Source organism: Rhodococcus sp. NPDC058521, assembly GCF_042719695.1.
In the GTDB taxonomy this organism is placed as follows: Bacteria; Actinomycetota; Actinomycetes; order Mycobacteriales; family Mycobacteriaceae; genus Rhodococcus_F.
Genome location: NZ_JBHXNL010000001.1, coordinates 768,454 through 824,957 on the forward strand (window position 1 = coordinate 768,454; position 56,504 = coordinate 824,957).

Below are 56,504 nucleotides of genomic sequence, written 5' to 3' on the forward strand. Positions count from 1 at the left end.
GTCAAGCAGGCCAAGGCGAAGGGCGAGGACGCCAAGGTTGCCGTTCGAAACGTTCGCCGCAAGGCGATGGAGCAGCTTTCTCGCATCCAGAAGGACGGCGACGCGGGTGAGGACGAGGTCGGTCGTGCCGAGAAGGAACTCGACAAGACCACCGCCCGCTACGTCGCGCAGATCGACGAGTTGGTCAAGCACAAGGACGCAGAACTGATGGAGGTGTGAGTATCCGATCGGATGCTCACACACGAGAAGTTCTACATCGACACGAGGGGCGGAACGGGAGACGGTGACCGTGCCAGCAGAACGAGGGACACCCGATGGGGACGCATCGGGCGCGCCGTCGGCGTCGGCAGGGGCTGAACCCGTTGGCGACTCCAAGTCCAAGGCGGGGCGAAACCTTCCGGCCGCAATCGGGGTGGGGCTCGCGCTCGGCGTTTCGTTGATCGTCATCCTGGCGTATGTCCCGCTCGTCTGGATCGGTGTCGTCGCCGTGGCGATGGCGATCGCCACGTGGGAAGTGGCGAAGCGCCTGCGTGAGGCCGACATCCGGGTGCCTCGCGTTCCGCTCCTCGCCGGTGGTCAGGCCATCTTGTGGCTGGGCTGGCCGTTCGGAATTCAGGGGGTGCTGGCGGCCTTCGCCGGCACGGTGCTGGTCTGCATGGTCTGGCGGCTGTTCGACCACGGGTTGAGCGCGACCCCGCGCAACTTCCTTCCCGACACCGCGATCACCACGTTCGTTGCCGCCTGGGTTCCGCTTCTCGCATCCTTCGCGGTGCTGATGGTCTTGCAGGAGGACGGCGCCGGGCGAGTGCTGTGCCTCATGATCGGCGTCGCCTGTTCGGATATCGGCGGTTACGCCGCCGGGGTGCTGTTCGGGAAGCATCCGATGGTGCCGCGAATCAGCCCGAAGAAGTCCTGGGAGGGCTTCGGTGGATCGCTGCTGTTCTGCGTGATCGGAAGCGTCGCCACGGTGACCCTGATCCTCGACGAGAACCCGTTGATCGGGCTCGCGTTGGGTGTAGTGCTCGTCGTCGTCGCCACCCTCGGTGACCTGATCGAATCGCAGATCAAGCGTGAGCTCGGCATCAAGGACATGGGAACCCTTTTGCCGGGACACGGCGGCATCATGGATCGTCTCGATTCGCTTCTGCCGTCGGCGTTCGTCACGTGGCTGATTCTGACGCTCCTGGTGTGAGCGGCGCTGCCGGCATGGCGATTCCGAGCCCGAACATCTGGCACTGGCCGGAGCTGTACGAGATCGAGAACCGCGCTCAGGACGCGGACGGGGCGGTGTACCGCACGCTGTCCGGCCTCGTCGATTGGACGGACGGCGTGGTCGTCGACCTCGGCTGCGGAAGCGGCTTCCATCTTCCGATGTTCGCGCAGTCCGCTTCGTCGGTGATCGGTGTGGAACCCCATCCGCCATTGGTGGCCGCGGCGCGGCGCCGCACCCGGGATGTCGAGCACGTCCGAGTGTCGGAGGGCACGGCCGAGTCGGTACCGGTCGAGGACGGTGTGGCCGACCTGGTGCACGCGCGCACGGCGTACTTCTTCGGACCCGGTTGCGGGGCCGGCATCGCGGAGGCGATGCGAGTGCTGAAACCGGGTGGCGTTCTCGCCGTGGTTGATCTCGATGCAACAGCCGGTGCGTACGGCCGCTGGATGCGCAGGGACTTGCCACAATACGATCCCGCGAGGGTCGAGAAGTTCTTCGAGGCGCAGGGATTCGACCTGGTACGGATCGACACCCGCTGGGAGTTTCCGGACCGTGATGCCCTGCGCGCGGTGCTTGCCATCGAGTTCACCAAGCGGACAGCCGCACATGCATTCGAGCAGACACCCGGCGTCGCACTGGACGTTCGGTATCGACTGCACACCCGGGCGCGACCGACCGGTCTCGTGCTCTGAATCGAGCTACGAGAGCCCGCGTTTGGCGGCACGCCTTATCTGCAGGATGCGGATTCCCCCTGCGAGTGCCATCACGATCGCGCCCGCGATTGCGGCCAACAGGATGGTGACGCCGAGGGGGAGGGTGAAGTCCCACGCGAAAAGATGCAGAGTCGCGCTGTCGAGGTTCTGCAGGATGAAGATCAACAGGACGATCAGGACCAGGATCCCGATCACCAAACCGGTCCAGGTGGCAGCGGCGCGAGTGTGCGCGACCGCGTCGGTGGCGGGAGCGGTGTGCGTCCCCTCGGGCGGGATCTGATCGTGATCGTGATCGGGTTCGAGGGGCGACGAGTCGCCCGGTGTTGTCGACATGACTCGATCTTGGCACCCGGGTGATCATTTCGCCTGTATATGGAACAGCTTCGCAAGTGTGTCGATCTTCTTGGCCTTGGCGAGCCTGGGCAGATCGCTGCCGTCCCGAACACGCGCCGTCGACCCCGAGGTCGGCGATCACCGACCTGGCCCAGCCGGCGTCGGCCGCGGACGGGCTCAGGGCGTGTTGACCGAGCCGGTTTGCGCTGTCGTCATGCAGAGCTTCCCGGTCATCCCCATCGACAACGTCAGTAGTGTCGCGCGGCGCAAGGCCTCGTGGTCCGTGCCGAGCGTGGGTCCGTCGATCGGTGGCGCGATCCGCGCCGCCCTGCTCGCGATGGTGAGGTGTGATCGCGGATACGCCATGGCGAGGGAGAGTCGTCCATGCCGGTGTCGCGCCGAAAGTCGCCGCTGCCGAAGGCGAGTCGGAACGTGGCGTCCGCCGGGCGATCTCGGGTGCTGCCTCGAGTCCGACCGCGGATTCGAGGAGGGCGATCACCCGCGTATCTGCGGGCAGTCGCTCGGCAGTTGCGTCGATCTGCATCCCACTTTCCACTTTCGCGAGCACGACGCCTTCCAAACCGGCCAGGTCGTGTATCGCTTCGAGGTCGAGTATCAGCGCGTCCGCCGATCCGCGGTGAGCTTCCTCGAAGGCCTCGGGTCGTCCTCCGGGCACCAGTTGCCACGACCGCGCGTACTCGGCGGAAACGCGCGATCCCACGGTCTCGTCCAGCTCGACGTCGGTATCGATATCCATGTTCACAATTGCACCGTCCAAGTGATGTACACGACAACAACAATTGTCCGCTGCCTGGCCGACCACTTCTACTTGCGTAACCGATGTTCATTTCGAAATTGGGCCCGATTGGACAGCAGTGGGAGAATGGGCCGCACTATGGCTGTTTCCCTTCCTCTCGTGTTCAACGCGCCCCGCCGCGGCATGCCGCCGCGGCACCTTGCAGACCTCGATGCGGCCGAGCGGCGTGATGCGGTGAAGGAACTGGGACTGCCCGGTTTTCGTGCCGATCAGCTTGCTCGCCAGTACTACGGACGACTCGAGGCCGACGCGGACAAGATGACCGATCTTCCGGCGTCCGTCCGGGAGCAGGTCGGTTCGGCGCTGTTCCCACAATTGCTCACACCGCTCAAGCACCTCGCGTGTGACGGGGGAGAGACCCGCAAGACATTGTGGAAGGCGGGCGACGGAACCCTTCTCGAGAGTGTGCTGATGCGATACCCGGATCGGGCAACGCTGTGCATCTCGAGCCAGGCCGGATGCGGCATGGCCTGCCCGTTCTGTGCCACCGGTCAGGGTGGTCTGCAACGGAACCTGTCGACTGCAGAGATCGTCGACCAGGTACGCGCTGCGGCAGCGGCGTTGCGTGACGGCGAGGTCGACGGTGGACCCGGCCGACTGTCGAATGTCGTGTTCATGGGAATGGGTGAACCGCTCGCGAACTACAAGCGGGTGGTTGCGGCGGTTCGCCGAATCACATCACCTGCTCCGGACGGGCTCGGCTTGTCCCAGCGCTCGGTGACCGTGTCGACAGTCGGCTTGGCGCCGGCGATCCGGAAGCTGGCGGACGAGGGGCTGAACGTCACACTGGCGGTGTCTCTGCACACTCCCGACGACGAATTGCGCGACACCCTCGTGCCGGTCAACAACCGGTGGTCGGTGGAGGAGGTCCTCGAAGCCGCCAGGTACTACGCGGATTCGACCGGTAGACGCGTGTCCATCGAGTACGCGCTGATTCGTGACGTGAACGATCAGCCGTGGCGTGCGGACATGTTGGGGAAGAAGTTGCGGAAGGCGCTGGGTGCGCTCGTCCACGTGAATCTGATTCCGCTGAACCCGACCCCGGGCAGCGAATGGGATGCCAGCCCGAAGCCGGTGGAGAAGGAATTCGTTCGAAGGGTGATCGCACAGGGTGTGTCGTGCACCGTGCGCGACACCCGCGGACAGGAGATCGCCGCTGCCTGTGGGCAGCTCGCAGCGGAGAACTAGCGGGGCTTGCGGCGCATGATGACGTCGCGCACCAGCAGAATCACCATGACAGCGGCGAAGCCGATGAGGTACCAGTCTTCGACACGGCCTTCGTGGTTACCGATGATCATCACGAGCAGGAAGGCTGCGAAGAGCCAACCGAAGAAGCGGAACGTCTTGATGGATTCGCCGCTCCATCCCCACTCGGCAGAGGGGACCTCGGCTGTATCGACATTCGAGACCGCCACGACGGGTTCGCTGGAAACTTTGTCCAACTCGGTATCGGCCACGGTCGATCCTCCTGCTAGTTCGAGTGCTACTGGCTTCATATCGTGGCATACGACCGGCCGTCGTATGTAGTGGGGCCATCCATCAGGGTGCTCTCAGGTGGAATCAGGAACAATGGTCCGGTGCATGGAAACAAGCCCACCCGGATCCTCCTGCTCGGAAGTACCGGTTCGATAGGTACCCAGGCGCTCGAAGTCGTCGCAGGCAACCCGGACGACTTCGTCGTCGTCGGTCTCGCGGCAGGCGGTGGAAACATCGACCTGTTGCGAAAGCAGATTCTCGAGACCGGGGTGGACGCTGTTGCAGTCGCCGATTCCACGGCTGCCGACGCGCTCGATCACCCGGGAGTGCTGACGGGCCCCGAAGCGGCGACCGAACTCGTGCGTACGACCGAGGCGGACGTGGTGCTGAACGCCCTCGTCGGGTCGCTCGGGCTGCCTCCCACGCTTGCCGCGCTGAAGTCGGGTGCCCGTTTGGCACTCGCCAACAAGGAGTCGCTGGTCGCCGGCGGCGCGTTGGTCACCGCTGCCGCAGCACCCGGCCAGATCGTTCCGGTCGATTCGGAGCATTCTGCGTTGGCGCAGTGCCTGCGTGGGGGCTCGGACCGTGAAATCGATCGGCTCGTCCTGACGGCATCCGGTGGACCGTTCCGGGGGTGGACGGCGCAGCAACTCGAGTCGGTCACTCCCGAACAGGCGGGTGCCCATCCGACCTGGTCCATGGGACCGATGAACACCTTGAACTCGGCGAGCTTGGTGAACAAGGGGCTCGAACTCATCGAAACGCACCTGCTGTTCGGTGTGGACTACGACCGAATCGACGTGACGGTGCACCCGCAGTCGATCGTGCACTCGATGGTGACCTTCACCGATGGGTCGACGCTGGCGCAGGCCAGCCCACCCGACATGAGGCTGCCGATCGCACTGGCGTTGGGTTGGCCCGACCGCGTGCCGGGTGCCGCCGCCGCGTGCGACTTCACGAAAGCTTCCACCTGGGAGTTCGAACCTCTCGACTCGGCGGTGTTCCCTGCGGTGGACCTGGCACGGTCTGCGGGGAAGGGCGGGGGATCGCTCACCGCCGTGTACAACGCAGCCAACGAAGTGGCCGCGCAGGCGTTCCTCGACGGAATCGTTCGGTTCCCCGACATCGTCCGCACGGTCGAGGCGGTCCTCGACGACGCGGACGAGTGGTCGTCACCACCCGCTACCGTGGATGATGTTCTCGCCGCCGACGGCTGGGCACGTACACGGGCGCGTCAGCTCGTGAATCAGGAAGGCTAGTAACCGCATGGTGTTCGCGTTGGGCGTTCTGCTTTTCGCCCTGGGTATCGCGCTGTCGATCGCGCTTCACGAAGCCGGCCACATGTGGGTGGCGCAGGCGACGGGCATGAAGGTACGGAGATACTTCATCGGGTTCGGTCCGAAGATCTTCTCCTTCCGCCGCGGTGAGACCGAATACGGACTCAAGGCACTTCCGCTCGGCGGGTTCTGTGACATCGCGGGTATGACTGCAATCGACGAACTCGCACCCGACGAAGAAGACCGCGCGATGTACAAGAAGGCCACGTGGCGTCGCCTCGTGGTGATGTCCGGTGGCATCGCGATGAACTTCCTTCTGGGTCTCGTTTTGATCTACGGGCTTGCGGTGGGCTGGGGTCTTCCGAACCTCGACAGACCCGAGACTGCGGTGGTCGGTTCGTTGGCGTGTGTGTCGCCGACGCAAGGCCCCGGGCCCGACTTCGCACTGTCCGAATGCAGTGGCACAGGTCCGGCCGAACAAGCGGGTATCCGTGCGGGCGACACCATCGTTGCGGTGGACGGCGCCGAAGCGGACACCTTCGCCGAGGTGGCCGAGAAGACACGCAACTCGAGTGGACCGCACGATTTCACAGTCGATCGTGACGGCGAACGGCTCACGCTCACCGTGCCGGTCGAACAGGCGGAACGGTGGGTCCAGGACACACCGGACTCGGAACCACGGATGGACACGGTCGGTGCGATCGGCATCGTCGCCCCGCCGAACGTCGTCGAACACTCGGCTCTGAGTGCTGTGCCGGCGAGCTTCGGATTCGCCGGGGACATGTTCACCATGACCGTCGAACGTTTGATCCAGATGCCAGAGAAGGCGGTGGATCTCTGGCAGGCCGTCACCGGTGGCGAACGTGACCCGGAAACGCCCGTCAGTGTCTACGGAGCCAGCGTGCTCGGTGGCGAGATCGCGGAGCAGGGAATCTGGGAAGCGTTCGTCCTGCTCCTCGCGAGCCTCAACTTCTTCCTGGCCATCTTCAACCTGCTGCCCTTGCTCCCGCTCGACGGTGGGCACATGGCGGTGACCGTGTACGAGCACATCCGAAACTGGTTCCGGAAACTGAAGGGCCTTCCGCGCGGCGCCCCGGTCGACTACATGAAACTTCTGCCCGTGACCTACGTGTTCATCGTCATCGGTGGTGCGTACATGCTGCTGACGCTCACGGCGGACATCGTCAACCCCATCAAGCTCTTCCCGTGATCGTTAGACTCGAATCGAAGCTACGAAAGAAGGCATCCTCGTGACCAGCCCCGTCGGATTGGGTATGCCCGAAGGCCCGGCCGCAACTCTCGCGCCTCGCCGTAAGACTCGACAGCTCCAGGTCGGGTCCGTCGGTGTGGGCAGCGACAGCCCGGTGTCGGTGCAGTCGATGTGTACCACCAAGACCCACGACGTGAACGCCACACTGCAGCAGATCGCCGAACTCACCGCGTCCGGTTGCGACATCGTGCGCGTTGCCTGCCCACGGCAGGAGGACGCCGACGCATTGGCGACCATCGCGAAGAAGAGTCAGATCCCGGTCATCGCGGACATCCACTTCCAGCCGCGCTACATCTTCGCTGCCATCGATGCGGGTTGCGCCGCAGTCCGAGTGAACCCGGGAAACATTCGCGAGTTCGACGGACGGGTCGAAGAGGTGGCCAAGGCCGCCGGTGACGCGAACATCCCCATTCGCATCGGCGTGAACGCGGGATCGTTGGATCCGCGCCTGATGCAGAAGTACGGCAAAGCCACCCCGGAGGCGCTCGTCGAGTCGGCGCTGTGGGAGGCGAGCCTGTTCGAGGAGTTCGGCTTCGGCGACATCAAGATCTCCGTCAAGCACAACGACCCCGTCGTGATGGTGGAGGCCTACAAGCAGCTCGCCGCGCAGTGCGACTACCCGCTACACCTCGGCGTCACAGAGGCGGGGCCGGCCTTCCAGGGAACGATCAAGTCGGCGGTCGCGTTCGGCGCGCTGCTTTCCGAAGGCATCGGCGACACCATTCGCGTGTCGTTGTCGGCACCCCCGGCCGAGGAGATCAAGGTCGGCACCCAGATCCTGCAGTCCCTCAACTTGCGTCCACGCAAGCTCGAGATCGTGTCCTGCCCGTCGTGTGGTCGCGCCCAGGTGGACGTCTACACACTCGCGGACGAGGTCACGGCAGGTCTCGAAGGCATGGAGATCCCGCTGCGGGTTGCGGTCATGGGCTGCGTCGTCAACGGTCCCGGCGAGGCGCGCGATGCCGATCTCGGTGTCGCGTCCGGAAACGGCAAGGGTCAGATCTTCGTGAAGGGCAAGGTCATCAAGACCGTTCCGGAGGCTCAGATCGTCGAGACGTTGATCGAGGAAGCCATGCGAATCGCCGAGGAAATGGAAGGCGAGGATTCTGCCGGTTCCCCCGTGGTCACCGTCAGTTGAGGGTCCCGCACAAAAACTTGCCCACCAGGGCATGGTTCGTGGCAATGTGGTGGCACGACCACTAGCCGACAAGGTGGGGCAGATGCTCAAGCTCCTGGGTGCCAGACAATTGGGTGGCAGGGACGTGGCACAGATACTCGGTGTCCTCGACGCCGACCCTGTGGCCGCGTGCATGGTCGCCGCGCGCGTGGAGAAGTCGGGGATCGATCCCAGAATGATCCACGGGGAGCTGTGGAGCCGCGGTGGACCCCTCGAATCGCTCTGTTACGCGGGTGCCAATCTCGTACCGCTGCGCGGTGACCTCGACGATCTGCGCGCCTTCGCCGATCGGGCGTGTCGCGGTCCGCGGATGTGTTCGTCCCTCGTCGGCCGGGCCGAACTCACGCTGCCCCTGTGGGAGATACTGGAACTGGACTGGGGTCCCGCCCGCGAAGTGCGGCCGGATCAGCCGCTGCTCGCGCTGGGTGGTCCGCCGATCTGTCGTCCCGACCCCGCGGTGCGCAGGGTGCGGATGCACGAACTCGAGCAGTACCTGCCCGCAGCGGTGGCCATGTTCATCGAGGAGGTCGGTGTCGACCCTCGGGTGAACGACGGAGGGCGGAGCTATCAGCGTCGTGTCGCCAATCTGATCTCCTCGGGCCGAGCCTGGGCGCGGTTCGAAGACGGCGAAGTGGTCTTCAAGGCGGAGGTCGGATCGGTGTCGTCACGGGTCGGCCAGATCCAGGGTGTGTGGGTGGCGCCGTCGCATCGCGGTCGGGGCCTGGGGGCTGCCGGTACCGCGACCGTGGCCGAATCCATTCTGGCCGACGGCCGGACGGCAAGTCTCTACGTCAACAGTTTCAACGGTGCAGCGCGAAGAACGTACGCGCGCATCGGGTTCGAGCAGGTCGGCACGTTCGCGACAATTCTCCTGGACTGACGGGCCGCGCCTCACCTGGAACACGATCGGGCCGCCCTAGTATTGGCGGCGATGAAGCCCTCACACGTGCCCAGCGGTCAGATGACCAGGTCTGTTGCCCTGTTCGGAGCGGTCGCTGTTGCTGCGGGACTCGTGGCGTGCACCCCTCGTCCGGACGGACCGCAACCTGCAGCGCAGGACTTCCTGTCCGCGTTCGCCGAGCACGACACCGCGAGGGCCGCAGAACTCTCGGATCGCCCCGACGACGCGGGCCCCGCTATCGACGAGGCGTGGGAATCGCTGCAGGCGATTTCTCTGGATGCGGAGACCACCGACGTCGAGATCCGTGGTGACACCGCGAAGGTCGGATACAGCTACGAATGGCATCTTCCGAAAGATCGGGTGTGGACCTACACGGGCGAACTCCAGATGGGCAGGCGCGGAGGCGATTGGGCAGTCCGGTGGAGTTCGACGAATCTGCATCCGCGGCTCGGCGACCGCCAGAAGATGGTTCTCCGATCCGAGCAGGCCGAGCGTGCCCGGGTCAACGAGCACGCCGGATCCGATGTCTTGGTCCCGGGAGTCGTGTACCGCGTAAAGCTCGATGCGTCCCGGACAGACGACCTGGTGGGGACGGCGCGGTCGTTGTCGGCGGCACTGAACGCTTTCGACAACACCGTGACCCCGCAATCGATCGTGGAGTCGGCGACCGGAGTCAAAGGTGACTACCTGGTGACGCGCCTGCGCGAGGAGGATTACGAACAGATCGCTCCTGCATTGGACGGGCTCGCCGGTGTGACCGTATCCGACGAAGCGGACCTGGTCGCCACGGATCGAACGTTCGCGCCCGATCTCGTCGGGCAGGTGAAGAAGACGATCATCGACGAAGTCGACGGCAAGGCCGGGTGGAGCGTCGTCACGGTGAATCGCAACGGTGCCGACATCGACGTCCTGACCGAGACTCCGCCCGAGCCGGTCCCGTCCGTCTCGATCAGCCTGGATCGGCCGATTCAGGTGGCCGCCCAGAATGCTGTGGATGCACATCCGGACCAGGCGATGATGGTGGTCATCCAGCCGTCGACGGGTGACGTGCTCGCCGTCGCACAGAACAAGGCGGCGGACCGAGACGGGCCGGTGGCGCTGGCGGGCCAGTATCCGCCGGGCTCGACGTTCAAGATGGTGACCGCGGGTGCCGCGATGACGTCCGGACTTGCGACCCCGGACAGCACGGTGCCGTGCCCGGGAGAGATCGTCATCGGTGAGCGCAGTGTGCCCAACTACAACCATTTCGCGCTGGGCGACGTCTCGATGGCAACGGCGTTCGCGCGGTCCTGCAACACGTCGTTCGCGAAGCTCGCCAGCGAGATGGAGCCCGACGCCCTGAACGTGGCTGCATCGCAATTCGGTATCGGACCCAAGTACGAGGTGGTCGGGTTGCCGACCAATTCCGGGTCGGTGCCACCCGCGACGGACAAGGTGCAGCGCACGGAGGACGGTTTCGGTCAGGGCCGAGTTGTGGTGAGCCCGTTCGGAATGGCGCTTGCGGCGGCCACCATCGCGCACGGTTCGACGCCCGTCCCGCAGTTGATCAAGGGGCGCGAGACCAAGATCGAAGGTGACCATCCGAAGATCGACCCGAAGGTCGTCGACGGATTGCGCGGCATGATGCGACTCGTGGTCACGAGCGGAACTGCCGAGCGAATTGCCGACCAGGGCGAGGTCTACGGCAAGACCGGTGAAGCCGAGGTCGAGGGCGGTTCGCACGCGTGGTTCGTCGGCTACCGCGGTGATCTGGCCTTCGCGACCCTCGTGGTGAGGGGCGGCAGTTCGGACAACGCGGTTGCGGTCACCCGCGACATGTTCACGGCGCTACCCGAGGGCTACTGACGACCGTCAGGGGAGCAGACTCAGCTTGCGGGCGGAAACGACGGCTTCGTGGCGGTTGTGCGCGCCGAGCTTGCGCATTGCGCTGCGAAGGTAGCTCTTCACGGTTTCCGGGCCGAGACACAGACGGTCCGCGGCCTCGTTGTTGGTGCACCCCAGCACGATCTGCGCGAGGACGTCGAGCTCGCGTGGGGTCAGCGCCGGAACTTCGCTCGGCGGCTTCTCCGGGTCGTTGGTGACCACACCGGCCAGGCGGCGGGAGATGGCCCGCAACCGTTCCCGCAACGCGCTGTCCGACACGCCTTGCGCCACACCGCGTAGATCGGCGTGAATGTCGCGTAGTTCCTCGGTCGTCATGGACTCCGCTGCCGGGGTGGTGAGGTTGTCGAGAATGCGAACCCGTCGATCCACTTCGTCGCGGATCATGATCTCCGAACCCAGCCGGCGGCACGCCGCGACCAGGACGTCCGTGGCACGGTCACCGAGCGGCGTGCTGGCACGTGCGGCCGCATACATCACAGCGCGCGGGCTGCCTTTGACCATCACCGGAACGGCGAGGATGGATCGAAGGCCCTCGCTCTGCACGGGGTGGTCGAAATGGTGGGTGATCGTGGTCGAGCTGCCGTAGTCGCTGACCGCGTAGGGCCGACGTTGTTCCATGACGCGGCCACCCAGTCCCGACTTGGGTGGGATTGCGAGTCCGGCCAGCAGGTTCGTGCGGGTCCCCACGAATTCGGTGAGGTGGAGTGTGTCGCCGGAAACCGATCCTCCGAACAGAACGGGTACGCCGGCCGGCGTAGCCGCGCCGCGTAATTCTGCGCGCAGTGCGTCGGAGTCGCGAGGTCGCAGCAGCGCACTTGCTCGCGTGGTGTGGTCGAACAATTCGCACCCCTTTCCGGGGGTATTCACGACGGTCTGTGAGCTAGATCATAGACGGCGACCAATGTAGGCGGTGCTTCACCGGCACTGCCACGACTGGAGTAGCGAGGAGCCCGACGATGCATCCTGATGCCGACACCCGCGTGCGTGAACTGCTCGGCGAGTACGACACCCCGGAGGCATGCACCGCAGACCTTCTGTGCGACCGTCATCCGGCCGATGCGGTCGCCTTCACGGTGGTGGAGGGGGATCTGTCGTACGTCGACCTGACCTACGGGAAGTTGCGGGAAGAATCGACGCGCTTCGCCGCCGCACTGGCCGATCTGGGCGTGGACGCGGGCGATCACGTTGCGACGTTGATGGGCAAGTCCGCCGACCTCGTCGTTGCGTTGCTGGGGATCTGGCGCAGGGGAGCGGTGCACGTGCCGCTGTTCACGGCTTTCGCCGCGCCGGCGATCGCGTTCCGGCTGGAAGCGAGCGGTGCGAAAGTTGTCGTGGTCGACGCCGACCAGACGCCGAAACTCGCCCCGGGCGAAGACATTCCTGCCGAACCGACGTGGCGTCTGGTGGTAGCCGGAGGCGGGACGGACGACGCCGACTCTTTCCGGGCACTGATCGACACGCACTCGGCCGGCGATCCGAACGGGGCGGCCGCCGTGGTCGGGGGAGACGGGCCGATGGTCCAGTTGTTCACCAGCGGGACCACCGGCACCCCCAAGGGAGTGCCGGTGCCGGTGCGGGCACTGGCTTCCTTCCACGCATATCAGGAGTACGGACTCGATGTCCGGCCCGAAGACGTGTTCTGGAATGCCGCCGATCCAGGCTGGGCCTACGGTCTCTACTACGCACTGCTCGGCCCCATGGCCGCCGGAACACGAAGCCTGTTGCTGCACGCGGGCTTTTCCGCACCGACGACGTGGCAGATCATCGAGAAGTTCGGGGTCACCAACTTCGCAGCAGCGCCCACGGTCTACCGGAGCCTGCGCGCCGACCCGACCCCCGTACCGTACGGGTTGTCGCTGCGACGTGCCTCGTCGGCGGGTGAACCGCTCACGCCGGACGTAGTCGCATGGTCGAAGTCGGCGCTCGGTGTCGAAGTGCGCGATCACTACGGCCAGACCGAGCACGGCATGTTCATCGTCAACGCGTGGGCCGACGAGGTCAGGACCGAGGTGCGTCCGGGTTCGATGGGGCTGCCGCTGCCCGGTTGGGAGTGCACCGTTCTGCGCGACGACGCCGACGAGCCCGCCCCGCCCCGAACTCCGGGACGAGTGGCGATCGACGTGCAGAAGAGCCCTTTGCTGTGGTTCGGCGGTTACGTCGATGCGCCGGAGAAGACCGCGTCGCGATACGCCGGTGACGGTCGTTGGTACGTCACGGGTGACGCCGGCACGGTGGACGACGACGGCTTCTACTTCTTTTCCGCGCGTGACGACGACGTCATCATCATGGCCGGCTACCGGATCGGGCCGTTCGATGTCGAGAGTGTCCTGGTGATGCACGAGCACGTGGTCGAAGCAGCCGTCGTGGGAATGCCGGACGAGTTGCGGGGCGAGGTGCTGGAGGCGTTCGTGGTGCTGCGTGACGGCGTCGAGGGTGACGACGCACTCGAGGCCGAACTGCAGCAACTGGTGAAGACCAAGTTCGCAGCCCATGCCTACCCGCGCACCGTCCACTTCGTGCAGTCACTGCCCAAGACGCCGAGCGGCAAGGTGCAGCGATACATCCTCCGCAAGCGCTGACGCCTGTGAGTGGTTGACGAGTCCCTGGACTCGTCAACCACTCACAGGGGGACGAGTAATCTGGCGGGCATGTCTGTGCGTACCGAACTTCGTCCCGGAACCGTCTCGCCCGTTCTGAGTGTGCCCGCCGGCATCGAGCGGCCCGAGTACGCGTGGAAGCCGACCGCCGACGAGGGCAACGAACCCTGGGTCCAGACTCCCGAAACCATCGAGGCGATGCGGACCGCGAGCAGGCTCGCGGCACAGGCCCTGCAAGAGGCCGGTAAGGCCGTCGCACCCGGTGTGACCACCGACGAGCTCGACCGGATCGCACACGAGTACATGTGCGATCACGGCGCGTACCCGTCGACGCTGGGTTACCGCGGTTTTCAGAAGTCCTGCTGCACGTCGCTGAACGAGGTGATCTGCCACGGTATCCCGGACTCGACGGTGATTCAGGACGGTGACATCGTCAACATCGACGTCACCGCCTATATCGGCGGAGTGCACGGCGACACCAATGCAACCTTCCTGGCCGGTGACGTCTCCGAGGAACACCGACTGCTCGTGGAGCGCACCCACGAAGCGACGATGCGCGCGATCAAGGCCGTGAAGCCGGGTCGCGCACTCAACATCATCGGTCGGGTCATCGAATCCTACGCCCACCGTTTCGGTTACGGAGTGGTGGAGGACTTCACCGGCCACGGCATCGGTGAGACGTTCCACAACGGGCTCGTGATCCTGCATTACGACCAGCCGAACGTGGACACGATCATCGAGCCCGGAATGGTCTTCACCATCGAGCCGATGATCAACCTCGGCGGCATCGAATACGACATCTGGGACGACGGCTGGACCGTGGTGACAAAGGACCGCAAGTGGACGGCGCAATTCGAACACACGCTGGTGGTCACCGACTCGGGCGCCGAGATTCTGACTCTGCCGTGACGCCGAATGCCCGGCGCGGCAGGGGCGGTGCATTGCTCGTGGCGGGAACGACTTCCGATGCGGGCAAGAGCGTTCTGGTCGCCGGTCTCTGTCGACTTCTCGCTCGACGTGGCTTCTCGACTGCGCCGTTCAAGGCGCAGAACATGTCCAACAATTCGGTCGTCACACTGGACGGCGGAGAGATCGGCAGAGCGCAAGCCTTGCAGGCGCAGGCATGTGGGCTGGAGCCGAGCACTCGCTTCAATCCGATTCTGCTCAAGCCCGGTAGCGACAGGCGATCGCAACTCGTCGTTCGGGGTCGCGCCGTGACGACCGTCGGCGCAGCCGATTACATCCACCAGCGTGACCACCTGCGCGAGGTGGTGTCGGAGGACCTGGATGCCTTGCGCCACGAATTCGACTACGTGGTGTGTGAAGGTGCGGGTTCGCCGGCCGAGATAAACCTACGCGCAACGGATTTGGCGAACATGGGTCTCGCCCGTGCTGCGGAGCTACCTGTGATCGTGGTTGGCGACATCGACCGAGGCGGTGTGCTCGCGCACCTGTTCGGGACACTGGCGGTGTTGTCGGCCGAGGATCAGGCGCTCGTTTCCGGGTTCGTGGTCAACAAGTTTCGTGGTGACCAGGCGCTTCTGGAGCCAGGTCTGGAACAACTTCGGGCATTGACCGGTCGGCCCACGTTGGGTGTCGTCGCGTTCGCGAACGACCTGTGGATCGATGCGGAGGATTCGTTGGGTGTGGTTGCGGATGTCCCGGTGGGTCGGCCCGCGCCGCCCGTCGGCGAAGAATGGTTGCGGGTGGCCGCGGTGCGGCTTCCACGTGTCTCGAACTCCACCGATGTCGAGGCGCTCGCCTGCGAACCGGGTGTGTCCGTTCGCTGGGTATCCGAGGCGTCTCGGCTCGCCGATGCGGATCTGGTCGTCGTGCCGGGGACCAAGTCGACCGTGGCGGATCTCGACTGGTTGCGGCGCAGCGGGATTGCGGATGCTCTGGTAGCACGTGCCGCAGCGGGGTTGCCGATTCTCGGGATCTGCGGCGGTTACCAGATGCTCGGTTCTACGATCGCCGACGAGGTCGAATCCGGGGGCGGGCTCGTTCGGGGTCTGGGCATCCTGGACCTCGAGGTCGAGTTCGCGCCCGACAAGATTCTGACCCGGATGCGGGGTGACGCCCACGGTGTTCCGGTGTCCGGGTACGAAATTCACCACGGGCGGGTACGTCGCAACGGTGATCCACCGCTGCTGCACACTCACGACGGCGCTGCCGAGGGCAGTATCCGCGGCGCCGTGTACGGAACGCACTGGCACGGTCTTGTCGAATCCGATCGATTCCGGCGAATCCTGCTTGCCGACGTAGCAGACCATGCGGGGCGTCATGGCTTCGTCGCCGCGCCGGATACCGACGTATCCGAAATGCGTACGGCCCAGATCGATCTGCTTGCCGATCTGGTCGAGAAGCACGTGGATGTCGCTGCGGTTCTGAACTTGCTCGACGGTGGCGCACCCTCGGGACTGCCCACCATCGGCAACGTTCTTTCCGGTGGTGGCTAGGCGGGGGCGCGTCGTACGAGTTGCCACGCACCGACCGTGAACGCGGTGGCCAGGACCGCGGGGAGGGCGACCATCGGGACCGCTCTCGGGGTGTCGGCGAACCAGCTGCCGAAGGCGGGCCACCACCCTTGCCAGGTCATGAGGATGGCGGCGAGACCGAGAGCTACCAGCAGTCCGGCCCCCACCGAGAGCAGACCCGTCACGCCCCACCTCCGGTGGAGGGCCCCTATCAGCAGACCGATGCCGGCGATCAGTGCAAGAACGGCGAGATAGGTTGCAAGCTGGACGATCGGATTCGAGGTGAAGATGTTCGGAATCCCGAACATCACCATGTCCACGCCCCATCCGCCCGTTGCCGTCTCGACGGCGGACAGGGCCCACAACATGACACCGAAACCCACGACCTGGGCGAGTGCCACGAGGAGAGTGGCGGCGAAGTAGTCCCGTCGGGTGACGCTCATGCCCAGTGCGAAGGGGAACGTCTGCGTCATGGCGCCGATGTAGAACGCCAGTGCAACACCGAGGAGTGCCGAAACGCTTCCGGTGAAGTTGGATTCGCCGGTCTGCACGATGGCGAAGATCGCCCACGGAATGGCGAAGGCCACGGCGAGGATGCCGATCGGCCACGCCACGAGGAGCGGCCAGGCGACGGTGTGGATACGGGACACGGCCAGAGCGCGGGTCATCATCGCGCGTCCTTTCCCTCGAAGTTGGTGGTGTCGACGATGAGCTGTTGAAGCGACACTGGCTCGACTGTCAGGCCGAGGGCTTTCGCGTGCGCGATGTCTTCGGAGTGCGAACTGGATCGCATCGTCACGCGCGTGTGGCTCCCGATCGACTCTCGGCGAAGTTCGTCTCGTCCCCCGACGAATGGGTCGACGTCGCCCACGGGGCCTGCTACGACGATCGCGGATCCTCTGAGTTCGTCGGTATCGGCATCGGCGACGATTCGTCCCCGATCGATGAGAATCACGTGCTCGAGCAGGTCCGCCACTTCGTCGATGAGGTGTGTGGACAGCACGATGGTGCGTGGGTGCTCTGCATAGTCGGCGAGGAGCCGGTCGTAGAAGCGATGCCGCGCAACGGCGTCGAGGCCGAGGTAGGGCTCGTCGAAGAATGTCAGCGTCGCACGTGATGCGAGCCCGATGATGACACCGAGGGCCGAGGTCATTCCGCGAGACAGCTTCTTGACCTTGCGATCGGTAGGCAGGTCGAAGTCTCGGAGGAGTGCCTGTGCGAATTCCTCGTCCCAGTCGCGTAGCAGGTGGCGCGCTGCCGCGAGAACGTGCTTGACCTTGAAATCCGGGGGATAGCACTGGCCTTCGCGGATGCAGGACACCTGCCGCAGTACCTCGGTGTTCTCGTGGGGCGCACCGCCGAACACCGTGACCTGACCGGACGACTGAAAGGCCTGGCCGGTCATGATCTGCATCAGCGTCGTCTTGCCGGCGCCGTTGCTTCCGAGCAGGCCGTAGATGCGGTTTCGTTTCAGATCGAGGGTCACGTCGTCGAGTGCGGTGAACGATCCGAAGTGTTTGGTTAGTCCTCGGGTGGACACGACGATGTCGGTGTCGATGCCGAGCCGGTCGATGGTTGCGGCGCTCATCGCGCCCCCTCTCGTTGTTCGAGCATGGTCTTGATCTCGTCGATGTCGAGTCCGAGTTTGTCGGCCTCGGCGACCAATGGGTCTATGTACTGGCGCGCGAACCGATCGCGGCGACGTAGCCGAAGCGCATCGCGTGCGCCTTGCGTCACGAAGAGCCCGATGCCCCGCTTCTTGTAGAGAATGCCGTCGGTCACGAGCTGATTCAGGCCCTTCGCTGCCGTCGCGGGATTGATTCGGTGAAACGCCGCGAGCTCGTTGGACGACGGCGCCTGCTCTTCTTCGGGGAGGGAGCCGTCGATGATCGAGTTCTCGACCATCTCCGCAATCTGCAGGAACAGCGCCTTGCCGTCTTCGAGCACGACGTCACCTTCCCTGGTTGCGTGGTTCATTAGTCATGTAATGAACCATAGGGGTCGAGTATGGACGGCGCAATAGGGGGGCCATCGCGTACCGTTTCCGTCCATGGAGTTGATTCACGTGGCAGTAGACGGCGGGGACGGAGCCGTCCGAGTGGACGGGCCTGCGAGCAAGCACGTGGTGCTCCTGCTTCCCGGTGAAGGCGATGCACCCGACGTGTACGACGCCGTGTGCAAACGGCTGCACAACTCCGACCTGCGCACCGTCGTCCCGGAGGGGGCCGGATGGACGCAGGCCGCGATCCTGTCGGCCCTCGACCAGCTCGAGGTGGGCTGGGTCAATCTGGTCGGCAGCGGAAAGGGTGCCGAACTCGCATGGGAGCTCGCCGCCCGCCACTTCGGCAGATTCGCGAGCCTGATCGTGGCCGATCGAGGGCACCCGGCCGTCGGTGGTGAGGACTGCCCACCGGTCGAGCTTCCGACCACGGTGATGGTCGGAAGCCCCGAGCGGCGTGCCGAAGCCGACGCGAGTGGCCGCTACGTGTACGGCGAACTTCGGGTGGTCGAGACACCGACCACCGACAACGTGCCGAGGGATCGTTCGGCGGAGCTGGCCAGCGAAATCGTGCTCCGAACCAGCCCCTGGTGAGCGTGAACCAGTACAGCCCCTGGTGAGGTTGTCTCAGATCCCGAGTCCGAGAAGTGCGTTCTCGACCACTTCCGGCAAACCGGGGTGGATCCAGTACTGGCCTCTCGCCATCGTCATGGCGTCCGTTCCGAGGCTCATCGCCTGGATCAACGGCTGGATGACGGTGGGCGCCTGCGCGCCGATGACGTGGGCTCCGAGGAGTCGTCCCGTCCCACGTTCGGCGATGACTTTGCAGAAGCCCTCGTCGTCCTCCATCGCCCATCCGTAGGCGACGTCACCGTAGGCCTGAATCTTCACCGTGATATCGAATCCCTGTGTGCGGGCTTCGTTTTCCGTCATCCCGACGTGGGCGATCTGCGGATCGGTGAACACCGCTGCAGGGATGAAGTGGTGGTCGGACTCGCGGAGCTGTGACGTATCCTTCCACGCGTCGTGCAGGAGGTTGTGCTGGACGATCCTGGCTTCGTGATTGGCGACGTGCTTGAGCTGCTGATGGGAGGAGACGTCACCGAGCGCGAAGATCCCTTCTGCCGTCGTGCGCTGGAACTCGTCCACCACGACGTATCCTTCGTCGTCGAGTTCGACCCCGGTCTCGGCGACGTCGAGCAGATCGCCGTTGGGTCGGCGGCCGGTCGCGACGAGAAGTGCATCGGCGTCGATCGTGGTTCCGTCGACGAGTTGGACTCGGACCCCGTCGCCGGCATCGTGCACGGCTTTCAGCCCGCTCTCGAGACGAACGTCCCACTTTCCGAGTGCGAGATCCGTGAATCGCTCCGACACCGAGGCGTCGAGATGACGCAGCAGATGCTCCCCGCGCGCGATGACGGAGACCTTGCTGCCGAGTGCTCCGAAGACGTGCGCGAACTCGGCTGCAACGAAGCCGGATCCGAGGATCACCAAATGCTTCGGCATCTTCGGTAGCCGCATGACGTTCTCGTTCGTGTAGTAGCGGGCGCCGTTCTCGAGCACGGAGTCGGGAACGATGGGGCGTGAACCCGCCGCGATCACCACTTGATCGGCCGTGATGACCTCACCGGTACCGGTGTCGATCGTGCGCGGACCGACGAACCTTGCGTGACCGGGATACACGGTGGTGTTCGGACTCCCGTTCGTGCGGTAGTCCTCGCCGCCTGCGGCGATCGGGTCGATGCGGCCGAACACCCGCTTGACCACGTCGGGCCACCGGACGCCGTCGAGCGTGGCATCGATGCCGTACTTGCCGGAGTGTGTTATCGCATTGGCAACCTCGGCCGCGTACACGAACATCTTGGTGGGGATGCACCCGACGTTCAGGCACGTCCCGCCGAAGGTTCCCTCTTCGAGGATCGCGATCTTCTTGTCGGCGAATCGCTCGTCCGGCAACGAATTTCCGGACCCCGTGCCGATGATTGCCAGATCGTAGTGGGTCATGCGTTCGCCTCCTGATGTCCGTGCAGCCAGTCCAGCCAGAGATTCACCTCGGAGAAAGCCTGTGCAAGAGGTTCTTTCGCCGAAAGGAAGACGTCGTGCCGCGCACCGTCGATGGGCACGACAGTCGTTCGGTCGCCGAGACATCCTGCCCAACGGGCAATCTGACGGACGTCGAGAACCGCGTCGGCGGTGTCGACTTTCGGGTCGTAGCGAGGCGCGAAGTACGTCTTCTTCGACCGCAGAATCAAAGCGGGCACACCGATATCGAGGCCGCGGTGCAGTTTCGCGTGCCCCCGGCGAATCGCACGGAGCCAACCGAACGTGACCGGAAAGCCGTCGAGCGGCTTCCATTCGAGGTTGTAGTTCCAGATGCCTTTGCCGTCGACGTGCAGGCTCGTGCCGTAGGTGTCCAGGGAGGTCTTGGGAATGACGTTCTTACCGGCGATCTTGCCCATCGCGTCGACCGCCGCCGTGCCGACGCTGCGCAGGTACGCGGGGCCCTGCAGATCGAACCAGGGACTGTTGAGGATGACACCGGTGATTCCCTGGCCGGCGGTTCCCCCGGGCCGACGCTGCAACTTGTCGAGCCACAGCGGTAGGACGAGGCCGCCCGTCGAGTGGGCCACCAGCAGCACCTGACCGAGGTTGTCGGGCCGTGTTCCGGTTTCCTCGCGAACGATCCGCAGGGCCTCGTTCAGTTCTGTCTCGTACATCGAGAGATCCGACACGAAGTGCGCAGTCTGGCCGGGGTCCCGGGAACGGCCGCATTTACGCAGGTCCAACGCATAGAAGTCGTAGCCCTGGCCCGTGAAGTGCTCGGCGAGATGGCTTTGGAAGAAGTAGTCCGTGAACCCGTGGACGTAGAGGACAGCGCGTCCGTTCGTCTCTTCGGACGATTCCGGACGGTACTTGACCAGGGTGGCGCGGACGTCGCCTTCACCGTCCGGATCCGCCCCGAGGGGGATGGTCGTCTGCTGGTAGCCGTCGCCGAGGACGTCTGGAACCCAAGTAGTCACAGATCACAATCTAATGGGCGGTACCGCGGAGCGCGGAGGGGCACAATTGGGGGGAGTGAATGGGCTGCGTACGCACGGGTAGCCTGTTTCGCGGAACATTGCGAGCGGATTGCGCGCACGGCTCATGGACAGGAAGTCGATTCTCCAGTGTCAGACAAGAACGCGGTAGAGACGAAGACCGATGTAGTGCTCGTGGGCGCAGGCATCATGAGTGCGACCCTCGGTGCGATTCTGCGCCAGGTTCAGCCGGACTGGTCGATCACAATGTTCGAGCGACTCGACGCCGCAGCAGCCGAGAGCAGTGACCCGTGGAACAACGCGGGTACCGGACACTCCGCGCTGTGTGAGCTCAACTACACCCCGGCCAACTCGGACGGCACCGTCGACATCGCTAAGGCGATCAACGTCAACGAGCAGTTCCAGGTGTCTCGGCAGTTCTGGGCGCACGGCGTCGAGACAGGTGTTCTGACGCAGCCGAAGGAATTCATCAACCCCATTCCGCACGTGAGTTTCGTGCACGGCGCCGACAACGTGAAGTACCTCCGTGCGCGCTACGACGCACTGGCCGGTCACCCGCTTTTCGCGGGCATGGAGTACATCGACGACGCGGACGAGTTCGCTCGCCGCCTGCCGTTGATGTCGAAGGGTCGCGACTTCTCCGATCCGATCGCCCTCAACTGGACTCAGGACGGCACCGACGTCGACTTCGGTGCGCTCTCCAAGCAACTCCTGGGCTACGTGGGCGCCTCCGGAGGCACCATTCACTTCGGCCACGAGGTGACCGATCTCAGCAAGCAGTCCGACGGCTCGTGGATCGTCAAGGTGTCGAACCGCCGGACGGGCACCAAGAAGACCGTCCGCGCGAAGTTCGTGTTCGTGGGAGCCGGTGGCGGCGCCCTGCACCTGCTGCAGAAGTCGGGCATCTCGGAGGCCAAGGGATTCGGCGGTTTCCCGGTCAGCGGCGCGTTCCTGCGGTGCACGAACCCCGACCTGATTCACCAGCACAACGCGAAGGTCTACGGCAAGGCAGCCGTGGGCGCGCCCCCGATGTCGGTCCCGCACCTCGACACCCGCGTGATCGGCAACAAGCCGGGTCTGATGTTCGGCCCATATGCCGGATGGTCGCCCAAGTTCCTCAAGGAAGGCCGCGTCACCGACCTTCCGGGTTCGGTGAAGCCGAACAATCTGCTGTCGATGCTCGGCGTCGGTGTCAGCGAACTCGGCCTGGTGAAGTACCTGGTCAGTGAATTGGCGAAGACGGAAGCCGGTCGAATCGACACCCTCGGCGAGTTCGTGCCCAAGGCTGTTGCCAAGGACTGGGAACTGATCACCGCAGGCCAGCGTGTGCAGGTCATCCGCCGGGCCAAGGGCAAGGGTGGTGTGCTCGAGTTCGGCACCGCCGTCGTCAACGCGGGTGACGGATCGATCGCCGGACTCCTCGGCGCTTCCCCCGGTGCCTCCACCGCAGTGCCGGCGATGCTCGACGTCCTCGAACGCTGCTTCCCGGGCCAGTTCGAGGCGTGGAAGCCGAAACTGCAGGAAATGATTCCTTCGCTCGGTGTGAAGCTCAGCGACGACAACGATCTGTTCCGACAGGTCTGGGACTGGTCCTCGAAGGTTCTGCAACTCGATGCGGCCGACGTGGACCCGGTCGCCGTCTCTGCATAGGACGCCGTTCGGAACCTGTGCCATAGTTGCTCCCCATGACGGCTACCGCGGCACTCAAACGGTCCTGGGCTCTCGATCTGGACAACAAGACGCTCTACGCCTTGTTGAAGCTGCGCGTCGAGATCTTCGTCGTCGAGCAGAAATGCCCGTATCCGGAACTGGACGGGCGTGATCTCGAGGCCGAGACCAGGCACCTGTGGCTCGAGCAGGACGGCGAGGTCGTGTGCACGTTGCGTCTGATGGAAGAGCATCATGACGGCAACAAGTCGTTCCGCATCGGGCGACTGTGCACTGCCGAAGCTTCCCGGGGACAGGGGCACACCACTCGGCTGCTGCGCGCCGCACTCGCCGAGGTCGGAACTGCGCCGTGTGCCCTTGCAGCTCAGAGTCACCTCGTGGAGATGTACGGCAAGCACGGTTTCGTGCCGGACGGTGCGGAGTACCTCGAAGACGGCATTCCGCACACTCCCATGCGCCGCGGCGGCGGGCAGGCGTTCAGCGTCACACCCTGAGAGTCCGGTAGCCGCGTCGGCAACTAGGGTTGTGACGTGCGCTGCGGGAAAGTCCTGTTCGAATCAGGCGCGGTCCCGCCACTGTGACGGATCCTCCGATCCCAGCCAGGTTGCCGCAGCGTACGTACCGGCAGTAGAGCCTCGGCGTGGATACCGAGCGGTGAAGGGAAGTCGTCGTGCGTAGGGAACAAGAACTCGACAGGCAGAGCGGCTTTCCGTTCAGTGCCGTGGTGGGCCAGGACCAGCTCAGGCTGGCACTGATCCTGTGTGCCGTGCACCCCGGGATCGGTGGCGTCCTGGTTCGCGGAGAGAAGGGCACGGCGAAGTCGACGGTGGTACGCGCTCTGACCGCACTGCTACCTGCGGTGCAGTCGGACGGTGAAGAACGCCCGGCACGCCTCGTCGAGCTGCCCGTCGGCGCAACCGAGGATCGTGTGGTCGGCTCGCTGGACCTGGAGAAGGTGCTGCGCGACGGTGAACGCGCATTCCAGCCCGGCCTCCTCGCGGCCGCGCATCAGGGTGTGCTGTACGTCGACGAGGTCAACCTGCTGCACGACCATTTGGTGGACGTGCTCCTCGACGCGGCGGCGATGGGCAGGGTTCACATCGAACGTGACGGAATCTCGCACTCGCACCCCGCCAGGTTCGTGCTCGTCGGAACGATGAATCCCGAGGAGGGGGAGCTCCGCCCGCAATTGCTCGACCGGTTCGGTCTGGCCGTGGACGTGTCCGCATCGAGGGACGTCGACGTTCGTATGGAGGTGGTCCGGCGACGGCTCGATTTCGAGCGCGATCCCGAAGCGTTCGTCGCCGCGTATTCGCCCGCGGATGCCGAGTTGGCTGCCGCGATCGTGCACGCGCGTGACCGGCTCGATCAGGTTGTACTCGGCGAATCGGAACTACGTCGAATCTCTTCGCTCTGTGCGTCTTTCGATGTCGACGGAATGCGCGCCGACCTCGTGCTGGCTCGCACGGCCACCGCATACGCAGCGTGGCGAGGTGCGGAAGAAGTGGCAGCCGAAGACGTTCGGGTCGCCGCAGAGCTGACGTTGCCACACAGGCGTCGTCGCGACCCGTTCGACGAACCGGGTCTCGACGAACAGCAACTCGACGATGCACTGCAGCATGCGGACGACGACGTCCGTGAGCACGAGACGCAGGACGACCCCACCAACGATGATGCGGATTCGTCGCCGCAGAATCCGGAGTCGTCCGAAGGCGAGGGCCCGGACGATCCAGAGGGCCCGGACGATCCGGACGGCCCCGGCGGAGGCGCTCCCACGCCGCCGCCCGAGCGTCCGGCAGGCCCACCCGGTGAGAAGTTCACGACCCGTCTGCTGGAGGTGCCGGGTGTAGGTGAGGGTGCGCCCGGAAGGCGCTCGCGTTCGCGGTCCACTCGGGGGCGGGCGGTGCGCTCCACGACCGAACGCGGGCACGGTCTGCATCTCGTCGGCACGCTGTTCGCTGCGGCCGAGAACCAGCACGCGCGGGGGCGGTCGAGTGGACGGATGATTCTGGATTCCGCCGACCTGCGTGGCGCCGAGCGGGAGGGTAGAGAAGGCAACCTCGTTCTGTTCGTGGTCGATGCGTCAGGCTCGATGGCCGCTCGTGATCGGCTCTCCGCGGTCACGGGCGCCGCGGTGTCCCTGCTTCGCGACGCCTACCAGCGGCGCGACAAGGTTGCGGTCGTCACGGTTCGGGGGCAGGAAGCGGAACTGGTGCTGCCACCGACATCGTCGGTCGACGTCGCGGTGCGACGCCTCGCGACGATGCGGACGGGCGGTAAGACCCCGCTCGCCCGCGGATTTCTGAAGGCCCGAGAGGTGGCTCTGCGGGAACGGGTCCGCGATCCACAGCGCCGCGCACTCGTCGTGGTCCTGACGGACGGGCGGGCCACCGGCGGCAAAGATCCCGTGCAACGCGCGAAGATCGCCGCGGGGTTGTTGGCCGATGCGTCGGTGGCGTCCGTGGTGGTCGATTGCGAGACCGGAATGGTTCGCCTCGGCCTGGCCGCAGAACTGGCCCGTGAGCTTCGCGGCGGCTACGTCCGACTCGCAGAACTGTCGGCTCAACAGGTTGCGGGCGTCGTCCGCGCCGCCGCATAAGGAGGGTTCGACATGCCGAAAGGCGTTCCCGAAAACGTCCCGAACGACGGTCTGACGACTCGGCAGCGGCGCAACGCGCCGGTTCTGGCCGTGCATACGGGTCCCGGTAAAGGGAAGTCGACCGCAGCCTTCGGGATGGCGCTACGCGCCTGGAATCAAGGTTTCGACATCGGCGTCTTCCAGTTCGTGAAGAGCGCGAAGTGGAAGGTGGGCGAGGAAGCCGCCTTCCGCGCTCTCGGTCACCTCCACGAGAGCACCGGCGAAGGCGGCTCGGTTCAGTGGCACAAGATGGGGGAGGGTTGGTCCTGGGCGCGTAAGCACGGCACCGAGGAGGACCACGCTGCCGCTGCCCTCGAAGGGTGGCAGGAGATCGCGCGCCGCCTTCGGTCCGAAGAGCACGGGTTCTACGTGCTCGACGAGTTCACCTACCCGCTGAAGTGGGGTTGGGTGGATGTCGACGAGGTGGTGGAGGTCCTCGCGTCGCGGCCGGGCAAGCAGCACGTCGTCGTCACCGGACGCGACGCACCGCAGGCGTTGATCGAGGCCGCGGATCTCGTCACCGAGATGACCAAGATCAAGCATCCGATGGATGCGGGCCGGAAGGGACAGCGGGGAATCGAGTGGTGATGTCCACTCCCGCCGTCGTGATCGCCGCGCCTGCATCGGGCAGTGGAAAGACCACGGTGGCAACGGGTCTCGTGGGCGCGCTGCGGCGCGCCGGTCGCGACGTCGCACCGTTCAAGGTGGGCCCCGATTACATCGATCCCGGCTATCACGGACTCGCTGCCGGCAAGCCCGGCCGCAACCTCGATCCGGTTCTGGTCGGCGTCGACCGGATCGGTCCGCTGTTCCTGCACGGGTGTGCCGGGTGTGACATCGCGGTCGTCGAAGGCGTGATGGGTCTGTTCGACGGAAAGATCGACGTGGGTGCCTCCGCTCCCGCGGCCGAAGGGTCCACCGCGCAGGTGGCGTCGCTCCTCGGTGCACCCGTCGTTCTCGTCGTGGATGCGCGGGGGCACAGTCAGAGTCTCGCTGCCGTACTGCACGGCTTCTCGACGTTCGACTCCGGTGTCCGTATCGGAGGCGTCGTTCTCAACCGGGTGGGCAGTGCTCGGCACGAGCAGGTCCTTCGAGATGCATGCGAGCGCGTGGGCTTGCCCGTCCTCGGAGCTGTTCCGCGGATGGCCGAACTCGAAGTCCCGTCCCGTCACCTCGGGTTGATTCCGGCAGCTGAGCACGGCGCAGATGCCCTCGCGGCTGTGGAAGCGATGACGGACCTGGCCGCGCGGCATCTCGACCTCGCTGCAATTTCGGGCATCGCCCGGTCGTCGGTCGATGGTGACGCGTGGGACCCGGTGACGGAACTTGCCGCGGTGGGCGACGGCGGTCCACGGCCGGTCGTGGCTGTGGCCGGCGGCGAGGCCTTCACGTTCGGCTACGCCGAACACCGAGAACTGCTCGTGGCAGCAGGGGCGGACGTCGTCGTCTTCGATCCGCTGCGTGGCGGTTTGCCCGACAGCACCGCCGCCGTGGTGCTGCCCGGCGGGTTTCCGGAAGAACATTCGGCGGACCTCGCTGCGAACACCCAACTCCTGTCCGACGTGCGTGCCCTGGCGGCCGCGGGCGCGCCGATCCATGCCGAATGTGCGGGGCTCCTGTACCTGGCCGACAGCCTCGACGAACGGAACATGGCCGGGGTGGTCGGGGTGGACGCGTCCTTCGGTCCGCGACTGACTCTCGGATACCGGGAGGCGGTGGCGTTGGGTGACTCCGTGTTATTCGACGCGGGCGAGCGGGTCACTGGGCACGAATTTCACCGGACGGTCCTCGGCTCCGAGTCGGCGAAAGGATTCGAGCCTGCGTGGGGATGGCGACCGTGGGACGGCGCACCCGCACGCGAGGGATTCGTCCGTGACGGCGTCCATGCGTCTTATCTGCACACGCATCCCGCCGGTCATCCGGCGTCGATCCGCAAGTTCGTCGCAGCGGCACGGGAGTTCGCCGCTCGGCCCGAACTGTGGGTGGGTATCGGTTTCGGATCGGGGGCCACCGCCGAGGAGATCGTCGCCGCCGTTCGGGAAGCGGTCGGCGAAGCCTTGGGGGAGACGTTCGGTGTCGCCACTCTCGACCGCAAAGCAGGCGAAGTCGCCTTCGTCGAGGCGGCGAGACAGCTCGGCGCGCAGAGCCGGGGCATACCCGAATCGGAACTGGCAGCGGTGGACGTTGCGAATCCTTCGGACCGGGTGCGGGCAGCGACAGGTCTCGACGGTGTAGCGGAGGCCTCGGCGGTGGTGGGCGCGCGCCACGGACAGCTCGTCGTGCCCAAGACGCAGGTGAATGGTGTCGTCGTCGCCGCTGCCCGTAGAGTTTTGCGGGTCGACCGGACCCCGTCGGGGAACCAGTCACTTTCGATGAACGAGGAGAGCGCGTGAGCACTGCTGCCGGCAGCGAGAGCAACTATCTCGTCGGACTCGACCTGAAGGGCCGTCGGGTAGTGGTGGTCGGGGGCGGCACCGTGGCCCAGCGTCGACTCGGGTTGCTCGTCGCATCGGGCGCGGACGTGCACGTGGTGAGCCGGGAAGTCACACCTGCGGTCGAGGGCATGGCTACGGGCGGTCAGATCTCGGTCGAGCTGCGCGACTACACGGAGGGTGATCTCGCGGATGCGTGGTACGCGATCGCCTGCACCGACGAACCGGACACCAACGCCGCGATCGTTGCGGAGGCCGAGCGGCACCGAATCTTCTGTGTCCGGGCGGACAACGCCAAGGACGGCACCGCCGTGACCCCGGCGTCGGCCACCTACGACGGGATGAATCTCGGGCTCCTCGCCGGTGGCGACCACCGGCGGTCCGCAGCCGTTCGGAACGCACTGGTCGAGGCGCTCCAGTCCGGTGCCGTCACCGATTCCGCCGAACCTCCCGCCGCGGGGGTTGCGCTCGTGGGCGGGGGACCGGGCGATCCCGACCTGATCACCGTTAGAGGTCGCAGGCTCCTGTCGCACGCAGACGTCGTGGTTGCCGATCGACTGGCCCCACCCGAACTGTTGGCCGAGTTGGGCCCGCACGTCGAGGTTGTCGACGCCGCGAAGATTCCGTACGGCCGCGCAATGGCGCAGGAGGCCATCAACTCGGCTCTGATCGACAACGCGAAGGCCGGGAAGTTCGTCGTGCGCCTGAAGGGCGGCGATCCGTTCGTCTTCGGACGCGGTTACGAGGAACTCGAGGCGTGTGCGGAGGCAGGCGTCCCGGTGACCGTCGTGCCTGGCATCACGAGTGCGATCTCCGTGCCTTCCGCTGCCGGCATCCCTGTCACGCACCGCGGGGTCACCCACGAATTCGTCGTCGTCAGCGGTCACGTCGCGCCGGATCACCCGGATTCACTGGTCGACTGGTCCGCTCTTGCCCGATTGAAGGGCACGATCGTGCTCCTTATGGCAGTGGAGCGCATCGGACTCTTCGCGGACGTGCTCGTCGAGGGCGGGCGGCCCCCCGAGACTCCGGTCACCGTGATTCAGGAGGGCACCCTCCGGACACAGCGTGTGCTGCGCGCGGATCTCTCGTCGGTCGCCGACCGTGTCCGTGACGAGGCCATTCGGCCGCCGGCGATCATCGTGATCGGGCCGGTGGCCGGGTTTTCTGTGGACGCTGGGTAACGTGAACTCCTGTGTCTGACTCCCGAGTGTCCGAAAACGCTGTGACGCCGTCCGCAGCGACCCGTGTTCTTGGTCTGGCGATCATCGTTCTGAGTGGACTTCAGATGATGGTCGTCCTGGACGGCACGGTGGCGAATCTGGCGCTCGCGCCCCTGCAAGCAGACCTCGGGCTCAGCGACAGTGGTCGTAACTGGGTTCTCACGTCCTACGCACTCGCGTTCGGTGGGCTCATGCTCCTCGGCGGACGACTCGGCGACGCTTTCGGTCGCAAGAAGATGTTCGTGGCCGGTGTCGGATTGTTCACGGTGGCGTCGCTGCTGTGTGGACTCGCGATCAACGAACTGATGCTCATCTTCGCGCGATTCCTGCAGGGTGTGGGCGCAGCGATCGCGTCGCCCACGGCGTTGGCGCTCGTGGCGACCACCTTCGCCGCCGGTCCGGCACGGAATCAGGCCATCGCCATCTTTGCTGCGATGACGGGTATCGGCTCGATTGCCGGCCTCATCATCGGAGGCGCGCTCACCGAGGTGTCCTGGCGGCTGATCTTTCTCATCAACGTGCCCATCGGCGTCTTCATCGTCTTGTGCGCGCTCAAGGCATTGAAGGAGACGGCAGGTGAGCGCCTTCCCCTCGACGTTCCCGGTGCCGTACTCGCGACGGTTGCGGCGACGGGCGTGGTCTTCGCTCTCACCGAGGGGCCCGAGCTGGGCTGGACCAGCCCGTTCGTGATCGGATCCCTGGTGTTCGGTCTCGTTCTTTTCGCGGTCTTCCTCTACGTAGAGCGCACCGCCGACAACCCTCTGCTCCCGTTCTCGCTGTTCGCGGACAAGAATCGGGTCGCAACCTTCGTGGCGATCTTCTTCGCCGGCGCGGTGATGTTCACCGTCGCCGCCTTCGTCGCGTTGTTCGTGCAGGACATCCTCGGGTACAGCCCCCTCCAGGCGGGTCTGGCTTTTATTCCGTTCGCGTTCGGACTGGGTGCCGCGGCGACGATCGCATCCAGGTTGGCGGTGCGCATTCAGCCGCGCTGGCTCGTGGTCAGCGGGGCCACGATCATGGTGGTGGGTCTGCTCTACGGATCGACCCTGGACGGTTCGGCGGCGTACGTGACCAACCTGTTCGTTCCGATCATCGGAATCGGTTTCGGTGTGGGCCTTGCGGTGGTGCCGCTGCCGCTGTGCGCCATCGCAGGTGTCGAGGAGACCGAGATCGGTCCGCTGGCAGCGATCGCTCAGGTCGCGCAGACATTGGGTGGACCACTGGCGCTGGCTGTCATCGGCGCGATGGCGACGTCACGCACGTTGTCGCTCGGTGGAATCTCGGCCAAGGTTTCGGAAATGAATGCGGCTCAACTGGAGGCGCTCGGGGAGGGCTACACCTTTGCGCTCGTCGGCAGCGCCGGGTGCGCATTGATCGCCGGTTGCGCCGCATTGTTCATCCGGTTCACACCGGCGCAGGTGGCCCAGGCGCAGGCTGCCGAAAAGGCAGCACACGAGAACTGATGTTCAGGTGACCGTGCGATACCGCCGCACGGGGCGCCCGGTGGAACCGTAGACGAGACGCACGGTGAGAATGTTCTCGTTGAGATAGTGCTCGAGGTACTTACGCGCACTGACGCGCGACAGACCGGCGAGTTCGGCGCATTCGGTGGACGAGACCTCGCCGTGCGAACGCACGACGTCCAGGACCAGGCGTCCGGTCTCGACACTGAGACCCTTGGGGAGCGGGTCGGAGTCCTGCTTCCTCGCGGTGCCACCGAACAGCGAGTCGATGAGCGACTGATCGGCGCCCGCGGACTCCTCGAGAGTCTGAATGCGGCGACGGAAGTTCTCGAGTTTCTCGGCGAGCTGTTCGTAGTCGAACGGCTTGACGAGGTAATCGGAGGCGCCTCCGTGCAACGCGCGGCCGACCGTGTCGATCTCGCGCGCCGCAGTGATCATGATGACGCCGACTGCGTTGCCCTCACTGCGCAACTGTTGCAGGACAGCGAGACCGGACATGTCGGGGAGATAGACGTCGAGCAGAACGAGGTCCGGGCTGTGCGTTCGGATCGCTTCCAGAGCTTCGGTCGCCGTACGGGCCACCCCGATCGCACCGAATCCGGGTGTCTTGTCGACGAATCTGCGATGGATCTCGGCGACCATGAAGTCGTCGTCCACGACGAGGACGTCAAACATCTTCGTGTCCCGTCGTCATGACCCGGAAGTGTAGCCACGCGGTAGGTGAACGGTGAACAGCGCGCCGCCCGGTTCCGGTGCGTCAGTGACGGCTGCGGTGCCGCCGTGCTGTGAAGTCACCAGGCGGACCAGTGCCAAACCGATTCCGCGCCCACCGGGAACCCCGGCTTTCGACGTGATGCCACGCGAGAAGATTTCCTCGCGCATCGACTCGGGCACGCCGGGGCCGGAGTCGGCTACCTCGACGAGAATTCCGTCCGTGTCGGTGATTCGCACGCGGATTGTCGAACCGCGGGTCCCTTCGGACACGTCGACCGCGTTGTCCACGAGATTGCCGACCACCGTGATGACGTCGGTCGCGAGTTCGGGGCCGAGGGCGCGCAGACGGGAGCCGGGTGCCAGCGTCAGTTCGACACCGGTCTCCGCTGCGAGCGACGTCTTCGCGATCAGTAGGGCTGCCACTGCGGGATCCGAAATGCGCGTCGTCACAGCATCGCTGATTTCCGCTCGGCGCCGAGTCAGGGTTCCGACGAAATCTGTCACGGCGTCGTAGTCGCCGAGTTGGGTGAGGCCGGAGATGGTGTGAAGTTGGTTCGAGAATTCGTGGGTCTGAGCGCGCAGGGTGTCGGTGACACTCTTGTGCGAGGACAACTGGCTCTGCAGGGATGCGAGTTCGGTGCTGTCGCGCATGGTGGTGACGGTGCCGATTCGATGCCCCTGACTGGTGGCGGCCCTTCGGCTCAGTGCCAGCATTCGTGATGCCGTCGAGAGGACGACGTCCCCGCTGTCGTCCGCACTCTGGAGATACCGGCGTACTCCCGTGTCGAGGGCCACTTCGTCCACGTGGTGTCCGACGATGTCGCCGGGAAGGTCGAGCAGTTCGCGGGCACTGTCGTTGAGTACGGTGATCACCCCGTCCGTGTTCACCGCGACCACACCTTCGCGAATGCTGTGCAGCAGTGCTTCCCGGTGATCGGCGAGACTGGCGATCTCGGCGATCTCCAGACCCCGCGTGTGCGTCTTGATTCGCCTCGACAACAACCACGACCCGACCGCGCCGAGACCCGCGCCGATACCCAGGTAGAGGACGAGGCGTGCCCCTGCGCCGCTCAACAATTCCCAGACCGACGGATAGTTCTGAGCCACCGACACGACGGCGAGAACCTCGCCGGACCGGGAGAGGATCGGAACCTGGCCGGCGATGGAGCGTCTGCCGTCGGCTTCCACGTCGCCGGTCCATGCCCGGCCGGACATGACATCGCTCGATCCCAAATCTGCGGCGGTCCGGAGTCTGGTGGGGTCGGAGGACACCACGACGAGCCCGTCCGGCGTGACGATGTCGGTGATCGTGGCATCGGACAGGTTGACGGCACGATCGACTTCCGGTGCGAGAACCCGTTCGAGGTCTTGCGCCCCCAACCGATCGCGGACCACCGGGGTCGATGCGACGGTTTCGGCAACGGCGATCATGCGTTGACCCTGCAGATCCCGGAACTCCACCGTCGACTGGTGAATGGAGACGGCCGCGACGGCGAGGAGTACCACCGCGATCACGACGAGTTGGAGCAACAGCATCTGACCCGCCAGGCTGCGTATGCGGGGACGCCGCTGTGACCACATCGACCCGGGTTCCGTTCTGTTGCGTGGCGGGGAGCACCGATGGTCCAGTATTACCGACGAGCGCGATTCGCGTGACGAGGCGGATGATCGATTCAGGGGAGAGAGTAAGGAGCGGTGGTGTTCGGGATCGGTACCAGGTCGCAGATGCGCGATGTCACTTTGCTGGTCCTGGCCGGCCTGCTCGCCCTGATCACCGCGGGCTGCGGGGCGAACCGCGGTGCGGAGCAACTGGACGGCGTTCGAATGATGGTCCCCAACAGTCCGGGTGGCGGCTACGACCTCACCGCGCGAACCGCGGTGAAACTCATGGAGGACGACGGCATCACCGGCCGCATACGGGTGTTCAACGTCGTCGGCGACGCGGGCACCGTAGCGATGGCGCGGCTCATGAACGAGGCCGGCAACGACCAGTTGATGATGACGACCGGGCTCGGTCTCGTCGGGGCGGGATACACGAACGGCACGGCGATCCGCATGTCCGATGCGACGCCCCTGGCCAAGCTGGTCGAGGAACCCGAGGCCGTCCTGGTGCCGGGCGATTCACCGTTGCGAACGATCGACGACCTCGTGCAGGCATGGCGGGCCGATCCCGGTTCGGTCACGGTTGGTGGCGGCTCCCTGCCGGGCGGACCCGATCATCTGTTTCCGATGGAGACAGCTCGGGCGGTGGGTGTCGACCCGAAACAGGTCGAGTTCGTGTCCTACGACGGGGGCGGTGATCTCCTGACAGCACTGTTCGGTCACACGGTCACCGTGGGAACGTCCGGGCTGGGGGAATACGTGGAACAGATCGAAGCCGGGGCGGTTCGAGTGCTCGCCGTGTCGGGACCCGAACGTGTGCCGGGCATCGACGCACCTACTCTCACCGAAGCCGGTATCGACCTGACCTTCACGAATTGGCGCGGAGTGCTTGCGCCGCCCGGTATTTCCGACGAGACGAAGGACGCGATGGTCGAGGCCTTGTCCGAGCTTCACCGGAGCGAGGCGTGGCGAGAAGCGCGGGCGAAGAACGGTTGGACCGATGCGTTCGTCACCGGCACCGACTTCGAGCAGTTCCTTCACGAGCAGGACCAGCGAGTGGTGTCGACACTGTCCGAGTTGGGTCTCGCGTGACTGCTCAGGTGAGTATGACGAGCTCACGCTCGGAAGCGACTTCGACGCGAAGTCCGGCCTTCGACGCCACCCGTGCCACTCCGCGCACGTCGGTGGGTTCGGCGCGTGTGATGGTGAGTGCCCGTGCCAGGAGCCCCTTGTGGTGCTTGTTGAAGTGACTCACCACGCTGCGTGATCCGTCCGCCTTCTCGGTGAGTACGGTCGCGGTCACGGCGTCGGGTATCGGACCGAGCTGTTGGTACGTCCCCGACCGAAGGTCGACGATCAGACCTTCGGCTTCCTGTTCTATCGCGTTCGCGAGTTGCGGCTTCCACATCGACCGTAGGGTGCCCAGGCCCGGGAGCTTGGAGCCGCCGCTCAGCCGGTAGGCGGGGATGCGGTCGCGGGCACGTACCGCACCGAACAGCGCAGACCCGATCCCGAGTCGCGCGTATGCCTTCGACTTCTGGACTTTGGTGAACGAGCGGATATCCAACGCGTCGAACAACACTCCGGTGTAGCGCTCGAGCGCCGGACAGGTGGGGGCGACCCACAGCTTCGCGTTGCGTTCGATCTCGTCCGCCTGGGTCGGTCCCAGACCGAGGGCCTCGCACGACGCATCGAAATCCGAGGCCAGGTTCACGAGCGAGCGAACCAACGTCTCCCGGGTCTCGGTCAGCTGCGGCATCGACAGATCGGCCAGGTCCAAGGGCGAGTCGGAACCGCCGTCGGACTTGGTCTCGGAGGGAGGGAGAAGCACCAGCACGGTCGATACCGTACCGAGGAACGCACAGGCGGCCGAGCCGACTATCCTCGCAGGCGTGATTACCCGCCTTTCGCACCTGTTCCTTCGCACCCTGCGAGACGACCCAGCCGACGCCGAGGTGCCCAGCCACAAGCTGCTGGTTCGTGCCGGTTACGTTCGCCGAATCGCCCCCGGCGTCTACTCGTGGTTGCCGCTCGGACTTCGCGTGCTCAGGCAGGTCGAGCGGGTGGTTCGCGAGGAGATGGACGCGATGGGAGCGCAGGAGATCTCCCTGCCCGCGCTGCTGCCGCGTGAGCCCTACGAGGTGTCGAACCGGTGGACCGAGTACGGCGACGAACTCTTCCGCCTCCAGGACCGCAAGGACAACGACTACCTGCTCGGGCCCACTCACGAGGAGTTGTTCGCCCTTACCGTGAAGGGCGAGTACAACTCGTACAAGGACTTCCCGGTCACGCTGTACCAGGTGCAGACCAAGTACCGGGACGAGGCCAGGCCGCGGGCTGGCATCCTGCGTGGTCGCGAGTTCCTGATGAAGGATTCGTACTCCTTCGATCTGACCGACGACGGTCTGGCTGCCAGCTACAAGGCGCACCGTGATGCGTACGAGAAGATCTTCACGCGCCTCGCCGTGAAGTACGTGATCGTCGCGGCCACTTCGGGCGCGATGGGCGGAAGTGCGTCCGAGGAGTTCCTTGCCGAGAGCGAAGTGGGCGAGGACACCTACGTGCGGTGCACTGCATCCGGTTACGCGGCCAATGTCGAAGCGGTGACCACGCCGGCTCCCGAACCGATTCCGTTCGAGGGACTGCCGGAAGCCCGGATTCACGACACCCCGGACACCCCGACCATCGCCACTCTCGTCGAGTGGGCGAACGGTGCGGATCTCGGTCGCACCGTGTCGGCAGCGGACACCCTCAAGAACATTCTGGTCAAGACGAGACAGCCTGGTGGCGAGTGGACTCTGCTCGGTATCGGCATCCCCGGAGACCGTGAGGTCGACGACAAGCGGCTCGAAGCTTCGCTCGAACCGGCGGAATACGAACTTCTGACCGAAGCAGACTTCGAAGCCAACGACTTCCTGGTGAAGGGGTACATCGGCCCGAAGGCACTGCAGGACAACGGGGTGCGCTACGTCGTCGATCCCCGGGTGGTCGACGGCACCGCGTGGATCACCGGAGCGGACGAGAAGGGCCGTCACTACGTCGATCTCGTTGCCGGTCGCGACTTCACGCCGGACGGAACCATCGAGGCGGCCGAGGTTCGAGACGGAGATCCCTCACCGGACGGTGCGGGCGAGCTGGTATCGGCGCGCGGCATCGAGATCGGCCACGTCTTCCAGTTGGGCCGCAAGTACACGGATGTGTTCGAGGTGGACGTCCTCGCGGAGAACGGCAAGCCCGTCAGGCCCACCATGGGTTCCTATGGCGTGGGCATCTCGCGTCTCGTCGCGGTCATCGCCGAGCAGCATCATGACGACAAGGGGCTGCGATGGCCGGCGGAGATCGCGCCCGCCGATGTCCACCTCGTCATCGCCAACAAGGACGACGCTGCACGTGAGGGTGCGGAGAATCTCGCGGCAGCTCTCGACCGTGCCGGGCTCGAGATCATCCTCGACGACCGTAAGGCCTCGCCCGGGGTGAAGTTCAAGGACTCGGAACTGCTGGGCGTTCCACTGGTGGTTGTCGTGGGCCGCGGGTGGGCGGACGGCAAGGTCGAACTGCGCGATCGCTTCGCCGGTGAAGCGCGCGAGATCGCAGCCGAGACGGCGGTGAACGAGATCGTCGATGCGGTGCGGAGCGGAACCGGCCCGGCATAAGTTACCGGCTGGTAGCGTCATTCGTGATTGCGACGGAAGGCATGGCAATGGAGAACTCCGGCAGACTGTTGTTCAACCCGAACACCTACGATCCTCAGCACTTCGACGACGAGACCCGCCGATTGCTCCGAGCGGTCGTCGACTGGTTCGAGAGTCGCGGCCAGAAGCGCCTGCTGCAAGACGACCTCGATCGGGTATGGACGGCAGACTTCCTCGAGTTCGTTGGGAAGGAAAAGCTCTTCGCCACCTTTCTGACGCCGTCCGAGTACGCGAACGGAGACCCGAACAAGCGCTGGGACACTTCTCGTAACGCCGCACTCTCGGAGATCCTTGGGTTCTATGGACTCGCCTACTGGTACGCGGAACAGGTGACCATCCTCGGTCTCGGCCCGATCTGGATGAGCGACAGCGAAGCGGCCAAGCAGCGCGCCGCACGCCAGCTCGACGAGGGTGGAGTGATGGCGTTCGGCCTGTCCGAGCGTGATCACGGCGCGGACGTCTACTCGACGGACATGGTGCTCTCACCCGCGCGTCCCGACGACGAGGGTGTCGCGTTCCGTGTATCGGGAACCAAGTACTACATCGGCAACGGCAACGTCGCCGGAATGGTGTCCGTGTTCGGCCGCCGCGAGGATGTCGAAGGTGCGGACGGGTACGTGTGGTTCGTAGCCGACAGCGCTCACGAGAACTACGAGCTGATCGACAATGTCGTGCGCGAGCAGATGTACGTCAGTACGTTCCGCCTGAACGACTACCCGGTGCGTCACGAGGACATCCTGAAGACCGGACCCGATGCCTTCTCGTCAGCGCTGAACACCGTGAACATCGGCAAGTTCAATCTGTGCAGTGGTGCTGTCGGAATGTGTGAACACGCGTTCTACGAGGCGATCACGCATGCCGACAACCGCATTCTCTACGGCAACCCCGTCACGGATTTTCCGCATGTGCGCACCAGTTTCGTCGATTCGTACTCGCGTCTGCTCGCCATGAAGCTGTTCAGCGGCCGCGCTGTCGACTATTTTCGCAGTGCGAGCCTCGACGACCGTCGCTACCTCCTGTTCAACCCGGTGACCAAGTCGAAGGTCACCTCGGAGGGCGAGAAGCTGATGACGCTCCTGCAGGACGTGTTGGCGGCCAAGAGTTTCGAGAAGGACAACTACTTCAGCCAGGTGACCAGGCTCATCGGCACGATGCCTCGCCTCGAGGGCACCGTGCACGTGAACGTCGCGCAGATCCTGAAGTTCATGCCCAACTACCTGTTCGGCAGCACGGAGTATCCGGAGATCGGAACTCGTCTCGATCCGGCGGACGACGTCTTCTTCTGGGCACAGGGCCCGGCTCGGGGCGCTGCGAAGGTGCCGTTCGACGACTGGAAGAAGGTCTACGAGAAGCACACCGAGATCCCGAACGTTGCCGTCTTCTACGAGCAGGCCAAGGCCCTCGCGGAGTTGCTGGCAACGGCCGGGCCCGACGAAGCCCAGCAGAAGGATCTGGACTTCGTGCTCGATATCGGGCACCTCTTCTCGCTCGTCGTGTACGGCCAGTTGATTCTCGAGCAGGCCGAACTGACCGGGCTGGGACGCGACCTGGTCGATCAGATCTTCGACTTCCAGGTTCGCGACTTCTCCGCCTACGCGGTGTCGTTGCACGGCAAGAAGTCTTCGACCGAGGCGCAGCAGAAATGGGCGATCGGCGCCGTTCGGAAGCCGACCGTCGACGGCGAGCGGTTCGATCGAGTCTGGCGCGAGGTCAAGGACTACAACGGCGTATACGAGATGCGTCCCTGACCCGACTTCAGCGCCTGGTTTCTCGCAGCACGGCCAGGCGACTTCGGTAGTCCGATTCGGAGATGTCACCCTTGGCGTAGTGATCGCGAAGGGTGGCTTCGCCGGACCGTCCGCGGAACCTCCTGCGAGCAACGAGAATCAGGATGACCACCGTCGTCCAGAAGGCGATCGGGATCAGGATGAACCAGGGGCCGGGTCCCCAGGCGTGGTGCTGGTAGTTCTCGGCGAGAAGCATTCCGGCTGTGGTGTATTCGTTGATGGTCATGCTCTCAGCGTGCGCCTCGGCGGACGCCGTGCACATCGGCCGGAGTGCGGGTTTCCGGGTACGTCAGGGCGCGTACGTCAGTCCTGCCAGCCAGGTTTGACGAGTCCGTGCTCGTACGCCGCCACCACGAGCTGTGTGCGATCGCGGGCTTCGAGCTTGAGGAGTATGCGGCCCACGTGGGTTCTGGCCGTTGCCGGGCTGACGAAGAGACGAGCCGCGATCTCGGCATTCGACAGACCCTCGGCAACGAGGACCATCACCTCTCGCTCTCGGTCGGTGAGCTGTTCGAGTCGAGGTGATGTCGGTGCGGACTTGGCGTGGCTCGCGAACGCCGCGACAAGGGTTCGGGTGACCGATGGTGACAGCAATGCGTCACCGGCAGCCACCACGCGGACCGCGCGTACGAGATCTGCGGGCTCCGTGTGTTTCACGAGGAAGCCGCTTGCCCCGGCGCGCATGGCTTCGAACACGTACTCGTCCAGTTCGAAAGTCGTCAGAACCACCACGTGCACCGAGGTCGTGGCCGGGGCCGCGGCGATGCGCCGAGTCGCTTCCAGTCCGTCCATCACGGGCATCCGGATGTCCATCAACACGACGTCCGGCACCTGTTCGACGCACGCGGTCACCGCCTTTTCGCCGTTCTCCGCTTCGCCGACCACCTCGATGTCGTCCTGGGCGTCGAGAAGGGCGACGAAACCGGCACGCACCAGGGCCTGATCGTCGGCCACGACCACTCGGATCATTCGATACCTCCGTCGACGGACGCGGCATCCGCTGGATGCCGGTAGGGCAACGACGCGAAAACGCGAAACCCACCGCCCGGTTTTCTGCCGGCGGTCAGACGGCCACCCAACGCCTGTGCTCGTTCGAGCATGCCCGGGATGCCGTTGCCGCCCGCACTTTCGGCGACATCCTCGCCGTCACCGGCGTCGTCGATACTCAGATCGATTGCGGTATCGCGGTAGGTGACTTCTACCCGGGCGGCCGAAGTGTGCGAGTGCCGTGCGACGTTGGTCAGCGACTCCTGCGTGATGCGGGCTGCCGCCACATCCACGATGCCGGTCAGCGGTCGCGGTGTTCCGTGGACTGTGGTGGACACCTCCAGGCCGGCGTCGCGGGCTCGTCGCACTACGGCCTCGAGGTCCGAGATTCCTGCTGTCGGAGCTTTCGGCGATCCACTGCCGTCTCGCAGCGAGTCCAACAGGGAGTGGACGTCGCCGATCGCGTCTCTACTCGCCTTCTTGATCGCGGCAAGCGCCGGCCGGGCCTGTTCCGGTGCGCTGTCGAACAATTCGAGTGCGACACCGGCCTGCACGTTGATGAGGGACAGGCTGTGGGCCAGCACGTCGTGAAGTTCTCTGGCGATGTCGAGACGTTCCTCGCTCGCCACTCGTCGGCGCTCTGCCGCGGCCGAGGCTTCGGCGGCCTCGGCTCGGCGCCTGCGTTCGGCAGCGGCAGCACGCCTACCGCGAACGATCTCCGCAACGGCGACGAGAACGAGCAGCCACGCGGCGACGCCCGTCGCCACTGCGAAGTTCGGCGACCACCCGTCGCCGCGGTGGGGAACGACCCACACGAAGAGGATGTAACCGGCACCGACGACCGGGTAGGTGTGCCACCGTGAACCGGAGGTGCCGGCGGTGAGGAAGGCGACGACCAGAGCGAGAAATATCGGGCCGTACCCGTAATCCCGGACGTAGACGGCCGTGACGCCGAGAATCACGAAGAGAGTGGACAGCGGGAACCGGCGCCTGAACAGGAGAGCGATCGGGCCGATCGCCAGCAGCACGTAGGCAAGCCCGTCGAGAGGCATCGTCGACTGGTTCTCGTTGGCACCGGGACTTCCGGCCATCTGGATCAGCAGTATCGCAATGCTGATCGCCCAGTCGACTGGTCTCGGGAGCGAGGGTGGTCTCGCAGTGAAGCGCACACTCCCGAAGCTAGACCCCGCGAGTCGCCGCTGTCATCGTTCTCGATACGTATGCCGCTTGCCGTACGTGGGCCGATGTGTGGGCGATTCGTCCGGCGCAGTCTCGATGTATGTCTACGGAAACAGTGGTCACCAACGGATTGACCAAGAGATACGGCGACAAGAACGTGGTCGACGGTGTGCACCTCAGGGTGCGGGCAGGGGAGATCTACGGATTCCTCGGGCCGAACGGTGCAGGGAAGACGACCACCCTTCGAATGTTGGTCGGCCTGGTCCGTCCGACCTCGGGAACTGCGACAGTGCTCGGGAGTCCGCCGGGCGCCCCGTCCGCTGCCGCACGGACGGGCGTGCTGATCGAAGGGCCCGGATTCCATCCGTACCTTTCGGGGCTCGACAACTTGCGCTTCCTGAGCCGGTTGCGCGGCTTCCCCGACGATGCCGCGGTTTTCGCGCTGGAGCGAGTCGGGCTCGGCGCGCGCGGAAGCGACAAGTTTCGGACGTATTCGCTGGGGATGAAGCAACGCCTCGGCGTGGCAGCTGCTCTGGTCGGCGAACCGGATCTGTTGATTCTCGACGAGCCGACCAACGGTCTGGATCCTGCGGGTGTCGCGGAGATGCGGGCGCTGATCGTCGACCTGGCGAAGCAAGGGCACACGATCGTGCTGTCGAGTCACATGCTGGCCGAGGTGCAGGAGATGTGCGATCGAGTCGGCGTCATCAGCGACGGGCGACTCCTCGTGGAATCGACGGTGAGCGAACTACGGGGCGCCACCCGGCTCTTCGTGCGCGCGAACCCACTCCAGCGTGCAGAAGTCGTAGTGCGGGAACTGCTCGGTGACGGCGTGGTTACGCGAGTGCAGGACGGTATCGAGATCTCGGTACCCGTCGACCGAGCACCGAAGGTGGCCGAAGCGTTGGTCAGAGACGGTGTCGATCTCCTCGAATTGACCAGTCAGGAAAGAACACTCGAAGACGTGTTCTTCGAAATGACAGGAGTGCAGGCGTGATGAACGGGTTGTCGGAGAAGAAGAGAAATTCGGTTCGCGGTGCCTGTCGAGCGGAGGTTCTACGCCTGACGAAGTGGCCGACGTTGTGGATACTGCTCGCTTCGTGGATGGTGTTGAACTTCGTCTTTCTGTACGTGTTCAACTACCTCACCTACAAGAGCGGGGGTGCGACGGACAGTCCGTCGACGATGCCGCAGGAGGCACTCCTCCAACAGATGTTGCCTGGTGCGGTACCCGAGGTGTTCACGCAGGGGATGGCGATGTTCGGTGGCGCACTGATGCTCATCGCAGGTGCCCTTGCGACCGGCAGCGGCTACGGGTGGGGAACCTGGAAGACGGTGTTCACCGCCGGCCCGTCGCGGACCGCGGCCTTCGCGGGCACCGTAGTGGCGCTCACCGTCATTGTGGTGGCGCTGGTACTGGCCGTCTGTGTCGCCGATCTGGGCGTATCCGCCGCGATCGCCGTCGCGGAGTCGAAGCAGATCGTGCTTCCTCCGGTGGCTGCGCTCGCCGAATCCGTTGCCGCAGGAGCGTTGATCCTGGGGATGTGGACGATGGCCGGGGTTCTCGTGGGAGTGCTGACGAGAGGTCCGGCACTGTCGGTGGGGCTCGGGCTGGTGTGGGTACTGGTGGTGGAAAACCTGCTTCGAGGTGTCGCCGTGGTCTTCTCACCACTTTCGTTCGTCACCGACTACCTGCCGGGAACCGCGGCGGGCTCGCTCGCGGGCAGTCTTCGTGGGGTGTCCGAGGGGGAGACGACCCCGGGCGTGCTGGACGTTCTCGGCGAATCGACTGCAGTTGTCCTGTTGTGCGTGTACCTCGTCGTATTCGGTGCGGTGTCGCTGTGGCTGGTCCGTACGCGGGACATCCACTGAGGGTCCACACCGTAGGTGCGTACTCCAACCCCGAGGGTGGGCGATTGCCCACCCTCGGGTGCCTATCGACGGCGAACGATCCGGCGGACTCTTGTGTGGCAAGGAAATTCACCCACACAGGGAGCAAGGAAATGTCGAACACCATCAAATCCACATTCGCAGCAATCGCCATCGCTTCGTTCGCGCTGACCGCCGGAGCGGGAATCGCCTCGGCGGACCCCGGCGGAAACGGCGGCACGTCGCAGGGCGGCACATCGCAAGGCGGCAACGGAACCGGCGGCGGAGCACAGAGCGGCGACGCAACGACGGGCCCCGGCGGAAACGCACAGGGCGGCAACGGTGGCAGCGGCAACGTGGGTATCGGTGGCGTCAACATCGGAAACGGCAACCAGGGCGGCGTCGGCGTCGGGAACGGAGGCGGTGCCCAAGGTGGCAACAGCGGTAACGCACAGACCGGCGATGCCAACGGTGGCAACGGAACCGGAGGAAATGCCGGACCGGCGAACGGTGGTCCCGCGAACGGCGGCAACGGTGGCAACACGACCAAGTCCTGCACCTTCTCCTGGCCGTTCTGCTGACCGAGCAGTTCTCGACCACTCGAAAGGGAAGAGACCATGTCACACGCTCAGCGTTTCGCCGGAGCAATTCTGGCGGCAGGATTCGCCCTCGCTGTGGGGGCAGGCGTCGCGGCGGCGGAGACCCCGTCGTACGGCAACAGCGGCAACGTCGGAATCGGCGGAGCCAACGTGGGTCCGATCGGTGTCGAGGGGATCATCGCCGGACCAGGCGGAGCCTCGGTCGGCGGATACGCGGTCGGCGTTCCGGGCTCGTTCCCCGGACTCGGCTGATTCGTTGCTCGATCACACCCGTCCCGGCCCCGTGGATTCGCTCGGAAAGGAGTTGTCATGAAGACACGAACAGCAGATCACGGTGGCCGGGTTTCGGTCCGTGCTCACGATGGCGTCCGCCTCGCAGCGCGTATCCACGGCCCCGCGGACGCGCCCCTGACCGTGGTGTTCGTGCACGGGCATTGCCTACGCGGTGATTCCTGGGCACCGCTCCGTCGCCACCTTGCTTCCACGTGGGGTGAGGAAGTTCGCCTGGTGACATACGACCAGCGGGGACACGGTGACTCGGGCCGTGCGCCCGCCGAGACCTACACGATCGATCAGCTGGGCAGTGATCTCGACGCGGTGATCGACGCAGTTGCCCCCACCGGACGGTTGGTTCTGGTGGGACATTCGATGGGTGGCATGGCCACCCTGGCCTACGGCCGCACTCACGCTGCGTCGATCGGATCTCGCGTCGTGGGAGTCGCGCTCATCGCAACCGCAGCCTGGGGTCTCACGGACATGGGACTCGGGCGGTTGCTGTTGGCGAGGCCCGTTGCGTACCTGCAGGCAGTTGCTCGTGTAGCCCCCGCAATGCTGCACCGCTCGAGGCGGTTCGGGCATGTCGTGAGCCGAGCTGCGGCGCGGAGGATGAGCGGTCGGAGCGCCGAGCGGGTGTCTGCCGTTGCAAGAGCGCTGGCGGACTCCACCTCCGTGGTGACGATGGTGAGCTTCCTGCAGTCGTTCATCGAGTTCGACGAACGGGAGACGCTGGCCGAGTTGGCGCACATTCCTGCGCTCGTCCTGTGTGGCACGGAAGACCCCATGACCCCGTTCGAGCATTCTCTGGCAATGGCGGCGCGTCTCCCATTGGCCGAACTGGTGAGTGTGAACGGCGGCGGCCATTCGGTGATTCTGGACAGGGCAGACGAAGTGGCGAGCGCGGTCAGCGCCCTCCTGAGCCGCACGAATACGGATGCTCTCACAGGTCGCGTCGGTTGACGATCCCGCTGTGCAGAGCAAGTTCCGCCAGGCGCACGCGCTTCTGATTCTGTGGAAGCTGCTCGACGTCGAACTTTGCGAACAGCGCTCGCAGATGGGTCTTCACCGCGTCGACGCTCAGGTACAGCTCCTTCGCGATCTCCTGATTGGATGCCGGGTGAACGAAAGCCGAACTCTGCTTGTACGGGCGGCACAGGGCCGCAAGCAGAGACCGTTGGGTCTCGGTCAGCGACCGCACCGACGGCCGGTCGGCAGCCAGTTGGGTGGCTTCGTCCTCACCGCCCCCGAATTCCCGGTACGTCAGTGCCGTTCTGCCGATTCGCACGCAATCCCCGTCGCGTAGACGCCGACGACCGGCAATGCGATCGCCGTTGACGAAGGTGCCGTTCCGCGACAGGCCGTCATCGAGGATCGTCCACTGCGTGTCCACACATTCGATGACCGCGTGTAGGCGAGAGACTTCGTCGTCGGAGGTCAGGGGCACGCCACTACGGGGTGATCGTCCTACCGTGAGCCGCGGGCTGTCGGGGGAAAGGTCGATCCGGTGCGTTCGACCTTCCCGGTCTGTGTAGTTCAGACGCGACAGCGCGCTCACCTTTCCATCGTGCCTCCCTCGCGCGAGGGTGGGCAACAGAGTCGTTCAGAACAGCGGGCCGCCACCGAAAGGCTCGCGATGCGACGGAGGCTGATTACCTGCGTCGTCGGTGATTCCGAACTCGACCGCCAGCTCTGCAGTCACGAACGTGTGTCCGCTGCGATCGCCCAGGGTCGGGTCGTCGAACAGTGCCGCGATGACACGTCCGATGAATTCGGGACTCTCGGCATCGGCGACGGGAAAGCCTGCGACCGTGTCCAGTCCACTCGCCAGCAGCTTTTCGGTGCGAACGATGCCGGGCCACAGGGACACCGCTTTCACACCGTGCGGGGCCAGTTCGGCGCCCATGTCGCTCGCCATCTTGTCGAGGGCGGCCTTCGACATTCCGTACAGCACCGAGTGCAGGTGTCCGCGGGTGCCGAACGACGAAATGTTGGCTATCAACCCGGATCCCTGCGGGACCATGAGTCGGGCGGCCTCCACCGAGGCGACGTAGTGCGCTCGCAGCCCGACGTCGATCAACGATTCCCAGTCGGTGAGTGGACGTTCCCAGAACGGGGTGTCGAATCCACCGAATCCGCGCGGACTCGCCCACACGTTGTTGACGAGCAGGTCCAGGCGCCCGTCCCTTCTGCGGTCGTCTCGGATTCGCCGGAACAACTCGGCGACCTCGGTGTCGACACGATGGTCGCAGGCGACGGCGATGCCGTGCCCACCGAGGTCTGTGACCTCGTTCGCGCAATCCTCGAGCAGCGGGCCGCGGCCGGTGACGTAGACGGTCCACCCGTCCGAGCCCAGTGCACGGGCGACGCCCTTCCCGACACCGCGGCTCGCGCCCGTCACGAGTGCCACCCGGTTGTTCTGCCCGACGGGCTCTGATGCGGTCATGGATCCTCGCTCTGTCGCAGTGACGTGCCGACTACGACAGTAGAACGTGTTCTATCAAGCGGGTAGACCGGGGAAGGCGAGGGTCCACGGATCGACGCCCAGCACCGAACGCCACAGTGCCGCTCGGACTGCTGTCGCAGCGAGGGCGTCGACCGCAAACGTGCGGGTCTCGGCAGTTTCACCGTTCTCCACCACGCTGCGCCAAGCCACGGAAACGTCGAACTCGGTCTGGGCAGCGAGTTGGGCTGCCGAGGGCGGGTCGACGACCGGGAACGGTGTCGCGTATCCCGCGGCAGCAGGGGCTGCCTCGAGGCCGGCGGAGGTCAGCGAATCGACGAGCGCGTCACGGAGTGCGCGATGCGCTGCAACGTCGGCGTCGACCTGGTCGGAGCGAGTGGGATTCGCGTACGCGGCGACGACGCCGTACGCGTAGATCGCGGCATGCTCGGCCGCCAACGCGGCGGACAGGCTGGACTGTTCGGAAGCGGTGGGCGTGATCACGGCAGCAATACCACCACATGAGTGCCGCACGACGCCGCGATCGACGCGCACAGTCCGCCGCGGTAACCGTCCAGAGAACGTGCCAATTCGGCTGCGTGACGTTGGGATTCGGTGAGCCGGGCGCGGAGGGTGTCGAGATCCGGGGGCGGCGCGGGCTGTGGCGGCGTCGACGACGTCGTGGGCGCCGTGGTGGGTGCGGAACCGTCCGCGTAAGTGCCCGCAGCCCTGGCGATCTCGGCTTCCAGCGCGTCTGCGTGCTCACCGCGCTGTGCACTGATGGTGGTGAGTGCGCCCGCACGGTCGGGGAGCAACGCTATTGCGGCGGCAGCGTTCTCGGAATCGCGGCGAGCCGACTCGGCGGCGGAGGTGAGGCGATCGAGCTCCACGGCGTCGTCCTGGTCGTCCGAACAACCGGCGAGCGTCGTGACTGCGAACGCGCCCACCGCCGCCCCGGTTGCGAGCTTGAATGCGGACCGTCGCGTCAGAACGGGGGAGTGGGCTGGGTTGGGCACGGGTCCATCGTGCCAGGTTCGAGTGCGATCACGAGAATCGAATCCCGGGGTGGTCACGGCCCCTCGAAATGGGCGTTAGGCTTAGGTGTTCGAACAGAACGACCAATTGTCGTCACCGGCGCGGTGCGCGGCAGTTGACTGCCGCCCGACGAAAACCGAAAAGAGGAGCGTCCCGAGATGCCGGTTCCGTCCGAGGAGAGAGTGACCGAACTCGTCTCCGACCTGGTGCAACGCCGTGGTTTCGATCTCGAGGACGTCGTGGTCACCTCGGCGGGCAAGCACAGCGCGGTCCGCGTGGTCGTTGACAGTGACGCGGGCCTCGAACTGGATCAGGCAGCCGAACTCAGTCGTGAGATCTCGGCGGTGTTCGACGACGTGTCCGATTTCGGGGAGTCTCCGTACAACCTCGAGGTCACCTCTCCCGGCGTGGATCGTCCACTCACACTCCCGAGGCACTGGCGTCGGTCCAGAGGTCGGAAGGCGACCTTCGACCTCGGTCACGAGAATATCGACGGCAGGATCGGGCGACTGAACGAGAACACGCTCGACGTGGTCGTCGGCGGCGCGAAAACGGGACCTGCGGTGCGCGAAATTCCGCTGGACGACATTCGGAGCGCGGTCGTGCGGGTCGAATTCTCGAAGCCGAACCCGAAGGAAATGGAACTTGCCGGAGGCGTCGCCGAGGGGCGAGTCGCGCCCGCCGAGCCGACGATGTCGGTCGACGAAGAAGAATCGGAAGGTCAGGACAAGTGAATATCGACATTGCGGCACTGCGCGCGATCGAGGCCGACAAGGGCATCTCGATCGACACGGTCATCGCCACCATTCAGAGTGCGTTGCTGACCGCCTACCGGCATACGGAAGGTCATCAGCCGCACGCGCGGATCGACGTGGACGCCAAGAGCGGCGTCGTGCGAGTGATGGCGCACGAGACCGACTCCGAAGGCAACATGGTCGGCGAGGAGTGGGACGACACCCCCGAGGGCTTCGGTCGAATCGCCGCAACCACCGCGCGTCAGGTCATCCTGCAGCGGCTGAGGGACGCCGAACACGAGCGCAGCTTCGGCGAATTCGTCACCCACGAGGGCGAAATCGTCGGTGGTGTCATCCAGCGTGACACCCGCGCGAATGCGCGCGGCATGGTCGTGGTGCGCATCGGCAGCGATGCGAACGGTGCCGAGGGCTTGATTCCTCCGGCCGAGCAGGTTCCCGGTGAGAGCTACGAACACGGCGAGCGGCTCAAGTGTTACGTCGTCGGCGTCTCGCGCGGAGCTCGTGGTCCCCAGATCACGTTGTCGCGCACGCACCCCAATCTGGTGCGCAAACTGTTTGCGCTCGAGGTCCCGGAGATCGCCGACGGTTCGGTCGAGATTCTCGCCGTGGCGCGCGAGGCCGGCCACCGGTCGAAGATCGCCGTGCAGTCGCGGGTATCTGGACTCAATGCGAAGGGTGCATGTATCGGCCCCATGGGGCAGCGCGTGCGCAACGTCATGAGCGAGCTCGCCGGCGAGAAGATCGACATCATCGATTTCGACGACGATCCTGCGAAGTTCGTCGGCAACGCCCTGTCTCCGTCGAAAGTGGTGTCCGTCACGGTCGTGGATCCGGAACTGCGGGCCGCGCGTGTCGTCGTCCCCGACTTCCAGTTGTCACTGGCCATCGGCAAGGAGGGGCAAAACGCCCGCCTCGCTGCACGGTTGACGGGGTGGCGTATCGACATCCGCAGCGATGCGACCGGCGTCACGGAGGCGTCCGGCGACCCCGGCGTGACCAGTGCATAAACAAGGAATGCGGAGAACCGGGGCAGACAGCGGTAGAGTGATCAATGGTTCAGCATGAGCTACCCGCTTCCGCGCGTGTCGGCACCGGTTCTCCGGTGCGTACCTGTGTCGGATGCAGGGAGCGAGCGCAGACCGTCGATCTGTTGAGGATCGTGGTTGGCGAGCACGGCCCGCAAGGTGCGGTGCTCGTCCCGGATCCACGGCGCAGACTTCCCGGGCGTGGTGCGTGGTTGCACCCGACGGCCGATTGTCTGAGTCTGGCGGAGCGACGCCGAGCATTCGGCAGAGCACTGCGAGTGTCCGGGAAACTGGATACGTCAGCGGTCGATCGGATGATCGACCCTCTCGAGAAGAACAGGCACAAGCACTCATGAGCACACCGTGAAGCACCAGCGATGAACGTCCATCGGAGATAACCCGAGGTCGTGCGGGATTCCTCCCTGTAGGGGAGCCTCCTGCTCGACCTCACCAGTGAGGAGAGCAGTGGCAGGCAAGGCCCGCGTGCACGAGTTGGCAAAAGAACTCGGTGTCACTAGTAAGGAACTACTCGCAACGCTCAAGGAGCAGGGCGAGTTCGTGAAGTCGGCGTCCTCGACGGTCGAGGCGCCGGTCGCTCGACGTCTACGGGAGTCGTTCCCGTCCGCGAAGCCGAAGGGTGAGGACGAGAGCGCACCCCGCACGGTCGCCAAGCCCGGCGGGGCGAAGGAAAGCACCTCTACCGCAGCGAAGCCGGGAAGCGCACCCAAGCCGGGCGCCCCGCGGCCCGGGCCCAAGCCCGCAGCACCGGCGGCCGCGGCTCCGGCAGCCTCGGAAGCAGCAACCCCGCAGACTCCGGCAGCACCCCCCGCCGCGACACCCGGCCCGAAGCCGGGGCGTCCGACTCCGGCAGCGCCGGCACCGGAAGCACCCGCGGCAAGCGCGACTCCGGCCGCACCGTCCACGGGCGCCAAGCCCGGCGGACCGCGCCCGGGACCGAAGCCTCCGCGCGTCGGAAACAACCCGTTCTCGTCCGCACCGGCCGAACGCCCCACGCCGCGTCCCGCTCCCGGCGGTCCGCGTCCGGGTGCACCCCGTCCCACTCCGGGACAGGGCGGCCCCCGCCCCACTCCGGGGCAGGGCGGTGCCCGTCCGGCACCCGGTCAGGGCGGTCCCCGTCCGGCTCCGGGCCAGGGCGGTCCTCGTCCCAGCCCGGGATCGATGCCTCCTCGCCCCAACCCCGGCGCGATGCCGGCCAGGTCGGCGCGTCCGGCACCGGGCGGTCGTCCCGGTCGTCCCGGCGGCGCACCCGGTGGTCGTCCCGGCGGCGGTGGCGGCTACCGCGGCGGCGGACCCGGCGCCCCGGGTGGCGGTCCTCCGGCAGGTGGCTTCCGTGGTCGCCCCGGTGGTGGTCGTCCCGGTCAGCGCGGGGCAGCAGCCGGTGCGTTCGGTCGTCCCGGCGGAGCTCCGCGTCGCGGTCGCAAGTCGAAGCGGCAGAAGCGCCAGGAATACGATTCGATGCAGGCACCTGCCGTCGGCGGCGTGCGGTTGCCGCGTGGCAACGGTGAGACCATCCGTCTCGCTCGCGGTGCATCGCTGTCCGACTTCGCAGAGAAGATCGACGCGAACCCGGCAGCATTGGTGCAGGCCCTCTTCAATCTCGGCGAGATGGTGACGGCAACTCAGTCGGTCAACGACGAGACGCTCGAACTTCTCGGCGGCGAGATGAACTACGTTGTCCAGGTCGTCAGCCCGGAGGACGAGGACCGCGAGCTGCTCGACAGCTTCGACCTCACCTACGGCGAAGACGAAGGCGGAGAAGAGGACCTCGCGTCCCGTCCGCCGGTGGTCACCGTCATGGGTCACGTCGACCACGGTAAGACCCGACTGCTGGACTCGATCCGCAAGGCGAACGTCCGTGAGGCGGAAGCCGGCGGCATCACCCAGCACATCGGTGCATACCAGGTACTCACCGAGCTCGAGGGTTCCGAGCGTCTCGTGACCTTCATCGACACCCCCGGTCACGAGGCCTTCACGGCCATGCGTGCTCGTGGTGCCAAGGCCACCGACCTCGCCATCCTGGTCGTCGCAGCCGACGACGGCGTCATGCCGCAGACGGTCGAGGCGATCAACCACGCCCAGGCGGCAGAGGTGCCGATCGTGGTCGCGGTGAACAAGATCGACAAGGAAGGCGCCGATCCGGCAAAGATTCGCGGGCAGCTCACCGAGTACGGCCTCGTCGCAGAGGAGTACGGCGGCGAGACCATGTTCGTCGACATCTCGGCGAAGCAGGGAACGAACATCGAATCCCTGCTCGAGGCCGTCTTGCTGACCGCGGATGCATCGCTCGATCTGCGTGCCAACCCGGACATGGACGCTCAGGGTGTAGCCATCGAGGCGCACCTCGACCGTGGTCGCGGACCCGTTGCGACCGTGCTCATTCAGCGCGGAACGCTGCGAGTCGGTGACTCGATCGTGGCCGGAGATGCGTACGGACGTGTCCGTCGCATGGTCGACGAGCACGGTGCCGACGTGCACGAGGCTCTTCCCTCGCGGCCGGTTCAGGTCGTCGGCTTCACGTCGGTTCCCGGTGCAGGTGACAACCTGCTCGTGGTCGACGAGGACCGCATCGCACGTCAGATCGCCGACAAGCGGAACGCACGTAAGCGCAACGCCTTGGCTGCGAAGAGCCGGAAGCGGATCAGCCTCGACGATCTGGATGCAGCGCTCAAGGAGACGTCGCAGCTCAACCTCATCCTCAAGGGCGACAACTCGGGAACCGTGGAGGCCCTCGAAGAGGCACTGCACGGCATCGAGATCGACGACGAGGTGCAGTTGCGCGTCATCGACCGCGGCGTCGGTGGCGTCACGGAGACCAACGTCAACCTGGCGGCGGCTTCCAACGCGATCATCATCGGCTTCAATGTCCGTGCCGAAGGCAAGGCGACAGAGCTGGCGAACCGCGAGGGTGTCGACATCCGGTACTACTCGGTGATCTACCAGGCCATCGACGAGGTCGAGAAGGCGCTCAAGGGCATGCTCAAGCCGATCTACGAAGAGGTCGACCTGGGCAAGGCGGAGATCCGTGCGATGTTCCGTTCGTCCAAGGTCGGCAACATCGCCGGTTGCTTGGTCACCTCGGGTATCGTGCGGCGCAACGCGAAGGCCCGGTTGTTGCGTGACAACCGTGTCGTCGCCGAGACGGTCACCATCTCCTCGCTCAAGCGGGAGAAGGACGACGCCGTCGAGGTTCGCGAGGGCTACGAGTGTGGTTTGACGATCACGTACTCCGACATCAAGGTCGGCGACGTCATCGAGGCGTACGAGCTTCGCGAGAAGCCGCGCGACTAGGTTCGGTCGGTCCGCAAGGCAGCATCGCCTCGTCCGCTCTCCCGGTTCGTTCGAACCGGGAGAGCGGACGTCGCGCGAAGGAGGGAACGTGTACGTCGGGGCACTCGAGCTGGACATCCTGCTCGGAGACGTGCGATCGCTGAAAGAGAAGCGAGCATCGGTCAAGCCGGTGCTCGCCGCCCTGCGGCGTTATGGGGTTTCGGCCGCCGAAACCGGGGAGCTGGACAGGTACCGTCGTTCGATGCTCGGTGTGACGATGGCGAGTTCCGCAGTGGATCACGTACACGAGGTTCTCGACACGTGCGAACGGCACGTGGCCGAGTTGCCGGAGCTTCAACTGCTGGCGGTACGGCGCCGAATCTTCGGTCCCGAGGACTGAATACAAGCCGGCGCGTGCATGAGCGCCGAGGTGCGCAGATAATGTGCAAGGCTCGTAAAAGGACAACAGGCCGGTTCGTCGACGGGCCAGGGAGAGGAGACTGAAGGTCATGGTGGATCCCGCCCGGGCACGAAAGCTCGCAAAACGTATCGGAACGATCGTCGCGACCGCGATCGATCACGAGATCAAGGACCCGCGCCTGGCGTTCGTCACGATCACCGACACCAAGGTGACGGCCGATCTGCACGACGCCACCGTGTACTACACGGTGATGGGTGCCGACCTCGACACCGAGCCTGATCTGGAGTCCGCGGCCGCCGGTTTGGAGAAGGCCAAGGGTGTGCTGCGCTCCAAGGTGGGCGCCGGCACAGGTGTGCGCTTCACTCCGACGCTGACGTTCGTCGCGGATACCGTTCCGGACACTGCGCGGCACATGGAAGAACTGTTGGCGCGGGCCCGCGCAGCCGACGACGAGGTCGCCCGATCTGCAGCGAGTGCACAACCTGCCGGTGACGCAGACCCGTACAAGGAACCGCGCGAACAGGGACAGGACGAATCGTCCACCGATTCGTCCAGCCCACGCTGACCGGGTTGTCGACGTGATCACGACCCCTGCGGCAGAACCGGTTTCGGAGGCAGATCTGTCCGAACTCGACTCGCTCGAGACGTGCAAGTCGCGTGCCGTCGGCGTTCTCGAGAACGCGACGTCCGTGACGGTGCTGTGTCATGTGCAGCCCGATGCCGACACGATCGGTTCCGGCCTTGCGCTCGGTCTGGTGCTCGAACGTAAGGGCATTCCGGTGCAGGTGGCTTTCGGGTTCCCGGACGAACTACCGGAGTCGATGCGCGAGCTGCCCGGGAAGCATCTCCTGGTGGCCGCGAACGAGGTGCAGCGTGATGTCGACCTTCTGGTCACCGTCGACTGCGGAAGTGCGGGTCGGCTCGGCCGCCTCGCGGACAGGGTCGAGTCCGCGCGTGAGGTCCTCGTGATCGATCACCACAGGTCGAACACCAGGTTCGGAACGATGAACCTGATCGACCAACGGGCCGAATCGACCACCGCGGTGCTCGCGACCCTGTTCGACATGTGGGGCGTGGAGATCGACGAAGAACTGGCGCATTGCCTGTTCGCGGGGCTGGTGACCGACACGGGCTCTTTCCGTTGGGTTCAGCCGGGAACTCACACACTCGCCGAGAGACTGTTGGACACGGGAATCGACGGTTCGAGGATCGCTCGGCGGCTCCTGGACACGCACCCGTTCGGATGGTTGCCGATGCTGTCGTCGGTGCTCGGATCGGCGACGTTGGTGAAGGAAGCCGCAGACGGTCGCGGGCTCGTGTATGCCGTGATCAGGCGTTCCGATGTGGGTGATCTCCGCTCCGAGGAGATCGAGAGTGTCATCGACATCGTGCGGACCACCGCCGAGGCGGAGGTTGCCGCAGTTCTCAAGGAAGCGGCGGACGGCACTTGGTCGGTGTCGCTGCGATCGAAGTACGACGTCGACGTCTCCGCGGCCGCCGGTCGGCTCGGTGGCGGTGGACACCGGTTCGCAGCCGGGTATACGGCGGACACCGATTGCGAGGAGATCGTTGCGGCCCTGCTCGAGACTCTCGGCTGAGACTTGAACTCGGACGCATCCGGCAGTCCCGAGGTGCGCCGGGACGACATGGGGGAGACGGACGACGTCCCCTCGTCTCGCATCTTCGGTCTGGCAATTCCCGCGTTGGGTGTGCTCGCTGCGGAACCGCTGTATCTGCTGTTCGACATCGCCGTGGTCGGACGCCTCGGTGCGCTTGCACTCGCGGGGCTGGCTGTTGGCGGGCTGATTCTGGCCCAGCTGAGCACTCAGCTCACTTTCCTGTCGTACGGCACCACGGCCCGTGCCGCGCGTTTGCACGGAGCCGGTGACGAGCGGGCCGCCGTGGGGGAGGGTGTTCAGGCGACGTTCCTGGCGTGGGGTGTCGGAACGTTGGTGATCGTCGTGGTCCAACTGTGTGCGCACCCGGTGGTGTCGGTGATCGCGGGCGGTTCGGACATCGCTGCGGCTGCGGAGGGTTGGCTGCGCATCGCGGTGTTCGGGGCTCCGCTGATTCTCACCGGAATGGCCGGAAACGGGTGGATGCGTGGGGTCCAGAACACGGTGCGTCCGCTGCGATTCGTGGTTGCCGGCCTGATCGTGTCGGCATTGGTGTGTCCGGTGCTGGTTCACGGCCTGCTCGGTGCGCCGCGCATGGAACTCGAAGGCTCCGCTGTCGCCAATGTCCTCGGCCAGGCCGTGTCGGCTGCTCTGTTCATCGGTGCGCTGGTTCGGGAACGGGTGCCGCTCCGGCCGAACTGGTCGATCATGCGGGCTCAGATGCTGTTGGGGAAAGATCTGATTCTGCGGAGTCTCGCGTTTCAGGCCTGCTTCCTGTCCGCGGCGGCGGTCGCTGCCCGATTCGGGGCGGCTTCGGTCGCAGCTCACCAGGTGGTTCTGCAGTTGTGGAACCTGGTGACGTTGACCCTCGATTCACTTGCCATCGCTGCTCAGACACTCGTCGGCGCGGCCCTGGGTGCCGGTCGCGTGGCCGGGGCGAGGCGTCTGTCGCGACGTATAACGTTGTGGTCCGCTGTGTTCGCGCTGGGGTTGGCCGTGGTGTTCACGGTCGGGCACACCCTGATTCCCGGGCTGTTCACGACCGATGCCGACGTGCTCGACGAGATGGCGGTCGCGTGGTGGTTCTTCGTGGCCATCATGCCGATCGCAGGTGTGGTGTTCGCGTTGGACGGGGTGCTCCTCGGGGCCGGGGACGTCGCGTTCCTGCGCAATGCGACGCTGACCTGTGCACTCGTCGGCTTCCTGCCGCTGATCTGGTTGTCGATGCAGCAGGGCTGGGGTCTCGCGGGAATCTGGGCGGGGCTTACGGTGTTCACAGTTCTTCGAATGCTCGCGGTCGTCTGGCGTGTCGGTTCCGGCCGCTGGGCGGTGTCGGGTGCGGATCTTCAGGCGAGATCGGTCGGCGAGCGGTGAGCAGGAAGGGGAGCGGTAGGTGGCAGCCAAACTGATGGCGGTGAGCGACATCCATGTCGGTCACCGTGGCAATCGTCCGATCACAGAGGGCCTGTATCCGGACAGCCCGGAAGACTGGTTGATCGTGGCGGGCGACGTCTCGGAGAAGACCGACGACATCCGCTGGGCACTGAAGACTTTGCGCGAGCGATTCGCGAAGGTGATCTGGGTTCCGGGCAACCACGAGCTATGGACCACCGCCAAGGATCCCGTGCAGATCTACGGCGTGGCCCGGTACGAGTACCTGGTCTCGCTGTGCCGTGAATTGGACGTGATCACCCCGGAGGATCCGTATCCGGTGTGGGAGGCCGAGGACGGTCCGATCACCATCGTGCCGATGTTCCTGCTGTACGACTACAGCTTCCTGCCCGATGGGGCCGTCACCAAGGCTCAGGGACTGGCGATTGCGCGGGACAAGAACGTGGTTGCCACCGACGAGTTCCTGCTGTCGAGCGAGCCGTTCGCCACCCGGGATGCGTGGTGTCGCAGTCGAATCGAGCTCACCGCGGAACGGCTGGATGCGCTCGCTCCCGGAACGCGTACGATCCTGATCAATCACTTCCCGCTGGTGCGGGAGCCGACGCAGGTGCTCTGGTATCCGGAGTTCGCCCTGTGGTGCGGGACGGATCTCACCGCGGACTGGCACATTCGATACAACGCCGTGTGCGCGGTGTACGGGCACCTGCACATACCCCGCACCACGTACTACGACGGTGTTCGATTCGAGGAAGTCTCGGTCGGTTACCCGCGGGAGTGGCGTAAACGCGGTCTGCCGGAACGTGTGCTTCGACAGATCCTGCCGGTGCCCGAGTATCCGCCGGGGACCCTCAACAAGTGGGGTGGCCACTTCAAGGTCACGCCCGAACAGGAGGCGGCGGTGGAGAAGATGCGAGCGGGGCGGCGACCGTGATCGAACGTATTCTTCCGGCGGGTGTCGCCTCGGCAGAACTGTACGAGGATCCGCCGGATCTACGACCCCATCCGCAGGAAGAGGCACTCATCGGCCGGGCGGTCGAGAAGCGTCGTCGTGAGTTCACTACGGCACGGCACTGCGCTCGGGTGGCGATGAACCGGCTGGGTGTGGAACAGGGCCCGATCCTTCGCGGCGAGCGCGGGTCGCCGGTGTGGCCACGCGGCGTCGTCGGAAGTCTCACCCACTGCGACGGCTATCGGGGCGCCGTGCTCGCGTACTCGATGCAGGTGCGGTCGC

The 56,504-nt window shown here is 65.4% G+C and carries 56 protein-coding genes and 2 pseudogenes (2 of these 58 only partly in view); 39 read left to right on the plus strand and 19 right to left on the minus strand.

What is annotated here, in order from left to right; genetic code table 11:
* The 3 genes from frr to ACFWO3_RS03685 all read left to right on the plus strand — a co-directional run.
* A protein-coding gene (gene frr, locus ACFWO3_RS03675) for a ribosome recycling factor (protein WP_378573756.1) crosses the window boundary here: on the plus strand, positions 1–219 show its final stretch. 339 nt of this gene lie to the left of the window's left edge; the window shows 219 of its 558 coding nt (coding positions 340–558); the start codon falls outside the window, past its left edge; its stop codon occupies positions 217–219.
* 64 nt (positions 220–283) lie between these two features.
* Positions 284–1,192 (plus strand): phosphatidate cytidylyltransferase, encoded by a 909-nt coding sequence (locus tag ACFWO3_RS03680; protein ID WP_378573758.1) that lies wholly within the window; start codon positions 284–286, stop codon positions 1,190–1,192.
* 14 nt (positions 1,193–1,206) lie between these two features.
* Positions 1,207–1,905, plus strand: a complete 699-nt coding sequence (locus ACFWO3_RS03685) for a class I SAM-dependent methyltransferase (protein ID WP_378574040.1) — start codon at positions 1,207–1,209, stop codon at positions 1,903–1,905.
* A gap of 6 nt (positions 1,906–1,911) precedes the next feature.
* Here ACFWO3_RS03685 and ACFWO3_RS03690 read toward each other — a convergent pair whose 3' ends face one another.
* Both ACFWO3_RS03690 and ACFWO3_RS03695 read right to left on the minus strand, forming a co-directional pair.
* The gene (locus tag ACFWO3_RS03690) at positions 1,912–2,259 is read right to left on the minus strand and encodes a lipopolysaccharide assembly LapA domain-containing protein (protein WP_378573760.1); all 348 of its coding nucleotides are present in this window, start codon (positions 2,257–2,259) and stop codon (positions 1,912–1,914) included.
* A 24-nt stretch (positions 2,260–2,283) separates the two neighbouring features.
* Positions 2,284–3,016 (minus strand): annotated as a pseudogene (locus tag ACFWO3_RS03695) (HpcH/HpaI aldolase/citrate lyase family protein).
* Positions 3,017–3,154: 138 nt separating this feature from the next.
* On the opposite strand from ACFWO3_RS03695, the gene rlmN reads away from it, so the two are divergent.
* Positions 3,155–4,264, plus strand: coding sequence for a 23S rRNA (adenine(2503)-C(2))-methyltransferase RlmN (gene rlmN, locus ACFWO3_RS03700; RefSeq protein ID WP_378573762.1), 1,110 nt, complete (start codon positions 3,155–3,157; stop codon positions 4,262–4,264).
* On the opposite strand, the gene ACFWO3_RS03705 is transcribed toward rlmN, so the two are convergent.
* Complete coding sequence (locus tag ACFWO3_RS03705; protein WP_378573764.1) at positions 4,261–4,533, minus strand: DUF2631 domain-containing protein; 273 nt, start codon at positions 4,531–4,533, stop codon at positions 4,261–4,263. The genes rlmN and ACFWO3_RS03705 overlap by 4 nt on opposite strands.
* 120 nt (positions 4,534–4,653) lie before the next feature.
* On the opposite strand from ACFWO3_RS03705, the gene dxr reads away from it, so the two are divergent.
* From dxr to ACFWO3_RS03730, 5 genes are all read left to right on the plus strand, one after another.
* Positions 4,654–5,811 carry a 1-deoxy-D-xylulose-5-phosphate reductoisomerase gene (gene dxr / locus ACFWO3_RS03710; protein ID WP_378573766.1) on the plus strand — a complete coding sequence of 386 codons (1,158 nt, stop codon included), beginning with the start codon at positions 4,654–4,656 and terminating at the stop codon, positions 5,809–5,811.
* Between the two features lie 7 nt (positions 5,812–5,818).
* Positions 5,819–7,039, plus strand: coding sequence for a M50 family metallopeptidase (locus tag ACFWO3_RS03715; RefSeq protein ID WP_378573768.1), 1,221 nt, complete (start codon positions 5,819–5,821; stop codon positions 7,037–7,039).
* Positions 7,040–7,079: 40 nt separating this feature from the next.
* Positions 7,080–8,237, plus strand: coding sequence for a flavodoxin-dependent (E)-4-hydroxy-3-methylbut-2-enyl-diphosphate synthase (gene ispG / locus ACFWO3_RS03720; protein WP_378573770.1), 1,158 nt, complete (start codon positions 7,080–7,082; stop codon positions 8,235–8,237).
* An 82-nt stretch (positions 8,238–8,319) separates the two neighbouring features.
* Entirely contained in the window at positions 8,320–9,156 is an 837-nt protein-coding gene (locus ACFWO3_RS03725; protein ID WP_378573772.1) for a GNAT family N-acetyltransferase, read from the plus strand.
* A gap of 81 nt (positions 9,157–9,237) precedes the next feature.
* Positions 9,238–11,022: a penicillin-binding transpeptidase domain-containing protein gene (locus ACFWO3_RS03730; protein WP_378574043.1), complete on the plus strand. Its 1,785-nt coding sequence runs from the start codon at positions 9,238–9,240 to the stop codon at positions 11,020–11,022.
* A gap of 6 nt (positions 11,023–11,028) precedes the next feature.
* On the opposite strand, the gene ACFWO3_RS03735 is transcribed toward ACFWO3_RS03730, so the two are convergent.
* Positions 11,029–11,901, minus strand: coding sequence for a LuxR C-terminal-related transcriptional regulator (locus ACFWO3_RS03735; protein WP_378573774.1), 873 nt, complete (start codon positions 11,899–11,901; stop codon positions 11,029–11,031).
* 116 nt (positions 11,902–12,017) lie between these two features.
* Between ACFWO3_RS03735 and ACFWO3_RS03740 the strand changes: the two genes are divergently transcribed.
* The 3 genes from ACFWO3_RS03740 (at position 12,018) to ACFWO3_RS03750 (ending at position 16,117) form a co-directional block, all read left to right on the plus strand.
* The gene (locus ACFWO3_RS03740; RefSeq protein WP_378573777.1) at positions 12,018–13,640 is read left to right on the plus strand and encodes an AMP-binding protein; all 1,623 of its coding nucleotides are present in this window, start codon (positions 12,018–12,020) and stop codon (positions 13,638–13,640) included.
* Positions 13,641–13,709: 69 nt separating this feature from the next.
* Entirely contained in the window at positions 13,710–14,567 is an 858-nt protein-coding gene (gene map / locus ACFWO3_RS03745; protein WP_378573779.1) for a type I methionyl aminopeptidase, read from the plus strand.
* Between the two features lie 38 nt (positions 14,568–14,605).
* The gene (locus ACFWO3_RS03750; protein ID WP_378573781.1) at positions 14,606–16,117 is read left to right on the plus strand and encodes a cobyric acid synthase; all 1,512 of its coding nucleotides are present in this window, start codon (positions 14,606–14,608) and stop codon (positions 16,115–16,117) included.
* Here ACFWO3_RS03750 and ACFWO3_RS03755 read toward each other — a convergent pair.
* The 3 genes from ACFWO3_RS03755 to ACFWO3_RS03765 are packed head-to-tail and all read right to left on the minus strand — an operon-like array spanning position 16,114 to position 18,112.
* On the minus strand, positions 16,114–16,806 hold the full coding sequence (locus ACFWO3_RS03755) for an ABC transporter permease (protein ID WP_378573783.1): 693 nt from the start codon (positions 16,804–16,806) through the stop codon (positions 16,114–16,116). The genes ACFWO3_RS03750 and ACFWO3_RS03755 overlap by 4 nt on opposite strands.
* Positions 16,803–17,723, minus strand: coding sequence for an ABC transporter ATP-binding protein (locus tag ACFWO3_RS03760; protein WP_378573785.1), 921 nt, complete (start codon positions 17,721–17,723; stop codon positions 16,803–16,805). Before ACFWO3_RS03760 ends, ACFWO3_RS03755 begins: the two co-directional genes overlap by 4 nt.
* Positions 17,720–18,112 (minus strand): GntR family transcriptional regulator, encoded by a 393-nt coding sequence (locus tag ACFWO3_RS03765; RefSeq protein WP_378573787.1) that lies wholly within the window; start codon positions 18,110–18,112, stop codon positions 17,720–17,722. Before ACFWO3_RS03765 ends, ACFWO3_RS03760 begins: the two co-directional genes overlap by 4 nt.
* Positions 18,113–18,185: 73 nt before the next feature.
* Between ACFWO3_RS03765 and ACFWO3_RS03770 the strand changes: the two genes are divergently transcribed.
* Positions 18,186–18,728 carry an alpha/beta fold hydrolase gene (locus tag ACFWO3_RS03770; protein WP_378573789.1) on the plus strand — a complete coding sequence of 181 codons (543 nt, stop codon included), beginning with the start codon at positions 18,186–18,188 and terminating at the stop codon, positions 18,726–18,728.
* 33 nt (positions 18,729–18,761) lie between these two features.
* Here ACFWO3_RS03770 and mtr read toward each other — a convergent pair whose 3' ends face one another.
* Both mtr and ACFWO3_RS03780 read right to left on the minus strand, forming a co-directional pair.
* The gene (gene mtr / locus ACFWO3_RS03775) at positions 18,762–20,138 is read right to left on the minus strand and encodes a mycothione reductase (RefSeq protein ID WP_378573791.1); all 1,377 of its coding nucleotides are present in this window, start codon (positions 20,136–20,138) and stop codon (positions 18,762–18,764) included.
* Positions 20,135–21,154: an alpha/beta hydrolase gene (locus tag ACFWO3_RS03780; protein ID WP_378573792.1), complete on the minus strand. Its 1,020-nt coding sequence runs from the start codon at positions 21,152–21,154 to the stop codon at positions 20,135–20,137. The genes mtr and ACFWO3_RS03780 overlap by 4 nt, the downstream gene beginning before the upstream one ends.
* A gap of 147 nt (positions 21,155–21,301) precedes the next feature.
* On the opposite strand from ACFWO3_RS03780, the gene mqo reads away from it, so the two are divergent.
* The 8 genes and pseudogenes from mqo (at position 21,302) to ACFWO3_RS03820 (ending at position 30,596) form a co-directional block, all read left to right on the plus strand.
* Positions 21,302–22,822: a malate dehydrogenase (quinone) gene (gene mqo, locus ACFWO3_RS03785; RefSeq protein ID WP_378573793.1), complete on the plus strand. Its 1,521-nt coding sequence runs from the start codon at positions 21,302–21,304 to the stop codon at positions 22,820–22,822.
* A 35-nt stretch (positions 22,823–22,857) separates the two neighbouring features.
* Positions 22,858–23,334 (plus strand): GNAT family N-acetyltransferase, encoded by a 477-nt coding sequence (locus tag ACFWO3_RS03790; protein ID WP_378573795.1) that lies wholly within the window; start codon positions 22,858–22,860, stop codon positions 23,332–23,334.
* Between the two features lie 176 nt (positions 23,335–23,510).
* Positions 23,511–25,439, plus strand: coding sequence for a magnesium chelatase subunit D family protein (locus tag ACFWO3_RS03795; protein WP_378573797.1), 1,929 nt, complete (start codon positions 23,511–23,513; stop codon positions 25,437–25,439).
* Between the two features lie 12 nt (positions 25,440–25,451).
* Positions 25,452–26,066: a cob(I)yrinic acid a,c-diamide adenosyltransferase gene (gene cobO, locus ACFWO3_RS03800; protein WP_378573799.1), complete on the plus strand. Its 615-nt coding sequence runs from the start codon at positions 25,452–25,454 to the stop codon at positions 26,064–26,066.
* Positions 26,066–27,445 (plus strand): annotated as a pseudogene (locus tag ACFWO3_RS03805) (cobyrinate a,c-diamide synthase); the annotation flags it as partial. The gene cobO and the pseudogene ACFWO3_RS03805, both read left to right, overlap by 1 nt.
* 15 nt (positions 27,446–27,460) lie before the next feature.
* Entirely contained in the window at positions 27,461–27,871 is a 411-nt protein-coding gene (locus tag ACFWO3_RS03810; protein WP_378574045.1) for a cobalamin biosynthesis protein, read from the plus strand.
* Positions 27,868–29,094, plus strand: coding sequence for a uroporphyrinogen-III C-methyltransferase (gene cobA / locus ACFWO3_RS03815; RefSeq protein WP_378573801.1), 1,227 nt, complete (start codon positions 27,868–27,870; stop codon positions 29,092–29,094). Before ACFWO3_RS03810 ends, cobA begins: the two co-directional genes overlap by 4 nt.
* A gap of 41 nt (positions 29,095–29,135) precedes the next feature.
* Positions 29,136–30,596, plus strand: a complete 1,461-nt coding sequence (locus ACFWO3_RS03820; protein WP_378574047.1) for an MFS transporter — start codon at positions 29,136–29,138, stop codon at positions 30,594–30,596.
* Positions 30,597–30,599: 3 nt separating this feature from the next.
* On the opposite strand, the gene ACFWO3_RS03825 is transcribed toward ACFWO3_RS03820, so the two are convergent.
* Positions 30,600–31,271 carry a response regulator gene (locus ACFWO3_RS03825; protein ID WP_378573804.1) on the minus strand — a complete coding sequence of 224 codons (672 nt, stop codon included), beginning with the start codon at positions 31,269–31,271 and terminating at the stop codon, positions 30,600–30,602.
* A 15-nt stretch (positions 31,272–31,286) separates the two neighbouring features.
* Positions 31,287–32,891, minus strand: a complete 1,605-nt coding sequence (locus ACFWO3_RS03830) for an ATP-binding protein (protein ID WP_378573806.1) — start codon at positions 32,889–32,891, stop codon at positions 31,287–31,289.
* Positions 32,892–33,035: 144 nt separating this feature from the next.
* On the opposite strand from ACFWO3_RS03830, the gene ACFWO3_RS03835 reads away from it, so the two are divergent.
* Complete coding sequence (locus ACFWO3_RS03835) at positions 33,036–34,004, plus strand: Bug family tripartite tricarboxylate transporter substrate binding protein (protein WP_378574049.1); 969 nt, start codon at positions 33,036–33,038, stop codon at positions 34,002–34,004.
* A 4-nt stretch (positions 34,005–34,008) separates the two neighbouring features.
* Here ACFWO3_RS03835 and yaaA read toward each other — a convergent pair whose 3' ends face one another.
* The gene (gene yaaA, locus ACFWO3_RS03840) at positions 34,009–34,749 is read right to left on the minus strand and encodes a peroxide stress protein YaaA (protein WP_378573808.1); all 741 of its coding nucleotides are present in this window, start codon (positions 34,747–34,749) and stop codon (positions 34,009–34,011) included.
* Positions 34,750–34,804: 55 nt separating this feature from the next.
* Between yaaA and ACFWO3_RS03845 the strand changes: the two genes are divergently transcribed.
* Both ACFWO3_RS03845 and ACFWO3_RS03850 read left to right on the plus strand, forming a co-directional pair.
* The gene (locus ACFWO3_RS03845; protein WP_378573811.1) at positions 34,805–36,565 is read left to right on the plus strand and encodes a proline--tRNA ligase; all 1,761 of its coding nucleotides are present in this window, start codon (positions 34,805–34,807) and stop codon (positions 36,563–36,565) included.
* 47 nt (positions 36,566–36,612) lie between these two features.
* Positions 36,613–38,352 (plus strand): acyl-CoA dehydrogenase family protein, encoded by a 1,740-nt coding sequence (locus tag ACFWO3_RS03850; RefSeq protein WP_378574051.1) that lies wholly within the window; start codon positions 36,613–36,615, stop codon positions 38,350–38,352.
* Between the two features lie 7 nt (positions 38,353–38,359).
* On the opposite strand, the gene ACFWO3_RS03855 is transcribed toward ACFWO3_RS03850, so the two are convergent.
* From ACFWO3_RS03855 to ACFWO3_RS03865, 3 genes are all read right to left on the minus strand, one after another.
* A complete protein-coding gene (locus ACFWO3_RS03855; RefSeq protein WP_378573816.1) occupies positions 38,360–38,617 on the minus strand; it encodes a hypothetical protein in 258 nt (85 codons plus the stop codon).
* A gap of 77 nt (positions 38,618–38,694) precedes the next feature.
* Positions 38,695–39,360 carry a response regulator gene (locus ACFWO3_RS03860; protein ID WP_378573819.1) on the minus strand — a complete coding sequence of 222 codons (666 nt, stop codon included), beginning with the start codon at positions 39,358–39,360 and terminating at the stop codon, positions 38,695–38,697.
* A complete protein-coding gene (locus tag ACFWO3_RS03865; protein WP_378573821.1) occupies positions 39,357–40,469 on the minus strand; it encodes a sensor histidine kinase in 1,113 nt (370 codons plus the stop codon). The genes ACFWO3_RS03860 and ACFWO3_RS03865 overlap by 4 nt, the downstream gene beginning before the upstream one ends.
* Positions 40,470–40,657: 188 nt before the next feature.
* Here ACFWO3_RS03865 and ACFWO3_RS03870 point away from each other — a divergent pair, with 188 nt between their 5' ends.
* From ACFWO3_RS03870 to ACFWO3_RS03890, 5 genes are all read left to right on the plus strand, one after another.
* On the plus strand, positions 40,658–41,554 hold the full coding sequence (locus tag ACFWO3_RS03870) for an ABC transporter ATP-binding protein (RefSeq protein ID WP_378573824.1): 897 nt from the start codon (positions 40,658–40,660) through the stop codon (positions 41,552–41,554).
* Complete coding sequence (locus ACFWO3_RS03875; RefSeq protein ID WP_378573826.1) at positions 41,554–42,429, plus strand: ABC transporter permease; 876 nt, start codon at positions 41,554–41,556, stop codon at positions 42,427–42,429. The genes ACFWO3_RS03870 and ACFWO3_RS03875 overlap by 1 nt, the downstream gene beginning before the upstream one ends.
* A gap of 131 nt (positions 42,430–42,560) precedes the next feature.
* Positions 42,561–43,007: a hypothetical protein gene (locus tag ACFWO3_RS03880; protein ID WP_378573829.1), complete on the plus strand. Its 447-nt coding sequence runs from the start codon at positions 42,561–42,563 to the stop codon at positions 43,005–43,007.
* Between the two features lie 36 nt (positions 43,008–43,043).
* The gene (locus ACFWO3_RS03885) at positions 43,044–43,277 is read left to right on the plus strand and encodes a hypothetical protein (protein ID WP_378573832.1); all 234 of its coding nucleotides are present in this window, start codon (positions 43,044–43,046) and stop codon (positions 43,275–43,277) included.
* A 57-nt stretch (positions 43,278–43,334) separates the two neighbouring features.
* A complete protein-coding gene (locus ACFWO3_RS03890) occupies positions 43,335–44,261 on the plus strand; it encodes an alpha/beta fold hydrolase (protein WP_378573834.1) in 927 nt (308 codons plus the stop codon).
* Here ACFWO3_RS03890 and ACFWO3_RS03895 read toward each other — a convergent pair.
* From ACFWO3_RS03895 to ACFWO3_RS03910, 4 genes are read right to left on the minus strand one after another with little or no spacing between them, the layout of a single operon-like run.
* Positions 44,242–44,856, minus strand: coding sequence for an FHA domain-containing protein (locus ACFWO3_RS03895; RefSeq protein ID WP_378573836.1), 615 nt, complete (start codon positions 44,854–44,856; stop codon positions 44,242–44,244). The genes ACFWO3_RS03890 and ACFWO3_RS03895 overlap by 20 nt on opposite strands.
* 45 nt (positions 44,857–44,901) lie before the next feature.
* Positions 44,902–45,744 carry an SDR family NAD(P)-dependent oxidoreductase gene (locus ACFWO3_RS03900; RefSeq protein WP_378573839.1) on the minus strand — a complete coding sequence of 281 codons (843 nt, stop codon included), beginning with the start codon at positions 45,742–45,744 and terminating at the stop codon, positions 44,902–44,904.
* A gap of 54 nt (positions 45,745–45,798) precedes the next feature.
* The gene (locus ACFWO3_RS03905) at positions 45,799–46,245 is read right to left on the minus strand and encodes a ferritin-like domain-containing protein (RefSeq protein WP_378573842.1); all 447 of its coding nucleotides are present in this window, start codon (positions 46,243–46,245) and stop codon (positions 45,799–45,801) included.
* Positions 46,242–46,757: a hypothetical protein gene (locus ACFWO3_RS03910; protein WP_378573844.1), complete on the minus strand. Its 516-nt coding sequence runs from the start codon at positions 46,755–46,757 to the stop codon at positions 46,242–46,244. The genes ACFWO3_RS03905 and ACFWO3_RS03910 overlap by 4 nt, the downstream gene beginning before the upstream one ends.
* A gap of 177 nt (positions 46,758–46,934) precedes the next feature.
* Here ACFWO3_RS03910 and rimP point away from each other — a divergent pair, with 177 nt between their 5' ends.
* The 10 genes from rimP to npt form a co-directional block, all read left to right on the plus strand.
* Entirely contained in the window at positions 46,935–47,510 is a 576-nt protein-coding gene (gene rimP / locus ACFWO3_RS03915) for a ribosome maturation factor RimP (RefSeq protein WP_378573847.1), read from the plus strand.
* Positions 47,507–48,538: a transcription termination factor NusA gene (nusA, locus tag ACFWO3_RS03920; protein WP_378573850.1), complete on the plus strand. Its 1,032-nt coding sequence runs from the start codon at positions 47,507–47,509 to the stop codon at positions 48,536–48,538. Before rimP ends, nusA begins: the two co-directional genes overlap by 4 nt.
* 44 nt (positions 48,539–48,582) lie before the next feature.
* Positions 48,583–48,912: a YlxR family protein gene (locus tag ACFWO3_RS03925; RefSeq protein WP_378573853.1), complete on the plus strand. Its 330-nt coding sequence runs from the start codon at positions 48,583–48,585 to the stop codon at positions 48,910–48,912.
* A gap of 109 nt (positions 48,913–49,021) precedes the next feature.
* Entirely contained in the window at positions 49,022–51,865 is a 2,844-nt protein-coding gene (gene infB / locus ACFWO3_RS03930) for a translation initiation factor IF-2 (protein ID WP_378573855.1), read from the plus strand.
* A gap of 88 nt (positions 51,866–51,953) precedes the next feature.
* On the plus strand, positions 51,954–52,244 hold the full coding sequence (locus ACFWO3_RS03935; protein ID WP_378573858.1) for a DUF503 domain-containing protein: 291 nt from the start codon (positions 51,954–51,956) through the stop codon (positions 52,242–52,244).
* A gap of 109 nt (positions 52,245–52,353) precedes the next feature.
* Positions 52,354–52,830, plus strand: a complete 477-nt coding sequence (gene rbfA, locus ACFWO3_RS03940) for a 30S ribosome-binding factor RbfA (RefSeq protein ID WP_378573861.1) — start codon at positions 52,354–52,356, stop codon at positions 52,828–52,830.
* Positions 52,831–52,885: 55 nt separating this feature from the next.
* On the plus strand, positions 52,886–53,863 hold the full coding sequence (locus tag ACFWO3_RS03945; RefSeq protein ID WP_378574053.1) for a bifunctional oligoribonuclease/PAP phosphatase NrnA: 978 nt from the start codon (positions 52,886–52,888) through the stop codon (positions 53,861–53,863).
* Positions 53,864–53,911: 48 nt separating this feature from the next.
* Entirely contained in the window at positions 53,912–55,255 is a 1,344-nt protein-coding gene (locus tag ACFWO3_RS03950; RefSeq protein WP_378574055.1) for an MATE family efflux transporter, read from the plus strand.
* Positions 55,256–55,274: 19 nt separating this feature from the next.
* Entirely contained in the window at positions 55,275–56,204 is a 930-nt protein-coding gene (locus ACFWO3_RS03955; protein ID WP_378573863.1) for a metallophosphoesterase family protein, read from the plus strand.
* Positions 56,201–56,504, plus strand: partial view of a 4'-phosphopantetheinyl transferase Npt gene (gene npt, locus ACFWO3_RS03960; RefSeq protein WP_378573866.1) — the beginning only. The gene runs 359 nt beyond the window's last position; 304 of the gene's 663 nt are visible here — the first part of the coding sequence; it begins with the start codon at positions 56,201–56,203; its stop codon lies beyond the right edge, outside the window. The genes ACFWO3_RS03955 and npt overlap by 4 nt, the downstream gene beginning before the upstream one ends.

What these genes read in the sequence shown, in the direction of transcription:
- ACFWO3_RS03685 (WP_378574040.1), top strand. Translation starts at nt 1,207, where the DNA reads ATGGCGATTCCGAGCCCGAACATCTGGCACTGGCCGGAGCTGTACGAG.
- ACFWO3_RS03690 (WP_378573760.1), bottom strand. Translation starts at nt 2,259, where the DNA reads ATGTCGACAACACCGGGCGACTCGTCGCCCCTCGAACCCGATCACGAT.
- rlmN (WP_378573762.1), top strand. Translation starts at nt 3,155, where the DNA reads ATGGCTGTTTCCCTTCCTCTCGTGTTCAACGCGCCCCGCCGCGGCATG.
- ACFWO3_RS03715 (WP_378573768.1), top strand. Translation starts at nt 5,819, where the DNA reads ATGGTGTTCGCGTTGGGCGTTCTGCTTTTCGCCCTGGGTATCGCGCTG.
- ACFWO3_RS03725 (WP_378573772.1), top strand. Translation starts at nt 8,320, where the DNA reads ATGCTCAAGCTCCTGGGTGCCAGACAATTGGGTGGCAGGGACGTGGCA.
- ACFWO3_RS03730 (WP_378574043.1), top strand. Translation starts at nt 9,238, where the DNA reads ATGACCAGGTCTGTTGCCCTGTTCGGAGCGGTCGCTGTTGCTGCGGGA.
- ACFWO3_RS03740 (WP_378573777.1), top strand. Translation starts at nt 12,018, where the DNA reads ATGCATCCTGATGCCGACACCCGCGTGCGTGAACTGCTCGGCGAGTAC.
- map (WP_378573779.1), top strand. Translation starts at nt 13,710, where the DNA reads ATGTCTGTGCGTACCGAACTTCGTCCCGGAACCGTCTCGCCCGTTCTG.
- ACFWO3_RS03755 (WP_378573783.1), bottom strand. Translation starts at nt 16,806, where the DNA reads ATGATGACCCGCGCTCTGGCCGTGTCCCGTATCCACACCGTCGCCTGG.
- ACFWO3_RS03760 (WP_378573785.1), bottom strand. Translation starts at nt 17,723, where the DNA reads ATGAGCGCCGCAACCATCGACCGGCTCGGCATCGACACCGACATCGTC.
- ACFWO3_RS03765 (WP_378573787.1), bottom strand. Translation starts at nt 18,112, where the DNA reads ATGAACCACGCAACCAGGGAAGGTGACGTCGTGCTCGAAGACGGCAAG.
- ACFWO3_RS03770 (WP_378573789.1), top strand. Translation starts at nt 18,186, where the DNA reads ATGGAGTTGATTCACGTGGCAGTAGACGGCGGGGACGGAGCCGTCCGA.
- mtr (WP_378573791.1), bottom strand. Translation starts at nt 20,138, where the DNA reads ATGACCCACTACGATCTGGCAATCATCGGCACGGGGTCCGGAAATTCG.
- ACFWO3_RS03790 (WP_378573795.1), top strand. Translation starts at nt 22,858, where the DNA reads ATGACGGCTACCGCGGCACTCAAACGGTCCTGGGCTCTCGATCTGGAC.
- cobO (WP_378573799.1), top strand. Translation starts at nt 25,452, where the DNA reads ATGCCGAAAGGCGTTCCCGAAAACGTCCCGAACGACGGTCTGACGACT.
- ACFWO3_RS03825 (WP_378573804.1), bottom strand. Translation starts at nt 31,271, where the DNA reads ATGTTTGACGTCCTCGTCGTGGACGACGACTTCATGGTCGCCGAGATC.
- ACFWO3_RS03830 (WP_378573806.1), bottom strand. Translation starts at nt 32,891, where the DNA reads ATGTGGTCACAGCGGCGTCCCCGCATACGCAGCCTGGCGGGTCAGATG.
- ACFWO3_RS03835 (WP_378574049.1), top strand. Translation starts at nt 33,036, where the DNA reads ATGCGCGATGTCACTTTGCTGGTCCTGGCCGGCCTGCTCGCCCTGATC.
- ACFWO3_RS03850 (WP_378574051.1), top strand. Translation starts at nt 36,613, where the DNA reads ATGGAGAACTCCGGCAGACTGTTGTTCAACCCGAACACCTACGATCCT.
- ACFWO3_RS03855 (WP_378573816.1), bottom strand. Translation starts at nt 38,617, where the DNA reads ATGACCATCAACGAATACACCACAGCCGGAATGCTTCTCGCCGAGAAC.
- ACFWO3_RS03860 (WP_378573819.1), bottom strand. Translation starts at nt 39,360, where the DNA reads ATGATCCGAGTGGTCGTGGCCGACGATCAGGCCCTGGTGCGTGCCGGT.
- ACFWO3_RS03865 (WP_378573821.1), bottom strand. Translation starts at nt 40,469, where the DNA reads ATGGCCGGAAGTCCCGGTGCCAACGAGAACCAGTCGACGATGCCTCTC.
- ACFWO3_RS03870 (WP_378573824.1), top strand. Translation starts at nt 40,658, where the DNA reads ATGTCTACGGAAACAGTGGTCACCAACGGATTGACCAAGAGATACGGC.
- ACFWO3_RS03875 (WP_378573826.1), top strand. Translation starts at nt 41,554, where the DNA reads ATGAACGGGTTGTCGGAGAAGAAGAGAAATTCGGTTCGCGGTGCCTGT.
- ACFWO3_RS03880 (WP_378573829.1), top strand. Translation starts at nt 42,561, where the DNA reads ATGTCGAACACCATCAAATCCACATTCGCAGCAATCGCCATCGCTTCG.
- ACFWO3_RS03885 (WP_378573832.1), top strand. Translation starts at nt 43,044, where the DNA reads ATGTCACACGCTCAGCGTTTCGCCGGAGCAATTCTGGCGGCAGGATTC.
- ACFWO3_RS03890 (WP_378573834.1), top strand. Translation starts at nt 43,335, where the DNA reads ATGAAGACACGAACAGCAGATCACGGTGGCCGGGTTTCGGTCCGTGCT.
- ACFWO3_RS03900 (WP_378573839.1), bottom strand. Translation starts at nt 45,744, where the DNA reads ATGACCGCATCAGAGCCCGTCGGGCAGAACAACCGGGTGGCACTCGTG.
- rimP (WP_378573847.1), top strand. Translation starts at nt 46,935, where the DNA reads ATGCCGGTTCCGTCCGAGGAGAGAGTGACCGAACTCGTCTCCGACCTG.
- ACFWO3_RS03925 (WP_378573853.1), top strand. Translation starts at nt 48,583, where the DNA reads ATGGTTCAGCATGAGCTACCCGCTTCCGCGCGTGTCGGCACCGGTTCT.
- rbfA (WP_378573861.1), top strand. Translation starts at nt 52,354, where the DNA reads ATGGTGGATCCCGCCCGGGCACGAAAGCTCGCAAAACGTATCGGAACG.
- ACFWO3_RS03950 (WP_378574055.1), top strand. Translation starts at nt 53,912, where the DNA reads ATGGGGGAGACGGACGACGTCCCCTCGTCTCGCATCTTCGGTCTGGCA.